The following is a 57,671-nucleotide window of genomic DNA, read 5'->3' on the forward strand; positions in this document are numbered from 1 at the left end:
CAGTGTGTATAAGAGACAGGATTGCTCCAAGGCATGCTCGCCGATCTCTCCTGTTCCAGCAGCGTCTGCGCCGCGCACGAAGCCCACCCGCGCTCTCCGTCCCGGCCTCCTCAGGAGGCGGGCCGGATCTCCCCCGCGTGGACAAGAGTATTGATCTCGTCGTGACCCGACCCTGGCACCTGCCTGGGCGCACCGAATCCTGTCAAGATTGCCACTTGGGCATCGGACCGCCGAAAGACAACCGCATGGGAACCCGATGCGCAATGGGTCGCGCCGGAATGGTTTACGGGACCGGCCTGCGTCGCGTCCCTCACCCGGCTCGCTCCAGATCGACGAAGCTGAAGCCGCAGGCGTCATGCTCCCCCGGCGGATGGGCCTCGCGGTGGGTCTCGCGATAGCGCGCGCGATCGAAGGTCGGGAACACCGTATCGCCCTCCGGCGCCAGATCGACCTCGGTGAGGTGGATGCGGTCGGCATGCGGCAGCGCCAGCGCGTAGATCTCGCCGCCGCCGGCCACCATCAGCTCGTCCGCGCCCTCGGCCGCCGCGAGCGCGCCGGTCCAGTCAAGGGCGACGGCGACGTCCGGCGCCGCGAAGCCGGTATCCCGGGTCAGCACGATGGTGCGCCGCCCGGGCAATGGACGACCGATCGACGCGAAGGTCTTGCGCCCCATCAGCAGGGGCTTGCCCATGGTCAGGGCCTTGAACCGGCGCAGGTCGCTGCGCAGGCGCCAGATCAGGTCGTTGTCGCGGCCGATGATGCCGTTGCGGGCGACCGCCGCGATGAGGGTGATGCGGGGTGCGGCCATCAGACCGCCACCGGAGCGCGGATGGCGGGATGCGGCGCATAGCCCTCCACGGCGATGTCCTCGAAGCGGAAGTCGGACAGCGCGGTCACGGCGGGATTGAGCACGAGCCGGGGCAGCGGGCGACGCTCGCGCGTGAGCTGCAGCCGGGCCTGCTCCAGGTGGTTCACGTAGAGGTGCGCATCGCCGAGGGTGTGGATGAAATCGCCGGGGATCAACCCGGACACCTGCGCGATCATCGCGGTGAGGAGGGCGTAGCTGGCGATGTTGAAGGGCACGCCCAGGAACACGTCGGCCGAGCGCTGATAGAGCTGGCACGAGAGCCGCCCCTCCGCCACGTAGAACTGGAACAGGCAGTGGCACGGCGCCAGGGCCATCCGGTCGAGATCGGCCGGGTTCCAGGCGGAGACGATGAGGCGGCGCGAATCCGGGTTGCGGCGGATCTCGTCGAGCACCCAGGCGATCTGGTCGACGCTGCCGCCGTCGGGTTTCACCCAGGACCGCCATTGCTGGCCGTAGACCGGGCCGAGGTCGCCGTTCGCGTCGGCCCATTCATCCCAAATGCTGACGCCGTTGGCCTGGAGCGCCCGCACGTTGGTATCGCCGGTGAGGAACCACAGCAATTCGTGGATGATCGAGCGCAGGTGGAGCTGCTTCGTCGTGACCAGGGGAAAGCCCTGCCCGAGGTCGAAGCGCATCTGGTGCCCGAACACCGAGAGCGTGCCGGTGCCGGTCCGGTCGTCCTTGCGCACCCCCTCCCGGAGGATGCGTTCGAGAAGCTGGTGATAGGCGTGCATCGCGGCTCCGGGGCGGGGCGCTTGGAATACCTCGTCGCGCCGGAGCTGGCGAGATCGGCAGCCGGCGCGTCAACACCTTCATGCCGGCGCCCGCTCAGCCGATCGCCGGCCCGAGGACGTACAGGATCATCGCGAAGTTGCTCCAGGCGTGGAGCACGATGCCGGGCCACAGCCGGCCGCTGCGCCAGCGCACCCAGCCGAGCATCAGGGCGAGCGGGATCAGGGAGACCGGCCGGGCGAAGCCGGCGGGCGTGAGATGGGCGCCGGCGAACAGCAGCGCCGTCACCAGGATGGCGCCTGGCGGGGCGAAGTGTTCGCGCGCGCGGGCGAACAAAGCGCCGCGCATCAGCAACTCCTCGGCCAGCGGCGCCAGCACCAGCACGTAGGTGAACCACAGGGCCGCCGCCCCGGCGGTCAGGCTCGGGGACAGCGACGTGTGCCGGCCGATCGGCATCCGGAACAGCTCCGCGCTGCCGGTCACCCAGGTGATGTGGATCAGCGGCCAGGCCAGCAGGATCAGGGCGAAGCGCCCGGGCGACAGGCCGGGCGCGCCCCAGGGCGGCGGTCCCGGTGGCGCAAGCGCCAGGGTCCGCCGCCAGGCGGCGCCGTGGCGCCAGCGCACCGCCCCGACGACGAGGACGGCCAGGATCACCTGGCGGATCACGTCGAGGGCCAGCTCCCGCATGGCGACCTGTCGCGGATGCAGGCGCGGCCGCTCCCCGCCGAAGGGCGCCACGCCGTCGAGCCAGTCGCCGCCGACCCGCACGATCACCAGGGCGAGGACGCTCGCCGCCACCAGCGCGAGGCACGCCGCGAAGGCCAGACCGACGATGGCCCGCGCGCGGCCCAGAACGGTCCGGCCGGGGAACGCACGCGCCCCCGGAGGCTCGGTCGTTGCCCGGATGACATCCGCCCGCGCTTCGGGCAGCGGCGCCCCATCATCGGGCTTCAAAAGCGGCGGCACTCCCACTATAATCAAAGTGTTGGCCGAGAGGCTCGGCGAGGACGGAAATCCGGCATCGCCGGGTCGGGTTTCGCGGTCGGGCGAATGGTGCGACCGGAGGGTAACCCGGCAGCGCCTCTCCGGACCACGGGCTTTTGGACGCAAGGACCCGAGGCTCGACAGGCCGGAGGTTTTGGCGGAAGCTCGGACGCGCGGCAGATCACGGCGCAGGCCGCGATGTCCTGGACCGAGATGTCCTGTTTCGTCCGGGAGAGATCCTGTCGGCCCCGAGCCGTTCAGGCGAGGTTCTGGGAGGGCCGGGCACCGGCGCTCCCCATCGATTTTCATCCGACCCGGGGCGCCCTCACGGCGCGCGACGGCGGGCAGTGACCGGGCATAAGCGACCGCAGATGGCAGACGACCTGATCCGCTACGATCTCCTGGTGCAGGACGCCCTGCGCGGCGTGGTGCGCAAGGTGCTGACCGACGCGGCCCGCGAGGGCCTCGCGGGCGAGCACCACTTCTACGTCTCGTTCCGCACCGAGGCGCCGGGCGTGCGGATGTCGCAGCGCCTGCGCGAAAAATACCCGCAGGACATGACCATCGTGCTCCAGCACCAGTTCTGGGACCTCGGCGTCAACGAGCACACCTTCGAGGTGGGCCTGTCCTTCTCGGGCGTTCCCGAGCGGCTGCTCGTGCCTTTCGACGCCCTGACGGGCTTCTTCGATCCCTCCGTGCAGTTCGGGCTGAAATTCGACCTGACCGAAGGCACGGAGGAGACGGCCGCAGAGGCGATCGACGACGAGTCGGCGGCCGACAATGGCAAGGGCGCACCGCGCGGCGCCGCCTCGGAGCCCACCGAGATGAAGCCGAAGAGCACCGGCCTCGCCACCATCGGCAGCACCGTGCCGAAGCTGATCCCGGCCGCCCCCGGCACCGCCGCGGCGGCGGCCAAGGCCGATTCGGACGCGAAGCCGGCCGCCAAGAAATCCGAGGACGGTGCCAAGAAGTCCGAGGACGGCCAGGAAACCAGCGCCGAGGTCGTCAGCCTGGACGCCTTCCGCAAGAAGAGCTGACGGGACGAAAATTTCGGGGGTGAAGATCTCCGGGGTGAAGAGGCGAGAGGCCGCCTGATCACCCCGTCATCCCGGGGCCGCGCAGCGGAACCCGGGATCCAGAAACACGGGTGGCCCGAGGTCTTCCTCGGTCGGCGCCCCGGAATGACAGCGCGCGAAGATCTGCGCGTGTCCCACCTCCGTCGTCCCGGCCTCACCCCCGCGGGTGCACCGTCATGTGCAGCCCGTGCTCCGGCCGCAGGGTCACGCGATGGAGCGGGGTCACCGGCGCGTGGTCGTCGGCGAGCGTAAAACGGGCGGCACGGGCGATGTGGGCCAGCACCACCACGGCTTCCTGCACCGAGAAGCTCTGGCCGATGCAGACGCGGGGACCTGCCCCGAACGGCAGGTAGGCGAAGCGCGGGATCTCCGCGCGGGCTTCGGGCAGGAAGCGCTCGGGCATGAACGCCTCCGGCTCCGGCCACAAGGTCTTGTGGCGGTGGAGCACGTAGGGCGCCACCATCACCAGGGAGCCCTTGGGGATCTTGATCCGGCCGATGCGATCCTCCGCGATGGCTTGGCGGCTCAGGAACGGCACCGGCGGAAACAACCGCATGGTCTCCTCCATCACCGCCCGGGTAAAGGGCAGCGCCTCGGCATCGAAATCCTGGTCCGCCGGGACGGCATCGACCTCCGCCTCGACCCGGGCCTGGGCGGCAGGGTCCTGCGACAGGCAGTACAGCGCCCAGGTCAGGGCGTTCGCCGTGGTCTCGTGACCGGCGGCGATGAAGGTGACGATGTTGGCCTTGACCTCCAGGTCGGTCAGTCCCCTGCCCGTCTCTGGGTCCTGCGCCTTGAGCAGCAGCGTCAGCAGGTCGTCGGGCGCTGCCCCTTTGGCGATCCAGGCGCGGCGGCGGTCGATCAGTTCATCCACCACTTCGGCGAAGAACCGGATCGCGGGGCGTGCCCGCAGGCGACCGATGCGCGGCACGAAGCCCGGCACCCCGAACACGTCGAGGGGATCGATCGGCCCGACCGATTCGAGGAAGCGGGTGATCGCCCGTCCGAGGGCATCGGGATCGCTGGCGAGGCCGTGGGTGAAGATCGTCCGCTCCAGCACGTCGAGGGTGACGCGGGTCATCTCCAGGGCCACGTCGATGCGGGTGCCGTCGCGGCGCGCCAGTCGGCGGGCCATGCGGGCGCCGGCCGCGTTCATCGGCGCGTTGAAGCCGAGCACGTGCCGGGCGGAGAAGATCGGCGCCAGGGTGCGGCGCTGGAGCTTCCACTCGTCGCCCTCGGCAGTGAGCAATCCGTTGCCGAGCCCGGGGGCGAGGACGCGCCGCTGCAGGTCGTCCTTGCGATAATTGGCGGCGTTCTCGACGTAGAGGTAGCGGATCAGGGCCGGGTCGCTGACCACCGTGACGCGCCCGAGAGCGCCGTCGGCGGCCACCACCTGTTTCTCGAAATGGACGTCGAGCCAGGTGGTGAGGGGGTTGGCGCGCGCCGCCTTCAGGAATCCAAACAGGCCCGGCTGCTGGCGCAACGGCTTGGGCACCGCCGGCCTGAAGCGGATCGGGGCTTCTGAGATGACCGGGGTTTTGGAAGAGAGCGGAGCTTGGGAAGAGACCTGGGCTTCAGAAAAGACCTGGGCTTGGGAAGAGACCTGGGCTTGGGGGGAGACCTGGGCTTGGGGGGAGACCTGGGCTTGGGAAGAGACCTGGGCTTGGGGGGAGACCTGGGCGGCGGCAGGCGACATCGAGGACAACTCCGGGCCCGGCGAAGGGCTGGCAGGGTATGGCTGGGGAGCCATGACATTTCGGCGCCGGGCACACGGCCCGCTCGCGATGCGGCATCGCGGTTTGCTGGCGTGCAGTTTAAGTAGGGTCCGGATTGACCAGACGAAGAGGCCACGATGTCGCCCACCGAGACGCCCGCCACCCGCACCGAGTCCGACACCTTCGGCCCGATCGAGGTCCCGGCGCATCGCTACTGGGGTGCGCAGACGCAGCGCTCGATCCAGAATTTCAAGATCGGCACCGAGAAGATGCCGGCGCCCCTCGTCCACGCGCTCGGCATGGTCAAGCAGGCCGCCGCCCTGGTCAACCAGGACCTCGGTGCCCTCGACCCGAAGGTGGCCCAGGCCGTCGCGGCCTCGGCGGCCGAGGTGGTCTCCGGCGAGCACGACCAGGAATTTCCCCTGGCGGTCTGGCAGACGGGGTCCGGCACCCAGTCGAACATGAATGCCAACGAGGTCATCGCCAGCCTTGCCAACGAGCTGCTCGGCGGCAAGCGCGGCGGCAAGTCGCCGGTCCATCCCAACGACCACGTCAATCGCGGCCAGTCGTCCAACGACGTGTTCCCGACCGCCATGCACATCGCGGTCTCGCGCGAGATCAACGACCGGCTGCTGCCGGCCCTGCAGCACCTGCACGACGCCCTTCAGGCGAAGTCGGAGGCGTTCGCCTCCATCGTCAAGATTGGCCGCACCCACCTGCAGGACGCGACCCCGATCTCCCTCGGCCAGGAATTTTCCGGCTACGTCGCGCAGGTGGCTCTGGGCACCGAGCGCGTGAAGGCGACGCTGCCCGGCGTGCTGGCTCTGGCCCAGGGCGGCACGGCGGTCGGCACCGGCCTCAACGCGCATCCCGACTTCGCCGAGAAGTTCGCCGCGAAGGTCGCCGAGCTGACCGGCCTGCCCTTCACCTCGGCCGCCAACAAGTTCGAGGCCCTGGCGACCCACGACGCCCTGGTGTTCACCCAAGGGGCGCTGACGGCCCTGGCCTCGGGCCTGTTCAAGATCGCACAGGACATCCGCTTCCTCGGCTCCGGCCCGCGCTCGGGCCTCGGCGAGCTGTCGCTGCCGGAGAACGAGCCGGGTTCGTCGATCATGCCCGGCAAGGTCAACCCGACCCAGTGCGAGGCCCTGACGATGGTCTGCGCCCAGGTGATCGGCAACGGCACCACCGTGAGCTTCGCCGGCAGCCAGGGCAATTTCGAGCTGAACGTGTTCAAGCCCGTCATCGCCAACGCGGTGCTGCAGTCGATCCGCATCCTCGCCGACGCGGCGGTGAGCTTCACCGACAATTGCGTCGTCGGCATCAAGGCCAACGAGGACAAGATCGCCGACCTGATGAGCCGCTCGCTGATGCTGGTCACGGCGCTCGCGCCCTCGATCGGCTATGACAAGGCCGCCGAGATCGCCAAGACCGCGCACAAGAACGGCACCACCCTGAAGGAGGAGGCCCTGCGCCTCGGCTACGTCACGGCGGAGGCGTTCGAGCGCGTGGTGCGCCCCGAGACGATGCTGGCGCCCAGCGCCGAGTGAGGGAGACCACCGGCATGGCGGAGATCATCAACCTGCGCCAGGCCCGCAAGGACCGGGCACGGGAGGAACGGGAGGCGAAGGCGGCGGACAACCGCATCGCCTTCGGTCGCCCGAAGAAGGCCAAGACCCTGGCCGAGGCCAAGAAGGCCATCGAGGTCTCGCGCCACGAGGGGCACAAGCTGGTGGGGCCGGATTCGGAGGGGTGATGCGAGGAGAATGGTTCTCGTATTCCGCAAAGCTTCGGGATTCCGCTTCGAGACAAGTGCGCGCCGCGCACCCCACGGCGGGCCAATCCCATCGGCCCCTCTGCACGCCGAAGAACCTCGTGGAGCACCCCGTCATCCCGGGGCCGCGCAGCGGAGCCCGGGATCCAGAAACACAGGTGGTGCAGAACGTTACACCGTCGGCGGCTCTGGATTCCGGGCTCGCCTACGGCGCCCCGGAATGACGGCGCGGTGCCGTCTGCGATGGCTCTGCCGTCCCTTGCTCCACACGCTTGACGGATGTTGGGTAAGCCCGAAATCAGCCGAGGAGCATGACTGGCCCTCAGGGACAAGGGGCCATTTCAGGAAGCCCGTCACACCATCAGGGAGGGTTTGCTGGCGATGACCACCGGGGTCACCAAGCGCTCCGTGATGATCGCCGGCCATCGCACCAGCGTATCCCTGGAGGACCCGTTCTGGGAGGCGCTGCGCAGGATCGCGGCCGCGCGCGACCAGTCGGTCCAGGCCCTGATCGGCACCATCGACGCCGGCCGCGACGGCCAGAACCTGTCATCGGCGATTCGGGTGTTCGTGCTGGCCGAGGTCGGACGCCGCGTGCCGTAAGCGCATCGCCCGCCGATCTTGCGATCTGCTCCCGCAGCGACCTGCCTATTCTGCCGCCAGCAGCGCCCGTTCGCGGATCCCCTCCAAGGCCGCCGGCTTCGGGCCGCCGGTGGCCCAGTCGAGCAGTTCCGCCGTGTGGACGATCGGGATCGCCGTGCCCTTCCCGATCTGGGTGGCGCAGCCGATGTTGCCGGTGGCGATGACGTCGGGGCGCATGCGCTCGATGTTGGCGACCTTGCGGTCGCGCAGGCGGTTCGCGATCTCGGGCTGAAGGATGTTGTAGGTTCCGGCCGAGCCGCAGCAGATATGGCCCTCGGGCACGTCCTTCACGGTGAAGCCCGCCGTCTTCAGCAGGTTCTTGGGCTCGGTGCGGATGCCCTGGCCGTGCTGCATCGAGCAGGCCGAGTGGTAGGCGACCACGAGGTCGGTCTCCACGATCGGGGGCATCAGGCCGATGGCGGCCACGTACTCCGTGACGTCCTTGGCAATCGCCGAAACCCGCTTCGCCTTTTCGGCATAGGTCGGGTCGTCGCGGAACATGAAGCCGTAATCCTTGATCGTCGTGCCGCAGCCGGAGGCGGTGACCAGGATCGCGTCGAGGCCGGCGCCGTCCATTTCGGCGATCCAGGCGTCGATGGTGCGCTTGGCCTGGGCGTGCGACGCGTCGGCCTTGCCCATGTGGTGGGTCAGGGCACCGCAGCAGCCCTCCCCCGCGGCCTGGACCACCTCGACCCCGTGCCGGGTCAGAAGGCGGATCGCCGCCTCGTTGAAATCGGGGCGCAGCACGCTCTGGGCGCATCCCCGCAGCAACGCGACGCGACCTCGACGCGACGGCGTGGCATACCCGTGCAACGCATCGCTGGCCTCGAGGGCTCGCGTATCGGCCGGAAAGGTGCCCGGACGGTCGTTGGGGTTGCGGTTCGGCAGTTGCGCCGGGGCGAGGTCCAGCATCGCCGCGAGGCGGTTGCCGACACGCGGCAGGCGCGCCACCAGGGGCCGGAACGGCGCACCGATCTTCGCCCCAAGGAGCGCCAGCCGGAAGCGATTCGGGTAGGGCAGGACAAAGGCCAGGACGGCCCGCAGCAGCCGGTCGCTCAACGGACGACGATAGGTTTCCTCGATATGCGCCCGGGCATGATCGACGAGGTGCATGTAGTGCACACCTGACGGGCATGTCGTCATGCAGGACAGACAGGACAAACACCGGTCGACGTGCTTGACGACCTCCGGCACGGCCGGCTTTCCACCTTCCAGCATATCCTTGATCAGGTAGATCCGCCCCCGCGGAGAGTCGAGTTCATCACCGAGCAGGAGGTAAGTCGGGCAAGTCGCGGTGCAGAACCCGCAATGGACGCAGGTCCGCAGGATCTTCTCGGACGCCGCCATGGCCGGATCGGCGAGCTGCGTCAGGCTGAAATTGGTCTGCACGGCGTGTCCTCGGATCCACCCTCGCGCCGTCGATCAGGGCGGCTTCGCAGCCCGCCCCGTGTCGGCATCGTCGTTCTTCCGGCGTCAGTTTAAAGACAATCGCGCCGGATTCCGAGCCTTGGAATCGCTCTCAGCAGCGCAGCCTCAAAGGCCGGCATACATCCGACCCGGATTGAACAACCCCTGGGGATCATGCGCCGCCTTGATACCGGCGGTGATCCGCATCAGAGCCTCCGACAGCGGCTCGAATACGGCGACCGCCGCCCGGACAGCTTCCGGCGCCCGCACGAGGGTGGCGTGTCCGCCCTCCGCTCGAACGGCCGCGCGGACGATCTCCGCTCCGGCATCTCCCGCCGCGTCCGTCGCAAGCCAGATCAGGCCGCCGCCCCAGTCGTAAAACCAGCGGGCCTCGCGGCGCGACGCGATCGCCGCCGTCACGGCGGGCGCATGGGTCGGGGCGGTCGCGATGCGCCAGATCGCAGCCTCGCGCGGCTCGGCCAGCGCCACGACATCGCGAATCCCGGTCCATAGCTCGGCGCCTGGATCGCCCTCGACGACCTCCGGCTCGCCGAAGCGCTTGAGCAGCCTGCGCAATTCGCCGAGCCGATAGTCGATCGATTCCGAAAAACCCTCGAGCCGCATCAGCGTCCGCGCGGTTCCACCCGCGATTCCGGCAGGCAGATGGGCGGCCCCTGTCAACTCGAACGGGGAGCCGAGGGCAGCGGACAGCGCCCCGATGGCACGGACGTCGTCGAGGTCCGGGAAGGCCAGGGTCGCCACCCGCTCCTGCCGCGGCAGCACCTTGAAGGTCACCTCGGTCAGCAGTCCCAGTGTTCCCCAAGAGCCCGCCATCAGCTTCACGAGATCGAGTCCGGTCACGTTCTTCATCACCCGGCCGCCGGACTTGATCGCCTCGCCGCGCCCATTGACAAAGCGCACGCCGATCAGGCTGTCGCGCGCCGCGCCGGCATTGATCCGCCGTGGGCCGGAATTGTTGGTGGCCGCCACGGCTCCGAAACTGGGCTCGCCGGTCGTCCCCATCAGGGTACGATGGTCCATCGGCTCGAAGGGCAGCATCTGGCCACGCTCCGTGAGCAGGGCCTGAACCTCCGCCAGCGGCGTTCCAGCTCGAGCCGAGACGACCATTTCGGCGGGTTCGTAGAGGGTGATGCCGGAGAGCCGGACGCTGGACAGCGTCACCTCGTCCTGGGCCGGGCGCCCGATGGCGCTCTTGGTCGCGCCACCCACGAGGCGAAGCCGCTCGGGACCGCTGGCCGCGGCCCGAACAACCTCGGCCGCCGCGCCCTCATCGTGAGGCTCATATGAACGCATCGATTCCTGCCCGATTCGGAGCGTTCTACGGCGCCCTCGATCCTGTCTGCCATCGACCACCTTAAAGGAGGATCACGGCGATGACAGCCAGTCGAGTCCGTCTATTCCGCCGAGCCCGTCCTATTCCACCGAGGCCGGCTCGGTGGGGCGGGGCGATCCGGGAAGGCTGCGGGAAAGGCGTGCCATCGCGTGGCCCCTCAACCCGGCAATGTCGAAGAACCAGACCAGGGCGCCGTAGACCGCGATGCCGAGCGGTACGCCGAGCGCGAGGGCACGGGTCGGCTCGATGTGGCGCAACGGCAGGAGGCAGAGCGCCATGGCCATGGAGGCGACACCGGCCGCCAGGACCTCCCACCAGGGCAGGCGCAGCCGATCCGGGCCGGTCAGTGCGCGGATTCCCAGCAACAGCGTCGCGGCAGCCAGTCCCAGGGTCTGCGCGACCGCGACGCCCTCGGGACCCAGCAGGGGTGGGAGGAACCATAACCCGGCAGCGTTGAGACCCAATCCAACGCAGGCAGCCGCGATGACCGGGCGAGTCCGTCTGCGGATCTGGAAGATCGGATTAAGCGCGAAATTCATCATCGCCAGACAGAAGAAGCCTGGCACCATCACGCCGGCATAGGCGGAAAAGGGACCACGGTAAGCTTCTGGCACCACCAGTGTCTCCAGAGCGGGAAGCACGGCCCAGAACCCGACGGCGCAGGGCAGAAGCAAGGTGACGACAACGCCGACGTTCAGTCCGACCTGGCGCTCGGCCGCGGCACGGCCCTCCTGCTCCTCCACCCGGACGGCTAGTTGAAACAACAGTAGGTCGAGGGCAGTGCCGAGGGTACCGATACTCCGGGTGGTGACATCGGCAGCCAATGCAAAGTAGCCGGCTTCGGCAAGACCCGCATGGGCCGCGATGCTACCCCGATTGAGAAATGGAAGGAGCTGATAGATCGCATTCGCGGCAATCAGCGGCAGACCATAGGCGACGAAGAGCCGCCAAGTCTCCCGGACGCGGGCCTGCAGGCGCGGCACGACCGGGTCGCGCATCGGACCGTAGAGAAGCAGGACAGCAACGGCCTGGCTGATACCGGCCGCCACCAGAACCCAGACCGGTTGCGGAAAGTACCAGGCGGCCCCCGCCATCAGAACGAAGGCGAGGGCATTCTTGACCGCGACGAGGTTGAAGTAGAGCGCACCGTCAAAGCGCGCGCGGACGAGCGCGGCATGATAGTCGAAAACCCCGATGCCCAGCGCGGCCACCGCAGCACCGGCCGTGATCGCGAAATGGCTGTCCGCACCCGGCTGAAGCGAGACGCCGAACACGGCACAGAGCAAAGCCGCAGCGAACAGGGCCAGCGCCAGAAACGCGTAGGCATGGTCGAGCCCGTGGCGGATCCAAGGCTCATCGACGCGCACCCGAACGGAATAGAAGCGCGTCGCCGACAGGCGAAGCCATTCGAACAGGATGGTGTTTGCGACGATCGCACCGGCGGTCGCCAAAGCGAACAGGCCGAAATCGGCGGGCCCGAGCAGCTTGGCGATCAGGAGCCCGAGGACGAAGTTCAGACCTGCATTGAGGACGAAGGCAGCGATCACGGCCATGGCGCGGACACTTCATCCTCGAAGGCTGCTTGGACGGGCAGCGATGCAACCGGGTTGGTTTCGCACGCGCGACCGAACAATTCGTCACGCCCTCAGATCCAGCCCCGAATCCGAAAGAAAACGACCGGAATGATGGCGCTGAGCGCGATCAGGGTCAGGCCGTAAGGATAGCCGTAGAGCCAGTCGAGTTCCGGCATGTGCTTGAAGTTCATGCCGTACATCGAGGCGATCAGCGTCGGCGGGATACCCACCACGGAAGCCACGGTGAGAACCCGGAAGGTGTTGTTCTGCTCGATGCTGATGAGGCCCAGCGTGGCGTCGAGGAGGAACTGCACGTTCTCCGACAGGCGAATTTCGAACTCGTCGAGGGAGGCGATGTCCCGGCGCATCGCCTCGAATCTCGGCACCTGCTCCTCCCCGAGGATATGCTCGCATTCGTTTGCGACGAACGGCACGATCCGCTCCAGTCCGAGGAGACTGGAGCGGATCTTCCCGAGCGCCTTTCCGCGTCGACCGATGCCGCGCAGGATACGGCGAAGGGCCAGGTCGCGCCGGCGGGGGTTCTGGTGCGGGACCCTGATGTCCCCGGTGGCGGCGCTGCTGCGGACATCGAAATCGAAGATCCGCGTCGAGAGGGCGTCGAGGTCCGCGCCCATGTCCTCGAGGGCGTCTGCGAGACTGTCGACCAGTTCCTCCACCAGCAGAAGGAAGATCTCCGTGCTGGTGGTGCCCGGTCCGTCTCCGGCATCGATCCGCCTCTTGACCTCCGCGAAGGCCCGCAGATCGTGGAAGCGGACGGTGAGCAGGCGATCCTTCGTCAGGACGAAGCCGAGGGGTTTGAGCTGAGAATCCAGTTTGTCGAAGGTGATCATCGGCGTGGAGAGCGTGAAACCGCTCTTCATCCGGCGCAGACGGCTCGAATTCTCGACCTCGCTCAGCGCTTTGCGCGACGGTACGCTGATGCCGGTGGCAAGTTGGACCCGCTCTGCCTCGGCACTGCTCGGATCCTTGAGGTCGATCCAGACGGCATGGGAGGGATAGGCGCTATCTGGCGCCGCAGGCTCGACCGCACCCTGCGGTCCATGAAGCTCGATCATCCGCGAAGGACTTTCCGTCGGGGTGTGAAATGAAGGAAGGATCCTGTCGTCGGAACGTCGTCGGACCCTGCGACAGTCTTGACTCGACGGAGCCACGCGCCTAACTCGGCGCCATCGTTAGCACTCACCTAGAGAGAGTGCTAACGGCCTGGGTTGAGCGCGCTGCCGCGCCGCATCAACGCCGTCCACGAATTTGAAGCAAGAGGGCAGCTCATGAAGTTCCGTCCGCTGCACGACCGTGTCGTCGTCCGCCGCATCGAAGGCGAAGAGAAGACCAAGGGGGGCATCATCATCCCCGATACCGCCAAGGAGAAGCCGCAAGAGGGCGAGATCGTCGCCGTCGGCCCCGGCGCCCGCGACGAGGCGGGCCGCATCAACGCGCTCGACGTCAAGGCCGGCGACCGCGTCCTGTTCGGCAAGTGGTCCGGCACCGAAGTCAAGATCGATGGTCAGGACCTCCTGATCATGAAGGAATCCGACATCATGGGCGTCGTCGCCTAAAGCGCGGCCCGCCTTCTTCCCTCGATCCTAGCTGAGTCCTTCGAGCGCGCTCTCGTTTCGAGCGCCTCAGGGCTCTCAACAACTTAAGGATTTGAACATGGCAGCAAAAGAAGTCCGTTTCGGCTCCGATGCCCGCGAGAAGATGCTCCGCGGCGTCGACATCCTCGCTGACGCCGTCAAGGTGACGCTCGGTCCCAAGGGCCGCAACGTCGTCATCGAGAAGTCCTTCGGCGCTCCGCGCATCACCAAGGACGGCGTCACCGTCGCCAAGGAGATCGAGCTCTCCGACAAGTTCGAGAACATGGGCGCCCAGATGGTGCGCGAAGTGGCCTCGAAGACCAACGACATCGCTGGCGACGGCACTACCACCGCCACCGTCCTGGCCCAGGCCATCGTCCGCGAAGGCGCCAAGTACGTCGCCGCCGGCATGAACCCGATGGACCTGAAGCGCGGCATCGACCTCGCCACCACCGCTGCCGTGAAGGACATCACGAGCCGCGCCAAGAAGGTCGCCTCGTCCGAGGAAGTCGCCCAGGTCGGCACCATCTCGGCCAATGGCGACAAGGAAATCGGCGAGATGATCGCCCACGCCATGCAGAAGGTCGGCAACGAGGGTGTCATCACCGTCGAGGAAGCCAAGACCGCCGAGACCGAGCTCGACGTCGTTGAGGGCATGCAGTTCGATCGCGGTTACCTTTCCCCGTACTTCATCACGAATGCGGAGAAGATGGTCGCCGAGCTCGAGGACCCCTACATCCTCATCCACGAGAAGAAGCTCTCGTCGCTCCAGGCGATGCTGCCGGTTCTCGAGGCCGTGGTGCAGACCGGCAAGCCGCTCGTCATCATCGCCGAGGACATCGAGGGTGAGGCGCTCGCCACGCTCGTCGTGAACAAGCTGCGCGGTGGCCTTAAGGTCGCGGCCGTCAAGGCTCCCGGCTTCGGCGATCGCCGCAAGGCCATGCTCGAGGACATCGCGATCCTGACCCAGGGTCAGATGATCGCCGAGGACCTCGGCATCAAGCTCGAGAACGTCACCCTCCCGATGCTCGGCCGCGCCAAGCGCATCCGCATCGAGAAGGAGACCACCACGATCATCGACGGTCTCGGCGAAAAGGCGGACATCGAAGCCCGCGTCGGCCAGATCAAGGCGCAGATCGAGGAGACCACCTCGGACTACGACCGTGAGAAGCTCCAGGAGCGCCTGGCCAAGCTCGCAGGCGGCGTCGCGGTCATCCGCGTCGGCGGCGCGACTGAGGTTGAGGTCAAGGAGAAGAAGGACCGCGTCGACGACGCGCTCAATGCCACCCGCGCTGCGGTGGAAGAGGGTATCGTCCCCGGCGGCGGCACCGCCCTCCTCCGTGCCCGCGAGGCCGTCCGCGCCCTCACCAGCGACAACCCGGACGTCCAGGCCGGCATCAAGATCGTGCTGAAGGCCCTTGAGGCGCCGATCCGCCAGATCGCCGCCAATTCCGGCGTCGAGGGCTCGATCGTGGTCGGCAAGATCACTGACAACACCTCTTCGATCACCTTCGGCTTCAACGCCCAGACCGAAGAGTACGTTGACATGATCCAGGCCGGTATCGTCGACCCGGCCAAGGTCGTGCGCACCGCCCTTCAGGATGCGTCCTCGATCGCCGGCCTCCTCGTCACCACCGAGGCCATGATCGCCGATGCTCCGAAGAAGGACAGCGGCGCCCCCATGGGCGGCGGCGGCGGCATGGGCGGCGGCATGGGTGGCATGGACTTCTGATACGTCCAAGACATCTGAGCACCGTAAACAAGGGGGTCGCCGAAAGGCGGCCCCTTTTTTCATGTTGTGACCGGACGAAAACGCGCGCACCGACGACGCAGCGCGCGGAGGTCTACGGGCTCAGACCAGCCCGAGATCGCTTGGGGAGACGTCCGGGAAGATGCGACCGAGACTGGCTGCATCGAGTCCGTAGATGCGCTGCAACAGACCACTCAGCATCGCCCGATAATCGGTGAGCACCGGATAGTCCCTGTTCTGGAACAGATGAGCTTCGTCGGCCCGAACCTGCGGACCGGCGATCCGGCCGCCCCGTACCCCGCCCCCGAGCACCCAGTAGACGCTACCGTGACCATGATCGGTGCCGCGATTACCGTTCTCGCGGAAGGTCCGACCGAACTCGGAAACCACGACCACGACAGTATCGGTCCAGCCGGCGCCGATCTCCTGGACGAAGCCGGAAAGGCCACGGCCAAGCTCTCCGATGCGGTCGGCGAGATAGCCGGTTGCACCGCCCTGGTTCACATGCGTATCCCACCCACCGACATCGACGAAGCCGAGGTTGAACTGGTCCCGCATCAGGCGGCCGATGCGACGGGCGGCCAATTCGAACCCCTTGGGCGAAACCGCGCCGCGATCCGCCTGTGCTTGGTGATCGGAGATCGTCCGATAGACCTCGTCGCGGACCCGAAAGCCCTCGTTCACCGCGCTTGCCAGGGGGCCGCCCGCGTACATAGCCCGGATCAGAGCGGCCTGCCTCTCGTCGATCCCCGGCTTGCCGATCCCGTGGATCGCGATGTTGGGCACGGGATCGGGTCCCCGGAAGATCAGGGGTGATTGCTCGGTGAAGGCGATCGGGCGCACCCGCGTCAATTCCACGGCGAGGCGCGCCATGAACCCGGATTGGTAATTTCGCGAATCACCGACCGTCTGTCCGAGTTCGATCGTGTCCTGCGTCTCGAAGTGGCTGCGCGTGACGTCGTTCGTACCGGCGAACGGCACGAAGGCCGCCTCTCCTTTCGCGTAGAGCGGCAGGATCGTCTCGCGCAGCGCCGGATGAAGGCTCCAGTCGGCATCGAGCGGGAGGGCTGCCGCCGGGTTCGCCGGATCGGGTCGAGCCACCGCCAGATTTGGCCGGGCTCGATAGTAAAAGTCGCTGCCGGTCGGGATCACCACATTGGCGGCGTCGTAAGCCCCCCGTAGGAAGACGACGAGAAGGCGGGCATCGGCTTTGGGCGCCGCCCACACCCGGCCCGCGACGGTGCTGGCACCGAAGGCGGCGGCAGCGCGGATGAGATCGCGTCTGTTCATTGATCCGCCTCCTCAATGCATGAACTCGGGGGAGGACAGGAACAACGTGTTCCAATCCTGGGGCGAGACCGCCCGACGCAAGGCGTCCCTCGTCCGCGGCGTGAGGGTCGCCACCAGCGGCCCGAAATAGAGACCATTCTGCAGGAGCGGAAAGGCAGGTTCCTCGACCGCATCAAGGGCGCCAGACTTGAACAGCCCCGCCGAGCCGGAGCCGATCTGGCGCGCGATCTCGAAGCGCGTCGTGAGCTGGCCGGGGCCGCTCCAGGCAGCAGCGTCGAGCGGATACCCGTCGGGTGTCGAGCGATTGAAGAGGCCTTCTCCGAGGCGATTCAACCAGTTCTGGACTGGGGTCGTATTCAAAATGACCCGGTCGTCATAGGCCAGCCGCAGGGCCGAGAAAACATAGCGGACCGGATCCTTGAACCCCGAGCCGGCCGCGTCCATGAATTCGGGCGTGTGGACGAGCGCGCCCAGGACTGCCGCGGTATCGCCGTCCGTTTGAGTGAAGACCGCGGCAAGCCGATCGACGAGAGCATTCGAGGGCGAACGCCCCATCAGATAGAGGGCCATTGCCCGGGAAACGTTGCGGGCGGTCGCGGGATGCCGGGCCAGAACGTCGAGCGCCTCCTCGATCTCGGCATAGCCACGACTGTGGATGGTATGACCAAGCAGAACCTTGCTGCCGTAATCGTGCCGGGCCGGGTTGAACAGGAAGAGCCCCTTTCGGACGAGATCGCCCTGAAGCTCTGGCTTCACCCTGGGGTTTTCGGGCCGCGAATCGATACCGGCCCCCGTGAGAATACGAGCCAATTCCTCCACGTCGTGCTGCGCGTACCCCCCTCCGACGCCGAGGGTGTGAAGTTCCATGAGTTCGCGGGCGTAGTTCTCGTTGAGCCGACCAGCAGCATTCTCGACGTTATCGAGGTAGCGCAGCATCGCCGGGTGCTCGAGCGTCGCAGTCAGGAGATCGCGGAATCGCCCGAGGGCATGGGGGCGGATGGCGGTGTCGAGATAGTCGCCGACGAGGACGCGCAGATTGGCCTTGCCCTGATGCACGTTGAAGCGGTTGAACCAGAACCAGGTCATCCGCTCCCGAACCTGATCCGGCGCGTAGAGCGCTCGCAGAATCGTGGCGGTCAGTGATTGCCGGCAGGCGTCGTTCAAGGCGCCCTGATAGGCGGATTGAGCCGCCTTCTTGGCGTTCAGATCGGCGAGCCCATTCGCGGCCTTGGCTTGTGCGTCGAAAGCGACGACGCGATCGATCAAAGCGCCCTGCGGCTGGATCGAATGGATTTGGGCCTGAGCCACGGGGGGGAGTACCATCGCGTGGGACGGCCGCAGTTGCGCCGACAGCCAGGCTTCCCGCCCTTGCGCCAGCAGCGCGGAGAAACTCGTCGGCGTCGCTCCCCAGGTCAGCGCGTCGAGAAGCGCAAGGTCCGACGACGGTGACCCGACGGGCGCTGCAAATACCGGCCCACAGGTCAGGATTGCCCAAATGAGAGCAGTGCGAACGATGGCCGCGTCACACAACCTCAACATGAGTCGCCCCCTTCGGCTTATCCGTAAGGTGCAACTCGCCGAGGAAACATGGCGGTGGAATGTCGGGGAGAAGGCAGGCGCGGCGGAGAAACCGACAGGAAACCAGATTGTGGCCTACCGCCTGCCACCTGTCGGCCCCCCCTTCGAACTTGGACCCAACCCTTCGGGACGGTGCACTTACCGGCCGAAGATGCCCTTCAGGAACTGGGCGGTACGATTACGCTTTTTCTTGCGCTCGAGTTCGTTCGCATCCTTGACCCAAGCCACCTGCACGACGCGACGCTCGCCCTCGAAAGGCTCGTGGCCGTGCCAGGAATTGTCAGCGCGAAGGAACGCGAACATCGTGCCCATGGTGGGAGGGACCTCGACCGCGAAGGGTTCATAGTTCTTGCCGTCATAAAGTACCCGCAGGCGCCCGGCCGCCGGAGCGTCCCAGGCGTCGTTCATGTAGATCAGCATCGTCATCACCTTGGACGGGCCATCGGTGTGGATCGAGCCGTATTTCAGCTGACTGCGCTTCATGATGGTGGTGAGGCGCGGACATGAGACGAGATCGATGCCGAACTTCTCACCCATGATCCGCGAGAAAACGTCGCTTTCCAGTTCTTCGATCAGCGCTTTGAAGCGGCCCTTCAAGGCGACCTCGTCGACGGTGAGATAGCCGGGCTTGGCGATCGCCGGAAAATCCTGGCGGATCTCATCGACGGCTTCCGGCTTCAGAACGTCGTTTCCGAGAAAGAAGCTGTAGGGCTCCCGCGATACGGGAGCGGCACGCACGGCATCGAGATTGAGGATCGACAGTCCCGTCATGGCTCAGACGTTCGTCCATTCCGGCGGACCGAACCGTTAGCCGGTGGTCGCGCACTGGGTTGAGCGCCCGCGGGGCGCAATCTCGGTGGATAGAGCGCGCGATTGCGGCAAGCGGACGGCAACCCCTTTCCGCGTCACACGGAAACTGCCATGCTTGTCCGCATCGAAACAGAGGAACGGCGCCGCGTATCGTGACGAGATGCCTCGCACTCGCCCTCTGCGCCATCCTGGTGACGCCGGCCAGTGCTCAGAATCCCCTCCCCTCGACCCAGCGTTTGACCTGCGCCGATGCCATGGCCTTGGTGAAGGACAGAAGATCGCTCTGGATCAACCCCGGCAACGCAGCCGCCGAGCGCTTCGTACGGGACCGCAGTCAGTGCAATCTGACGGAGATTGCAGAACTGCGCTTCGTTCCGACACGCGATAACCCGGAATGTCCCATCGGCTATCGTTGCCGCGAGCCCGACTTCGGTGACTGGGACTGGTAGCGGTTCCGTCGACGCGGGCAGAAGCCGAGCTGCCGGAGGTCGCAGGGCAGCGCCACGATCTCGCCACGACCGGACGGCAATGCCACCGGCAATCCGTGCCGTCTTGGCATCCAGCCATAAGAACAATGACAAGGGGAGGCGCACGTGCCCGCATTGAGGACAGGCCTCGGCCTGCAAGCCGGGATCACGGCGCTCTTCGCTCTCGCTCTTCTGATCCTGCCGGGCGTGTCCACGCCGCTGTATGTCAGCCTCAGCGGCTTCGCCATGGCGGCGATCCTCATCGCGTCCGGCAAACTCTCCGACTACCTGAAGGTTTTCGTGTCGGTCTACGGGATCGGCTACGTGCTGCTCGCGGGTTCGAAAACGCTGGCCGCCATGGGCATCCTGCCCGCCGTCGTGGCGGCACTGCTGCCCCCAGCCTTCGCTGCCACGGGCGCCGTGGTCTTCGCCGGCGTGGTCCTCGCCATCTCACATTGGAAACCGGTCCGCGACATCACCCTGATCGCCGACCCGTATTTTGCAAACCGAGACAAGCCGACCAAGGAGATCGGCCTGTTCCGCTGGTTCGGGCGCACAGAGGGTCAAATCGGCCAGCGGCTCGTCGCGCTGTCGATCTTCGTCAATTTTGCGGACGTCGCGCTGACGCTGCGGTTCAACTTTTTTTATCGTGACCTCTACAACTCCATCCAGGAATACGACCAGCAGGCTTTCTGGTATCAGCTGGCCTGGATCTTCGTCCCGCTGGCCCTCCTGAACATCGCCATCGGCATGTTCGACCTGTTCGTCGATTCCTCGTTGCACATCCGCTGGCGCACCTGGCTGACCCACAGCCTCTACGAGCGCTGGCTCGGCGCCGGTACGCACTACCGTATTCCCTTCACCGACGAAGATGCCGACAATCCGGATCAGCGTATCCAATCCGACGTGAACGCCTTCATCCAGCAGACAGCTGGCGTATCAATTCGCCTGTTGTCCCAGGCGGCTCAGCTCGTCTCATTTATCGTCGTGCTCTGGACACTGAGCCGCGATTTCGTCCTGCCCTTCACCGACATGGTGATCCCGGGCTTCCTGGTGTGGCTGGTGATTGCTTATGCGTTGGTCGGAACATGGCTCACCCATCTGATCGGGCGTCCCCTCATCGGGCTTAACTTCCGCCAGGAGCAGGTCGAGGCGGATTTCCGTTTCTCGCTCGCTCGAAACCGCATCTACTCCGAGCAGATCGCGCTGCTGCGCGGCGAGCGGGCTGAGAGCACGCGGCTCGCCACCCTGTTTCATGCAATCATCGACAACTACGTCGGCATCATCTTTCGACGCATCAAGCTGATCGCCTTCACCTTCAGCTATCGGCAAGCCAGCGCGATCTTCCCGCTGGTCATCGCCGCGCCGTCGTTCTTCGCCAAGAAGATCACCCTCGGCGCTTTGCAGCAGACGTCCAGCGCCTTTGGAAGCGTGCAGGAATCGCTGAACTTCTTCATCACCTCCTATCTGACGCTGGCTTCCTACAGGGCGAATACGATTCGTCTTGGCTCGTTCAAACGGGCAATGACGAAAGCGGAGGCCCTCTCAGCGGCGGGGTATGGCCTCGTGCAAGGCAACGAAACCACCGGTGAGGTGGTCGCCCGGAACCTCACGCTCGCCCTTCCGGACAACCGCGAGATCGTTACGGCGGAACGGCTGACGCTCCAACGGGGGAAAGCGACGCTGGTCACCGGCCCATCCGGCTCCGGCAAATCGACGCTGTTCCGCGCGATCGCTGGGGTTTGGCCCTTCGGTCGAGGTCGGGTCGACGTCCCGGCTGGCCAGTCAGCCCTCGTCCTACCACAGCGGCCCTACCTCCCGCTCGGTACGTTACGTGGAGCGGTGGTCTACCCGAACACAACGGATCAATTCACGGATGCGGCAATCCGAGACGCACTGGTCGCGGCACAACTTCCGCAATTTGCCGACCGGCTCGACGAAGTGGATAGCTGGGACCGGCGCCTGTCCGGTGGTGAGCAGCAGCGCCTCGCCATCGCCCGGGCTGTCCTGACCAAACCGGATTGGCTGTTTCTCGATGAAGCCACGGCCGCCCTTGATGAGCCCAATGAAGCTGCGATCTATCGCATGCTACGGGAGCGACTTCCTGGCACAACAATCGTGTCCATCGGGCATCGCTCGACCCTTCATGCCCTCCACGACCGGCGCATCGACATGCAACCGGTCGACGACGGCCGGTTCACTCCTCGGGAGGTTTCCTCGACTGTCGTCGCTCAGTAGAGGTCAGCGCAGAAAGGTCAGTGCAATCGGTGCCAGGATCGCAGTGAGGAAGGCATTCAAGCCAAGGGCGATCCCCGCGAACGCGCCGGCAACCTCGTTGACCTGAAAAGCACGTGCCGTTCCAACCCCATGCGCAGCAAGGCCCGCTGCGAAGCCGCGAGCGCGCATGTCCCGAATGCGCAGAACGTTCATCAGCGGCGTGACCAGGATACCGCCCGTCATTCCGGTCAGCATGACGATCACGGCCGCCAAGGTCGGGTCGCCCCCCAAAGTCTGGGCGATCCCCATGGCCACGCCAGTGGTCACCGACTTCGGCGCGAGCGAAATGATGACCTCGCGAGGAATGCCGAACGCTTGGCCAAGAAGCAGGGCCGAGCCCAGAGCCACTACGGAGCCGACGATGAGGGCCGCCGCCATTGGAGCGAGCGAACGCAGCACGGTGGCGCGATATTCATAGAGCGGAATCGCCAGGGCAACCGTCGCAGGCCCCAGCAGGAAATGCACGAACTGAGCGCCATCGAAATACGTGGCGTAGGGTGTGCCGGTCGTCTCCAGAACCGTCGCCGTGAGGGCTATGGCCATCAATACGGGATTGGCCAAGGGATGACGGTTGGTTGCCTGAGCGATCCGATCGGCCACGACGTAGGCCAGTAGCGTCACCGTCAGCCAAAGCAGCGGCGTACGCGAGAGATAGACCCAGACAGCAAAATCCGGGGTCACGGGTGCGCCTTCGGTTTCGCCAACGCGTACGAGACAGCGACGAACGTGACCGCAGTGGCTGCCAATGTTGCCACCGTCGAGATTAGTACGATCGCACCGAGGGCCACGCCCTGTGCGGCAAGGACGTCAAGGCGCCCGACAATGCCGGCTCCCGCCGGCACGAACATCAGCGAGAGATTGGCCAGGAGCCCCTTCCCGGTCCCCTCCAGGCGGCCATCGATCAGCGGGAGCGCTAACAGGCGTGGACCCAATCGTGGTGCCCGATCTCTTAGGATCAAAAACAACAGGAGCAGCGCCATTCCGATCAGGGGTCCCGGCACCGGTAACCCGGTGGCATGGGCCAGGGCCTCGCCGCAAAGTTGCGCGAAAAGAATCAGGGTCAGGCAGAGGATCATCGCAGCAACCCAGTCAATTCAGGGCAAGTGGCCCTTCCGCGGCAGCGCGCCGCGTATCGGCTATGGCAGCCTCGTCGAAACCGAGCAGACCGCCCAGGCGGTGCACGAGCGCCTCTTCGAATTCGTGAACAACGCCGTCCGCACCTGCAACGGACCAAGCCATCGCCAGCAGCCGCCCTCTCCGCTCCTTGTCGACGGCGTGGCCGATCATCTCGACCAGTTGCGCCATATCCCGGGTTTCGGCGTCGAAATCGGCGGCACGAGCGATCAAGACCTCGGCTTCGCTCCGGGTCTCGGTGAAACGACCTTCGACAAGGCGGGCAAGCCGTTCCGTCTCTTCCGGAGCCAGGACGCCATCGGCGCGCGCGACGTGAACAAGGAGTGCGATCGCAGCGAGGCGCTCATCGGCCTCACCGCCAGCGTGCGTAGAGTCTTTGAGGCCGAGTGTATCGACGGCGTAGGCACGAAGGCGGGCGATCAGGGACATCAGAACCTCAAGCGTCGCTGGAAGCCTTCGGGGGCAGCTGATGAGACGTCAAGCATCGGCTCAGACGTATCGGACAATGCCCGTGACCGTGTCAGAGATGCATCGTTTCCCGCCCTTTCACCCTGGCAGCAGGATTCAGAAAGCTTGCCATCCGCAGCGCCGCCCGATATGACCCACCACCACACGGTTCGGCTTGGCTTCAACGCCCGTCGCGGAACCGAGCCGCAATAGCTCAGCTGGTAGAGCACCTCATTCGTAATGAGGGGGTCGGGGGTTCGAATCCCTCTTGCGGCACCACATACCTCATTCGTTTCGAAGTCGTATGTGATACCGCGAGCAGGCATCTGCTCTTACATTCTCAATACATTGGGACTGAATTCCCGGCCTCTTAGACGGCCGGGAGCACGACGTAAAAAGGGGAAGCTACAAGCAGCGCTCCCCCGTTTTCGTCTAGGCCGCTCTCGTTGCCTTAGCGCTGGCCAGCGTGATCGCCGTCGCGCATGTTGCCAGTCGGTTCCTGCACGTGGGCCTCGAGGAACCAAAGCTGCTTGTCGACCCCGCGCGAAACTTCGGTCAGGAGATCGGACGTGCCAGCATCACCGGCCTCATCCGTGTCATCGATGTTCTGGCGCACTGCGTTGGCATAAACGCCATAGCGGTCGATGAGCGCTGCAAGATGATCAGCGACGGCATAGGCATCGAGGGGATAGGGCGCGAGCTGCGATCCTGAGGCCACGGATGTGGCGGTGCCACGTGCCGTCCCGCCGAGTTGGGTGATTCGCTCGGCCACTTTGTCATTGTAGTCATCGAGTTCCGTGCGGAAGCCATCGAGCATCTCGTGAATGCCGATGAACTGAGGTCCTTTCAGGTTCCAGTGAGCCTGTTTGACATCAAGGGCTAGATCGATCCCATCTGAGAGACGGGCGTTCAGCACATCGATCGACACCTTCTTCGCGTTGGACTTCGTACCGTTCTGGGTCTCATGGAGACGCTGATTACCGGCTTGGGACTTGGAATCGGCCATTCGGATGGTCCTTCAGTTTCGTAAAGAGCACACGACCAAACTCAGATCCCGAGCACATGATGCGACGATGCCTCGAATTTGGCTGAACATGATCACGATTGGGCAGCGATCAGCGCCTCCCGTTCGATCTGTCTGCCATTCAACGACAGGCTCTCGCCCATGTTCCTAACTATGCACAGAGCGCATGGACCATCCCCGCAAGACGGCATCTCTTGCGTTCAGCCCGATGACGCCCGGCGAGCCTTGTCGAACAACGACATAGATATCAGATTGAAAACGCCCTCGCGCCCAGTTGTAATCACTAACTTTCGAGATACACGATAGATTTATCGAATTTTAAATGAATTTAAGCTGAAACGCTCAGCGCGGACACTGGGAATCTGTCTGGGATTTGTCAGCATGGGCGAGCCTCCTAGGCGTCTGCTCTGCGCATGTGTAATTCAAATGACCGCGACTGCGTGGCAAAAGGCCGAAAGCAGTGACGTTTCTTTAGAGAATTACCCTCATTCCTTCTCGAGATCCGGTAGCTAGAGCGCCGCCGTCGGAAGCATGGCGTCTTGTGATGACAAAGGCAGCAGTCGATTTCGACCAGTCCGACGAAGGACCTTTCGATCCTATCGCCGAGCCTGGCACCGACACGGGATTACCCAAGTTGCGGATCCTTGTGATTCACAATCGCTATCAGGTTCGCGGCGGTGAAGATTCAGTGGTGGCGCAGGAAGTCGATAGCCTCCGGCGCTCGGGTCAACGCGTAGAGACTTTGTTCTTCGACAACGCTGGCATCCGAACAGGGTGGGACCGTCTCCGAACCGCCTATGAGGCGCCCTACGCCCAGCGTGGGATCGCCACGGTGGTCGACGCGGTCCGAGCGTTCAGGCCGGATGTCGTACACGCCCATAATGTTTTTCCGCAGATATCCCCTGGCGTGCACCAAGCGATACGGGCGGAAGGCGTAGCAACAGTTCAGACGCTTCACAATTTTCGCGTGACCTGTGCGAACGGTATTCTCATGCGCGAGGGGCGCCCGTGCGAAGATTGCATCGATGGCTCTCCGTATCAGGCAGTAAGGCACGCTTGCTACCGAGGGTCTCGTTTGGGTTCGCTCGCGGTAGCGCGAATGATCGACGTGCATCGACGCTCCGGGACGTGGACGCACGACGTCGATCGTTTCATCGCTCTCACACCGTTTGCGCGAACGCGCTTCCTCGCAGCCGGTCTTCCAGGCCATCGAGTGCGGATCAAACCCAACGGGCTCGCGGACCCAGGCTTCGATAGGGAAGCTCCCCGCAACGGCGTCCTGTTTGTCGGACGTTTGGTTCCAGAGAAGGGTGTCGCCACTCTCGCAGAGGCGGCTCGTGCCTGCCGAATTCCTGTCACTCTGATCGGCGAAGGGCCTCTCGAAAGCTGGCTCCGCGATACGCCTGGGGTAACTCTTCTCGGCCCGCAGCCCCCTGCTGCCGTCCAAGCCATGATGGCACGAGCTGAAGCTCTCGTGGTGCCGTCACAGTGGTACGAAGGTATGCCGATGGTGATCGCCGAAGCGTTCAGCCTCGGCACGCCCGTTGTCGCATCGCGGATCGGAGCGCTCGCCGACCTGATCGTCGATGGGAGAACAGGTTTGCATGTCGAGCCTGGCGATCCCGTGAGCCTCGCTCGCGCACTTAACCAAATCGCCGACGCACCGGTTGCCACGCGGGACATGGGGCGCGCAGCCCGTCGGGTCTACGAAAAGGAATGGACCGCTGACGTCGTCACCGCCCGTGCCCTGCTGATTTATCGCGAAGCGATCGCCAGTCGCGCAAACACCGCCGCTCGAGACGCAGCATGACCGGCCCCATTGCGCGATCCAGCCAGCCATCTTCCTACGCTTGGGGACATGATCCGGATGTTCCTCATTTCAACCTCGGCGGCGTTCCGATCTCCATCACGGATATGAACGGCCTCGTATCCGCCATTCGGCGTCGCTTGGCCCGCAGGTCGACCGCTCCGGGAACCTTCGTGGTGTTTCGCGATGCACATGGGATCGTCCGGGCACAGGACGAGCCGTCCGTCAAAGCGGCGCACGACGCTGCCCTCCTGGTCTGTGCGGATGGCCGCCCCCTGGCCTGGGTAGGCTGGCTCCGCGGACACAGGGGCATCGATCAAGTCCCAGGAATCGAATCTGTCGAGGTCGTCTGTCGAGCTGGTGTTGAAGCGGGGTGGCGCCACTTCTTCCTCGGAGGAGGTCCCGGGGTCGCCGAGCGTTTGGCCGCTGAGATGCGCGATCGGGCACCGGGGTTAATCATAGCCGGAGCAGAAACTCTTCCGTATCGGCCGCTGACCGAACCGGAATCGCAGGATCTGCATCAACGGCTGTTAAGCGCCGGAACCCAAATCCTCTGGATTGGGCTCAGCACACCGAAACAGGAGCTCTTCCTCCACACCCACACACCCTTCCTTCCGGGGGTTATCGGCATGGGCGTCGGAGCGGCGTTCGACGTCAACACCGGAGCGATCGCACGAGCGCCTCGCATGATGACGCGATGGGGGTTGGAGTGGCTCTATCGCCTGATCCGTGAGCCGCGCCGTCTCAGATCACGCTATGCGCAGGTCGTCCCTCGCTTCCTAGCGATCGTGGCCTTCAATCGTGCAGGACGCGACTAAGGTCTATTCGCCTCGAATGGAGCAGATCCCCCGACCGTGACTGGTCAGCACACGAACCATCGCTCAATCTGGAGAATCGGTCAGCACTTTTCGGTAGGCGTCCGTTGCAGCAGCAAGGGAAAAGCGCTCGAGCGCCGGCGCAGCCAGGTGACGCAGATTTGTGCGTCGCTCTGGATCGTCAAGCAGATCGAGGGCCGCTGCAACCCACCCGTCGACGGTCATCGGGCGAATAACGCCACAGGCATAGGCGTCGAGAAGTTCGCGAGCGCTCCCCGAATGCGGTGAGGCCAGCACGGCCGTTCCACACTGGAGCGCCTCCTGGATGACGACCCCCCAGACATCACCACGGCTCGGGAAGAGGAAGAGCCGCGCCGACGCATAGATTGCGTTCAGGCCCTGTTGCTGAACAAAGCCGTCGAAGTGCGCATTCACCCCCGCCTCTGCGAAGCGCGATTGCATTTCGCCACGCAATGGGCCGTCTCCAGCGACTCGGATCCGCAGTTCCCGGCCGCGCGCGTGACATGCAAGGACGACTTCCGTGAAGAAGCGCGCGCCTTTTACTTCTTCGTTGAGGATCCCGCAAAAAAGGATGTCATACGGTCGATCGCGGTCGGACTGCATTGTGCCCTCAAGACCTTCCGGCTCCCAGGCGGGAAACAGTGGAGCGAGGGCGAGACGCTCGGCAGCCAAACTATAGCCTTCTAGCAACCGCAAACTTCCGTCACTCGCTCCGAGACCGAACCGAGCCTTCGGTACCAGCAGACGGCGCATCGTTCGATGTGACCACGAACGTTGTCCGGGATCGGTATCGGGCACGCCATCGGTGCGCAGACCATAGGGAATGGCGAGCAAGCGGGCCGTCGCAGCGGCCATCAGCATGGTCGGAGCGAAGTCGTTGACGACGATCAAGCTCGGGCGGAGCGTGATGATGCGGGGTACGATGTACGGGTTGATGTAGAGGTTGCTGACCGCGCTCCGATACCAGCGTAAGCCCGGGATCACTTCAAAGCGATAGGCTTTGGGATCGGGCAACTCCCACTGGCGCGCGGCCTCCCGTGCACTGCACGCCAGAACATGGAGCGGCCGGTCCAGTTCCGAGCCCAGACGCTCGTAGAGCCGATGCATGTAGGGCGCGCGTGCACCGATAATGATCGCGATAGGGCGGCTGCGATCGCTGTTTCGCGATCGAATGGCCTGATTGGCATTCATCGAGCGTCACGAGCCCGTCCACCCATCAGGGCGTCGACCTGATAGAGTCCCCAATTCGGCTCTAAGACGTGGCGCGGCATGAGCATGAGATCGTCCGGCCCAAGCGCGACACCACGCCTTGTCGTATAAAACGTCCGATAGCCCGCGCGACGTGCGAGAGTAACGTCGCGCGCCGGGTCGAAGTCGACGTTGGCAACCCCCCATGGGCAGGCGAAGTGCCGGATGGCTACGCCGGTCATCGCCTCCAAGTCCCGGCGCGATCGACCGAGTTCATCCGTAACCTCTGTCTCGCTAAGGTGGCGGAGATTTCTGTGCGTCGCAGAGTGTGACCCGACATCAAGACCGGCAGACTGCCAAGCAGCGACGGCTGAACGATCCATATAACTCGCACCATACCTGTTTGCCTTCGGAGGAGCATCAATCCAATCGCTGACAAGGAACAGGATGGCGGGTGTGGAAGAGGCCTTTAGGACTGGGAGAGCTACAGAAAGGTTGTCGAGATAGCCATCATCGAAACTGACGAGAAAGTAGCGACGATCAAGGGTGGCGCCACTCTTCACAAGATCGGCCGCCCGATCCGCCGTAACAAAATCGCCGAGTTCGCTTAGGTAGTCCAGTTGTCGAGCAAAAGACTTCTGCTGCTCGGGTAGCACATGGTGATAGCAAAGGGTGTAGAGGCCAGGGGACGAGTTAGCGATCGAATAAGTGAGCGAACGTACCCGCAAGGCCATTTCGCGCAGAAGCGGCGTGTCGCGGATGAATGTTTTGAGTGCTTTCACCATGAAGGCATCCTACTACACCCGTTCAAATTTTTCATCCAACTACCGGATCGGCTTAACTCGGATTGCGCATATCGTTAAATTAAGGATCCCTGCTGTCTTTCTTGGAAATCCATTCCCACACGGGAGGCGATATCGATCGTTTCGACGTACGACGTTCCAAACTGACGTTCACAGGCCGGTCGAAGGCATGAAAATCGATGAGTACGACGTTAGCGATCGATGCCTGCCTGGTACCCGAAATTTGGGACGACACCCTCTGGTCGCTGCCCAGGTGCAACATCTTTTCGTCGTGGATGTGGGGGGCTTACAAGGCGCGAGTCGGGTGGACCGTAACCCGACTCATAGTGCGCAACACTGAGGGCCTTCCCGTCGCACTGATACAGTATCAAGTGAAGCGGCGGGGGTTTCTCCGCTTCATCCTAGTCCAGGGGGGGCCACTCCTGACGGAGCAGGGCGAGAAGCATGCTGAGGCAGCGATCAATCTCTTCCTGGACCACCTTGCACTCGGTCGCTTCGATCTGCTTGCCGTCAGCTTCGAACACTTTCAGAGCCACGCCATTATTCTGGCCCTGCTTCAAAACCGATTTGTACCTGTCCAGTCGGCTAAATATTTTACCCTGGAAATCGATGTGTCAGGGGGTACCGAGATCATTCTGCAGAGAATGGACCAGCGCTGGCGAAAGGCTTTGAAAAAGGCCCAACGCAATCCTGATGTGACCACGCATTTCCTGACCGATCCGAATGATCGCCTGGCGGCATTCGACACGTTCTGGACGATGTACAGTGCTCTTCAGGCAAGAAAGGGGTTCCGGGACAGCCTTAACGGTCCAGCTATCCGCGACCTCATTGCGCATGATCCACATCACCGCATTCTTGAAGTCCGAGAAAACGGCGAGCCCGTGCTGATTCGGATCGCCCATGTCTCTGACACACGCTTTACGGACTTCTACACCGCCTCCAACGATCGAGCGCGTGCCTGCGCGGCACCCACGTTGGCCGTGTGGCGCTTCGTCGAGCAAGCTCACGCGGAAGGTCGGCAAACATTCGATTTCGGTGGGATAGACCCGGCCGACAACCGAGGTGTTTTCGATTTTAAGCATGGATTGACCAAAAAGGTGGCCCTCAGCGGCCCGCGCTGGATCTATGGCCGTACCCCGAGGCTGCGGGACGCTGCCGCTGCGTTCCTTGCCTATCGCTGATCCGCGAGTCCGCTTCATACGATGAGCCACGGAGTCCCTGTCATCGAATCGGTGCGCGATAACGAACTGGTCGTCGCTCGGATGAAACGCTTCGTCCGGCGTCCAGCCCTGGCCTCCGTGCTGGATCAGGCTGCCGTCAGCGGCTTCGGTTTCCTCAGCGGTATCGCTGTTGCACGCCTCGTCGGCATCGAGGAATTTGGCCTTTTCGTACTGGTCCTGATCATCACGGCTTTCGCACAGGGGCTGCACAACGCCCTGGTGACGGCACCGATGATGACGCTTGCCGCACGTGGGCGCCGGGCTGCCTCAACATACGAGGCCACCGTCCTAGCCAGCGCCATGCTGGTCTCGCTGGTTGCAGCGACCGGGACAGCGCTGGCGCTCGTCGCCATCTTCGCACTGCGACACCATCCCGTCGAGTTCGACATCGTCGTCTCGGGCGCGGCCCTGACAGTCGCGCAGAATCTGCAACTCACGGTACGCAGAATCCTGTTCATCCGTGGACGCGGTCTCCTCGCCTTCGCGATGGATAGCGTTCGAGCCTTGGTTTTTTCCTTTGCGATCGTGGCAGTTTGGTGGAGCGGACTCGTCCTCGATGCGGCGTCAGCCACCGCACTCCTGGCGGCAACTGCCCTCATCACTGTGGTTCCCCTTGCTTACGGTATCTGGCGGACACCTCGACGTGGACTGCGCTTTCGGCCTGTCGCTCACCGACATTGGGGGATCGGGCGCTGGATGTTCCCTTTGGTCTTCGTCACGTTCGGACAGGAACAACTAGCTTGGATCATCGCCGATGTCGTGTTGGGTGACGAAGCGATTGGTGGTCTGCGCGCAGCGCAGTACCTCGTCGGCTTCGTCATCATCCTTCTGACTGCAACCGAGAATATCCTGCCGACCGCAGCGGCACGAGCGTTCGAGACAGGCGGCGAGCAAGGCCTGCGCACCTATCTGAAGCGAATGGCGTTGAAGCTCGGTCCCATGGTTGGCCTGCTGCTCGTCACCATCGCGCTCCCAGCCGGGACGTGGCTCAGCCTCGTCTTCGGGCCAGCCTTCGCAGCCTATGCTACCAGTGTCCGCGTTCTGGCGGTCGCAGTCGCCTGCATTTTCATTCGTGATATGGTAACCCAATACTTTCGGGCGATCGAGGATACTGGGCCGGTCTTTCAGGCGTTTGTGATCAGCCTTATGGTCTCACTAGTGATCATGTACCCGATGATTGTCTATGCCGGGATCACCGGCGCTGCGTTCGTCATCACGATCGGGCACGCAATGTCGGCGGCGCACCTCATGCTAATTATGCGACAACGATCGGCAAATCACAGCCGATCAGCGATGCACGCCGGTTAATCGCCAATTGGCAAAAATGCTGGGCGCATCCAATCCGCGTGACCCGGCATCGTCGGACTCATTTTACCGGCCTTTACGATAATTTCGAAGTCCTAACACGATTCCGGGGCTATTCACGTCGCTGAAACGCTTCTGGAGGGAAGTGTCGAGATCGGCATCTGCGCGAGCATCGAGGGAGGAACACGTTTGCTGAACCTGTTTCTTGTGCTGGCAATCCCAGTTTGGTTCACGATGCTGTATCCGCTTGCCCGCCGCAACCTCGCGGTGGCGGTACGTCCGCTTGATGCCCGACTTGTCCTGCCAATGGTGCTGGTCTGCACCTTCGCCTTCATGCCCCTCGTTTTCACGGTCCCCCGCGAGGACGGAAACGCGGTGCTGGAGGAAGGGCTCAGCGCTTCGAACATCATCACCCTGGTGCTCACTGGGCTTACCGGGCTTTACCTTCTTGGCAAGATCGGTCTCGACCGCCGCATCGCATTGTTGCCCTTCGCAATGCCTTATCTTCCCTTTACTCTCATGATCGGCATGGACGGACTGAGCACAGCTTGGTCGATTGTACCACCCTATACACTTTATCGTAGCGTAGAGCTGCTGATCTTTTATCACGCTTCGATTGTAATATTCGATCAAAGCGATATTGAATACCGTTTCGCCGATATTTTGGCCATCATCATTCTATCTTGGCTCGCTGCTGTACTGCCGATCATCCTTGAGAGTTTAGCGCACGGAACTATCTTCTCGGCAGCAAAAAACAATATGATGCCATACGTTTGTGCGATGCTGGGCTTCCTGGTCATCTTCCGGCCGCCCCAAAGGCGGCGGGGCGCCTATCTTGGCCTGGCCCTTATTGGCTTCGTCGTCGCCGGGTCGGCGGCCAGCACGGGGGCACTCGTTGCAGTCGGCCCGGCCATGTTGATGTCGTCGCGTCATGTGGTCCTGCGTAACTTCGGTATTTTCGGAGCGCTCGCGGCCATCGCGGGTTTCGTCCTATTGATGCTCGACCTTGCGGCATTCCCGGCTCTCCTCGACCTCCTCGCCACCATCCTGCAGAAGCCGGCTGTCGAATTGGCGAATGGTACAGGACGGTCGACCTTCTGGCCCACCTTCATCGCTGCGACGCAGGATCGGCTCGCAGGTTCGGGATTCTCGGCCGGCGACCGGTTCATCCAGCTCCTGATCCCGACTACGACACTTGCTGAAACCTTGGGCCGGGAAGACGTGTTCATCACGAGTTCGCACAACATGTTTCTCAGCGCCTGGGCCGGCACGGGCATGATCGGCCTCGGCTTCTCCTTTGTCGTCCTGTTCACGACGCTGTCCTGGGGCATGAAGCTTGATCTGGGGGGACGCCGCTTCGTCGCATCATGCGTGCTGATGCTGGTGCTGAACGGCATGACCACGCCTGGAATTTACCAGGACTGGAACGTCAATGTTCTGGCGCTTGCGGGACTGCTCGCCTTCATTCGCGTTCAGCTGCCTCCGGATGGTCGGGCCGACCGGCCTGCACCCATCTCGACCGATCTGCGTCCCGAAGCGGCGGTCGCAAACGCGTGGCGCATTTCGTGAAAGCACTTCAAACACAGGCTGCTTCCGCCGCAACTTGTTCCGAAATCGGCCGGATCGAACAATCAGACCGGGACTCGCTGGGTCTCGGTGTCCCGGTGCAGGATATTATCCAGCAGGTGGCCTGCCCACCGCCGACTGCGTAACGGAAAGCGTCCATGGCTGTCATCGAACGCGCCCCACCCGTAATCCTTAAGCACTTCGGTGCCGATACCGAGGTATCGAGCGCGCCCCTCCCCTGGTTCCTGGAGATGAGCGAGGTCGGCCGTATTTTACGCCGCCGCTGGGTCACCGTAATCCTTCCGGTTCTCCTTTTATCGGCTCTCGCGGTTGGATATCTGGCGCTGCCAGCGCAGTACGCGGCAACGACCCAACTCATCATCGACCCACGTGGCCTCGCTGTTCTGAAGGACGAGGCCAATCCGCAAAGTCAGGCGAACGAATCGACCCTGCTTCTGGTCGATAGTCAGTTGCGCGTGCTTCAGTCGGACGACGTCCTGCGCAGGGTGGTGCTTTCACAGAAGCTTGCCAGTGATCAGGACTTTGTAGAGCCCAGCGCCATCGATCGACTCCGGACGTGGGTTGGGCATCTGGTAGGCCGAGCGTCGGAGCCGGAATCCGACCCGACCCTCACAGCCCTGCGAGCCTTGCGCGACCGAATGTCGGCCAGACGCCTTGAACGGAGTTTTGCCGTCGACGTTTCCGTTTCGACCAACGACCGGGAAAAGTCCGCCCGCCTTGCTCAGAGTATTGCGGAGATCTACCTCTCGACGGAAATCAGCAATCGGTCCGAAGCGATACGACGAGCTCGGGAGGGCCTCAACAGCCGTCTCGGAGAACTGCGCGACAGCGTTCAGCAGGCCGAGAATGCTGCACAGGCGTTCCGCAACAAGAACAATCTGGTAGGCACGCGGACCCAACTCGTCAGCGAGCAGCAGCTTGGCCAGTTGAGTGATCAACTCGGCGCTGCCCGGGCCAAAGCGGCTGAGCAGCAGGCGAAGCTGCGCCAAATCGAAAGCGTGAGCAGCAGCGATCCGGCCAAGCTGGATTCGATCCAGGAGGTTCTCCAGTCGCAGACCATTGGGCAGTTGCGCGGACAACTCGCACAGGTCGAGCGCCAGCGGGCCGATGCGGCGGCGAGCCTCGGGGAGCGGCACCCGGCAATGAACGCATCCGACGTGCAGCTACGTAGCGCCCGCAACCAGCTCGAAGCCGAGGTGAAGCGCATCGCCGCCGCGATTCGTAACGAATACCGCTCGAACATGGCGAATGTAGTCGAACTCTCGCAGGCCCTGGAGAAGCGTAAGGCGGACGCCCTCAACGTCGGCGACAGCTTCGTAAAGCTGCGCGAGTTAGAGCGACAGGTCGATGCCCGGCGGGGCGTCTATGAAGCTTTTCTCGTGCGCACCCGTGAGCTGCAAGAGCAGCAGCAGCTCGACACTTCAACTTCACGCATCATTTCTCCGGCTCTTCCGCCGACCCGACGCCAGGGTCCGCCAGCGCCCCTCGTCCTCGCGGCCGCCCTGCTTGCAGGCCTGGGGCTTGGCATCGGCGGAAGCCTGACGGTCGAGCAGTTCAGCGGACGCGTCCGGTCCCGGAAGCGCCTCGAGGCGCGGACGCAGCGTCTCGTCCTCGGCCTCCTGCCCACGCTGCGCCGGGGCATCGCGAGTGGAACGGACCGTCTCAGCGGCGGCCCTTACGAGATAGCGATCACCCGGCTGCGGAACCGTCTTCGCCGCGATCTGCCAGCCAAGCGTCCGCACGTCATCCTGGTGACGTCCGCCGACGATATCGTCGGTCGCTCACGTCTGGCCCTCGACTACGCTGCCTCGGCTGCCCACGAGAACGAGCGGGTGCTTCTCGTCGACGCATCGGCTGACGGTACTGTTACCCGCGAAATTGGTCTGCCGCCGCGTCATGGCGGAACCTCAATGCCACGGCGCGCAGACCTCTCGGATGTCCTTGTGCGGCACAGCTCGGGCCTCGCCTTGATTCCGCAGGACGGCCAGACTGCACGCAGCGAAATGCGTGTCTATGTCGACAGCATCCTGGGCGCTCAGGACTCTTACGACCTCGTCGTGATCCATGCCGGACTGATCGGCTCGGATGCCACAGCGGAGCGGCTCGCGGCTGACCCTCGTGTGACGGCAGTGTTGATTACCGTCCGGAACGGCGAGAGTCGCTATGCGATCCTGGACAAGGCTCTGGCAGCGATAGGTGGACGCCCATACGTCGGAATGGTCCTCACCGACGCGGAGGCGCTGGACTGATTGGACTGGGGTGCCCTTGTCAGGCGGGCACATTCGCTCCGAGATGGCGGTCGAAGTGACCGATGGTCCGCATCAAGCCTTCACGCAGGGAAACGGTTGGCTCCCAGTCGAGGATGGCCTTGGCCTTATCGATGTTCGGCCGGCGCTGGCGCGGATCGTCGGGCGGCAGCGGGCGCGCAACGATTCGAGAGCGGGAGCCAGTCAATTCAATGACGAGGTCGGCGAGTTCCCGGATCGAAAACTCACCGGGATTCCCGAGGTTGATTGGCCCCGTCACCTCAGGATCGGTTCGCATCAGGCGTAAAAAGCCCTCGATCAGATCGTCGACGTAGCAGAATGCCCGGGTTTGCGAGCCATCGCCGTAGATGGTGATGTCCTCGTTGCGTAGGGCCTGCACGACAAGATTCGACACCACGCGGCCGTCATTTGGATGCATGCGCGGCCCGTAGGTATTGAAGATGCGTGCGACCTTGATCGAGAGGTTATGCTGGCGGTGATAATCGAAAAACAACGTCTCGGCGCAGCGTTTGCCTTCATCGTAGCAGGACCGATATCCGATCGGATTGACCTTGCCCCAATATTCCTCCGGCTGCGGATGGACCTCGGGGTCCCCATAAACTTCGCTGGTCGACGCCTGAAAGATCTTGATCTTTAGACGCTTGGCGAGACCTAACATATTGATCGCGCCGATGACGCTGGTCTTGGCCGTCTGGACCGGATCGAATTGGTAGTGCACTGGCGAGGCCGGGCAGGCGAGATTGTAGATCTCGTCGACCTCGACATAGAGTGGAAACGTCACGTCGTGGCGCATGAACTCGAACCGCGGGTGATCGAGAAGGGCGGCGATGTTACGGCGTGATCCGGTAAACATATTGTCGACGCAGAGAACTTCGTGACCCTGCTCCAGCAGGCGCTCACAGAGATGGGAGCCCAGGAAACCTGCCCCACCAGTGACCAAAATCGTCTTCGTCTCGCCGTCTCTCATGCCTGACCCGAACCTGTTCGCATTACACGGTGGCGTGTTCGTCGTCCGGGGTCGGCGACAGACTGTGCGCCTGTCCAACACCGGTGTAGCGGAAGCCGCGGCGCTTTAGGTCCTCGGCCTTATAGACGTTGCGCAGATCGACCATCACCGGTGCAGTCATCACTGCGCGCAGGCGGATGAAGTCGAGCGCCCGGAAGGCATTCCACTCGGTAACGATCACCACTGCGTCGGCCCCGGTGGCACATTCGTAGGCGTCCCCGGCGTAGGTGACGTTCGACAGAAGCGCGCGAGAAGCTTCCATTCCCTCCGGATCATAGGCGCGAATCTTCGCGCCACCGTCTTGCAGGCCAGTGATGATCGAGAGCGAAGGCGCATCGCGCATGTCGTCGGTGTTGGGTTTGAAAGTCAGTCCCAGAATGGCAATCGTCTTTTCACGCACCGATCCGCCGCAGGCGACGATCACTTTGCGGGCCATGGCGCGCTTGCGCTGGTCGTTCACCGAGACCACCGTCTCGACGAGGCGAACCGGGGTGCCGGCGTCCTGCGCCGTCTTCACAAGAGCGAGGGTATCCTTTGGGAAGCATGAGCCACCGTAGCCGGGGCCTGCATGCAGAAATTTCGAGCCGATGCGGTTATCGAGCCCGATGCCGCGGGCGACTTGCTGAACATTCGCCCCCACCTGCTCGCAGAGATCGGCGATTTCGTTGATAAAAGTGATCTTGGTGGCGAGGAATGCGTTCGCGGCGTACTTTGTCAGCTCCGCGGTGCGCCGGTCCGTGTAGAGGATTGGCGCCTGATTGAGATAGAGCGGGCGGTAGATCTCAGCCATGATGGCCGCGCCGCGTTCGCTGTCTGCACCGATAACGATGCGGTCGGGCCGCTTAAAATCCTCGATGGCGGCGCCTTCGCGTAGGAATTCCGGATTCGAGACGACCGCAACTTCGGCGTCGGGCCTGGCGTTTCGGATGATGCGCTCCACCTCATCGCCGGTTCCGACAGGCACGGTAGACTTCGTCACCACAACGGTGAAACCCTTCAGCGCGTGCGCGATCTCGCGCGCGGCGGCATGCACGTAGGAGAGATCAGCGAAGCCATCACCGCGGCGGGACGGCGTACCGACAGCGATGAACACGGCGTCCGCAGCAGCGACTGCGCTGGCGAGATCGGTCGAGAATCTCAGTCGCCCATGACGAACATTCTCGGCCACCAGGGCTTCCAGCCCCGGCTCATAGATCGGCATGCGCCCGGCATTCAGAAGATCAATCTTACCCGCATCGTTGTCTACGCAGGTCACTTGGTGGCCAAAATCCGCAAAGCAGGTGCCCGAGACGAGGCCGACATAGCCGGACCCAACCATCACGATGTGCATGACAAGCCTTTCCTTGCCGGTGCGCATGCCCGGCAACCGACGTCTCCGCGATCCGTGGCGCCTAGCAGCCCAGGATGCGATGATCCATCACGGAATCGGTCGGCGCGGCGCGGAAACAGCCCATGAAGGCCGCCGGGATGCTGCGGCAGGGTGATCTCAATGAGACTTCGCCAAGTATTCAAAAATCGGACATGCCTATCGTTCGTCGCTGCCCCTATTGATAGCAGGTGCCGCCAAGAACGCTTCAACATACGCTAACGATGTTACACTCGGTCCCATCGTAGCTTGGAAAAACCCACGAAATTGGCAGGGAACAATGGGAAATCTACGGGTGACCCGGTCGATTGTCTTCGAAGGGCTTGAGTAGGATCGAACGTTCCATCCGATCGTAGTCTCTCCGGCGCACCAAGGCGTTCGTGGCATCCAGCACGTTTTCAAATCGCTTTACGCTCTCTTTCCGTGAAGCGACCTGTTCGTCGCTGCGAGTCAGGGGCGCCAGACGAAGGCCGGCTGGACCGATGTTGCGCGTGAGGTTCTGCTCGCTGGAACGGGCCAAATCCCCAAAACGGAACGGCTCGCTGTTTAGAAAGACATTGTCCGTCAGGCTGTTGCGAGCGGCGGCCGGATCGTCAGCCAGGATCGTCGCCAAACCTGGATAGCGCTCACGCCACAGCTTCCCGCCGACCGGCATCGCCGCGTAGGCGGCCCGCAATTCCGATTGCGGGTCCGTGATTGCATCCTGGGCCCAGGTCCGGCCGCGTGCATCGACGTGGATCGCAGGGCTTGAATCCACGAAGAGGTTTTCGATGATGCGATTGTCGCGACCACCGCCGAGGAAGATTGGCTGATCGACCCGAACGAACAGGTTGTCCCGGACGGTGATGCCGCTCGCCATATCGTCGAGATAGATCCCCTTGATCTCGAAGCCCGGTGCTGCGCGGATATCGTGCAGGTAGTTGTGCTCGATCACCGAACCCCGAGCGGACCAGTCGCGGCCCGAATAGATCGCTCCACTATCCGTTGATTCCGAAAGGATACGAGTGATCTCGTTCCAGGCGACTCGGTGTTCGTTACCGCGCAAATGAATCGCGTACTCGTCGGTATCGTGAATGTAGTTGCCCTCGACGGTCTGACCCACGCCATCGACCATGATCGCTGGGCTTTGAGTTCGCGCCGACTGGGCGTAATCGCTGATGCGACAATCCCGGACGAAGAGCCCGGCCGGAATCAGGCTGTGTCGATCGCCACCCGACAGACGGACGCCGCCAATTCCGGTTTCCGCAACGGTGCTGCGTTCGAGGCCGCTGGCGGTCGATCGCTCGATTGACAGGGCCCGACCGGCGGACCGCCGCAATCGTGAACCGGAAATGACCACGTCGGCCGCATCGCTGATCCGAACCAGATCGCCCTGAGCCTGTTCCAGGGTCAGGGCCTGGATTCGGAGATGTGATGCGCCTTCCACGCTCAGCAGGGTGTCAGTAACGGCCACCTCGACGGCGTCGGAGGGATCGCGCGGCCAGAGAAGGACGACGCCCCAGCCGGCGTCGCGCCACCACTCGCCGGGCGCGTCGAGTTCGCTGAGGGCGTGGACGATCCGGAAGCGGGCGCCCGAGGCGATGCCCTCGTAGGGTGTGGCCTCCAGGGTGAGGTGGTCGGGTGCCACGGCGGCGACCGGAAAGGTTTCGAACAGCCAGTTCCAGCGCCAGTAGCCCTCGGCCCAGAGCTCCGGCTCGCGCCGCCAGCGCGCGGAGCGGCCGTCCGCCAGGGCGAAACTGGCCTTATTTTCGTTGTGAGACGAGACACTTACGTCGGAGGCGGTCCTGGCCCAGCCGGTGTTCGGCCAGCGCGCCGGCCACAGGGCACCGGCGCGATCGAACAGCGCGAGGTGGACCGGGGCATCGCGCCGCGCGAGGGTGCGGGGCTCCTGGATGCGCTGGCCGGTGACCGCGGCGGGCAGGCGATAGACACGCAATTTTGCGCCTCGGTCGACCAAGAGGGTCGCGTCGAGGTCACGGGGAATTCCGTCTGGCGCAGGCACGAGCGGAACGGATCCGACGAGGCGCGTCGAACCGTCTGCGGCTCCGTATACCACCAGGGGAATCGCGGCTGTGCCGCTATCTTCGCGGGCGAACCGGACCGGCTCGGACAGACGATGAACACCCGGAGCGAGCGCGATCGAAATCGCTTGACGCGAATCGACGCGGCGCCAGCGTCGGCGCAGGGCCAGTGCCTCGGGAAGACTGGCGACCCGGACCCGATCGACCGCTCGCTTCGGCGGCGTTCCGACGGCCTGAGGGTCGACCGTGATGACGAGGGGATCGGCAGCACAGGCCGGCGAGACGAGGCTGGACGACGAGAGCAGGAAGGAGCCGACGATCGCCAGCAGCGCCCATCGACACGAGGAAGACCGGCGCCATGTCGCCACCAGGATCTCAATCGCCGCCCCCGCCCCTGCCCGTTGCCGCACCGGGAGGATGCGGCAGCGAGGCAGTTTAGGCGGTCGGGTAGGAGAACACACCCACCGACTTGTGGAAGTGTCCGGTCTCGCGCGCCCGATGCCGGCGGGCCTTGTCGAGCAGGCGGCTATCGAGGCGCTCACCGCCGATATCGGCGAATTGCTGGTCGGTGAGATCGGCGATCTGACGAACAGATGCGCTCTCCTTCCAGGAGGACAGAAGATGGGTGAGGATTGCGTGTACCATGAGAGAGAACGTCCAAACGTGTCGGTGCGGCGGGTCTGTGTGATCCCGTCGCCATGACCGGAATGTAGGCTTTGCCGCAGCGCAGCACGAGGGAGGATGCGGATGGGCTGCCATGCAGAGTGGGCATGAAACAGGCAGCGTTTGATTAACCTCTGAGCATATCCCTGCTAACCCTCTCCACGCACACGCGTTATTTCCGCCCCGATGCCGCCCACTTGAACGGAAAAGCGCAATGCGGCGCCATTCAGGGCTGAACCGATGTGCGACGCAGCACGCCGGCCTCGAGACCTGATTCCAATGGGGCGCCTGCCCAGCTGCAACCCTATTCCGCAGCGGCCTCGTAGGTCCGAGCCGTCGCACCGTCACCGAGGAAACCGCCGGACTGGCGCTCCCACAGGCGGGCATAGAGACCGCCGCCGGCGATCAATTCGGCATGGGTGCCCTCCTCGATGATGCGGCCGGCATCGAGAACGATCAGCCGGTCGAGGGCCGCGATGGTCGAGAGCCGATGGGCGATGGCCAGCACCGTCTTGCCCTGCATCAGGGTGTCGAGGCTTTGCTGAATGGCCGCCTCCACCTGCGAGTCGAGGGCGGAGGTCGCCTCGTCGAGAATCAGGATCGGGGCGTCCTTCAGGATCACCCGGGCGATGGCGATGCGCTGACGCTGGCCGCCCGATAGCTTGACGCCACGCTCTCCAACCTGAGCGTCGTAGCCGGTGCGACCCTTGTGATCGACGAGGTCGCGGATGAAGCCGTCGGCCTGGGCCAGCCGCGCGGCGCGCTCCACCTCCGCCATCGTGGCATCGGGGCGGCCATACGCGATGTTGTCGCGGATGGAGCGGTGCAGCAGCGATGTATCCTGGGTCACCATCGCGATGGCGCTGCGCAGCGAGGCTTGCGTGACGCCTGCGATGTCCTGCCCGTCCACCAGGATGCGGCCGCTCTCCAGGTCGTGCAGGCGCAGGAGCAGGGAGGTGATGGTGGTCTTGCCGGCGCCGCTGACGCCGACGAGCCCGACTTTCTCGCCCGCCCGGATATGCAGGTTCAGGTTCTCGATGATCGAGGCATCGTCGCGGCCGTAGTGGAAGCCGACCTTGTCGAAGCGGATATCGCCGCCGGCGACCGCCAGGGTCCCGGCATCGGGCCGGTCGGTGATGGCGTGCGGGCGCGCGATGGTCTGCATGCTCTCCTGGATCACGCCGACATTCTCGAAGATGCCGCGCACGGTCTGCATGACCCAGCCCGACATCGCCATCAGGCGCAGCACCAGGGCGAGGCCGGCCGAGGCTTCGCCGGTGGTCATGCCGCCGCGCTGCCACAGGACCACGCAGACGGCGGCCGTCGACAGGATCAACAGGCTGTTGAGGAGGCCGAGCAGGGTCGTGGTGCTGCTCACCAACCGGAACTGGTGCAGGTAGGCCTTGGTGTGGATGTCGACGGCGTCGCGCACCGCCGCCCGCTCCTCGCGATCGCGGGCGAAGAGCTTGACCGTCAGGATGTTGGTGTAGCTGTCGACGATGCGCCCGATCAGGGCCGAGCGGGTGTCGGCGGTGACCAGCGATCGGGCGCGGGCGCGTGGCACGAACCAGCGGGTCAGCAGGGCGTAGGCGGCGATCCAAACCACCACCGGGAGCGCGAGCCACAGGGAGATCGAGCCGAACAGACCGACCGCCGTGACAGCGTAGATCGCCACGTAGAGCAGCGTGTCGATGAACACGACGGCGAGTTCGCGGACCGCCGGTCCGACCTGCACCACTCGGTTGGCGAGGCGCCCGGCGAAGTCCGCCTGGAAATACGAGAGCGAGTGCCCGAGGGTGTAGAGGTGGGTGCGCCAGCGAATCTGGTTGGTGGATTGCGGCACCAGGAGTTGGTTCGACAGGATCTCGTGTAGCCAGATGGTGATCGGCCGGACCACGATCAGAAGACCGGCCGCCAGCATCAGAGCAGTGCCGTGCTCCTGCCAGAGGGTGGCGCGGTCCGCCTTGTTCAGGAGGTCGATGAACCAGCCCATCAAGATGTAGAGCGAGGCCTCGACGGTCCCGGCCACGATCGCCACCACGAACAGGACGATCAGCGCCGACCGGACCGGGCGCAGGTAGAACCCGGCGAAGCCCATCACCGTCTTCGGCGGCATGCGCCCGTCGTCGAACGGCGCGAAGGTGTCGATCCGGCGTTCGAGCCAATCGAGAAACATGAGATCATCCGGTCGTTGCAGCGCTCCTTAGCTAAGCCGTCTTGACCGCCTGCCAACCGGGGGGCGATGCCGCACGGCCCAATCCGCTCGCTGTGTCCGCCACCATGCTCCGCCTCGCCCTGTACCAACCCGACATCCCGCAGAACACCGGCACCCTCCTGCGCATGGCCGCCTGCCTCGGGGCCGCCGTCGAGATCATCGAGCCGGCCGGCTTCGACGTCTCCGACCGGCACCTACGCCGCTCGGGGCTGGACTACCTCGACCACGTGGCGGTGACCCGCCACCGCTCGTGGCAGGCGTTTTCGGATTGGCGCCGGGCCGAGAACATCCGGCTCGTTCTCGCCACGACCCAGGGGGCCCTGCCCTATACCGACTTCGCCTACCGGCCCGGCGACTGCCTGCTGATGGGCCGGGAATCGGCGGGGGTGCCCGATGCGGTCCACGCGGCCGCCGACGCGCGGGTCGTGGTGCCGATCCGTCCGGACCTGCGCTCGCTCAACGTCGCGGTGTGCGCCGCCATGATCCTCGGGGAAGCCCTGCGCCAGACCGGCGGCTTTCCAACGGCATATTGAACGGCGTGCAATACCGCACTTGAACGCTGTTCAAACCGTGCGACATCCGGGTGGTGGACAGCGTCCCCGCACCCGGAGGCCATCATGCTCAGACTGTTTCGCACCCTCGCCCGCGGCGCCGCCGCCAAGGCCGAAGAGGACCTCTTCGACCGCAACGCCCTCCTGATCCTGGATCAGCAGATCCGTGAGACCCGGGCGGCCCTGGAACGCAGCCGGCAGGCCCTGGCGGCCTCGATGGCCGGGGACCGGGCCGAGGAACGACGCCTCGCCGAGGTCGAGACCCGCGCCGCCGACCTGGAAACCCGCGCCGTGGCGGCGCTCCATGCGGGACGCGACGACCTCGCGGGGGAAGCCGCCGAGGTGATCGCCGAACTCGAATCGGAGCGCGACGCCATCCGCGCAGCCCGGACCCGGTTCGCCGTCGAAATGGCCCGCATCCGCGCCGTGGTGGCCGACGCCACGCGGCGGCAGGCTGAGCTAGAACGAGGCCGGCGCCTCGCCGCCGCGGCCGAGACCGCCCGGCGCCTGCGGGTCGCCTCCGCGCCGCAGGACCGCGCCACCCTGACCGAAGCGGAGGCGACGCTGGCGCGCCTGCGCACCCTCCAGGCGGAGGCCGAGGACACCGAGGCGGCCTTGCGGGCGGTCGAGCCCGGGATCGACATGGCCGCACGGATGGAGCGCGCGGGCTTTGGCCCAAGCACCCGCCCGAGCCCGTCGGCGATCCTCGACCGCCTGCGCTCGAGGGCCGAGGCGGCCCGAGCCCACGCGGGCTGACGTCCTCCGACAGCGCGTTGTCTGGCACCACCCGTGTTTCTCGATCTCGGGCTCCGCGGCGCGGTTCCCGAACGACAAAGCGTGCCGGGATGGTCGACGCCCCCAAACGTCTGCTGCGGTCGCTCGGCACCGCAAAATATCCGGCACCGCAAAAATATCCGGCACCACAAGAATCGCCCGGCACAGCAGGAAATGGGAAGCGCGGCGACCTTCGTCGTACCCGCCCTGAAATCCGCTTTTCCCGCCTCCCGAAACGACGTCCTCTCCAAGGAACATCATCATGACCAACGAGACCACGCAGCATTCCGGCGCCTGGGTTGCCTTCACCTACGCGTCGTTCATCGGCTCCGCCGCGATGGTGAGCCTCGGCATCCTGTTCATGCCCATCGACATCTGGATCAAGGGCTACCTCGCCATGGGCACGATCATGCTGGTGCAGTCCTGCATCACCGCCACCAAGACCCTCCGCGACGTCCACGAGGGCCGGCGCATGGTCAACCGCATCGAGGACGCCAAGACGGAGCGGCTGCTGATGTCCGTCAAGGATTGATGGCGATCTGGCGAATTGACGGGCGGGCGGCGGGATGGGACATCCCCCGCATGTCGATGCCAGATTCCAACGTCCCGCCCCTGCCCGAGGCTGAGCGCGACGCCCTCAAGGGCGCGGCGACGGCCTGGTTCACCACCCTGCGCGACCGGATCGTGACCGCGCTCGAGGCGATCGAAGCCGAGGCGACCGGGCCGTTCCATCCCGATGCCCCGACCGCGCCGGGACGCTTCGAGAAGACCCCCTGGCAGCGCACCGACCACACCGGCGCGCCGGGTGGCGGCGGCACCATGGCGATGATCAAGGGCCGCGTGTTCGAGAAGGCCGGCGTCCACGTCTCGGCCGTGCACGGGGAGTTCGCTCCGGAGTTCCGTGCCCAGATGCCGGGCGCGGCCGAGGACCCGCGCTTCTTCGCCACCGGCATCTCGCTGATCGCGCATCCGTGGAACCCGAACGTTCCGACCGTGCACATGAACACCCGCTTCGTGGTGACCACCAAGACGTGGTTCGGCGGCGGCGCCGACCTGACCCCGGTGCTCGATCGGCGACGGACACAGGACGATCCCGATTCGGTCACCTTCCACGCGGCCATGAAGGAAGCCTGCGACGCGCATGCGCCCGCCGCCGACTACGCCCGCTACAAGGCCTGGTGCGAGGAGTACTTCCACCTCAAGCACCGCAACGAGCCGCGGGGCATCGGCGGCATCTTCTACGATTACCACTGGACCGGCGACCCCCAGGCCGATCTCGCCTTCACCCGCGACGTCGGCGGCGCCTTCCTGAAGGCCTACCCGGCCATCGTGCGCGCCAATATGGGGACGCCCTGGACCGAGCAGGACCGGCTGGAGCAGCAGGTCCGACGCGGGCGCTACGTCGAGTTCAACCTGCTCTACGACCGCGGTACGATCTTCGGCCTGAAGACCGGCGGCAACGTCGCCTCGATCCTGTCGTCGCTGCCCCCGACGGTGCGCTGGCCGTGAGCGCCCCTCCGGCGGACATCACGGAGACCAACCGCGCCGTGGCCCGGATGCTGGCTGGGGCCTTCGGGGGGCGGCCCTCCGTCGCCCGCCACGCCGACGAGGCCGGGCGCAGCCACGTCGACATCCTGACCTGCCGCGAGGCGCCCCGCCCCGGCCTCACCGCCGGCGCGACGGTGACCCTGGCCAATCACCCGCTCTACCAGGACGGCGCGGAGTTTCCCGGGCGCTGCGAGATCCTCGGCATCGGCTCCGACCCGGATTTCGCGCGCGTCCTGGCGGCCTGCGCCTTCCAGGTGATCAACGGGCGCTGGTTCCTCGCCCCCGGCATCGTCTTCCCGGGCGTCCTCGCGGGCACCGGCCTGTCGACCCCCCTCGCGCATGTGCTGTTCGTGCCGCCGGTGGCGTTCGAGGCCCGTCTGCAGGCGCTTCCCGCGCGCGACACGGCCCTCGCCTTCCTCCAGGCGGTACCGATCTCGGAAGCCGAGTACGCCTTCGCGCAGGAATCCGGCGGCGATGCCCTGGAGGACGTGTTCGACGGGCGCGGCACCGATCTGTTCGACCTCGGCCGGGCCTCGGTGTTCTGATGGCCGAGACCGATCTGCCGACCCGCTTCGCCCCCCAGCAGGACGCCGCCCTGAAGGCGATCGCGGAGTGGCGCAAATCGAGCGGCCAGCAGGTGTTTCGCCTGTTCGGCTATGCCGGCACCGGCAAGACTACCCTGGCCCGGCGCATCGCCGACGATGTCGAGGGCACGGTGGTGTTCGGGGCCTTCACCGGCAAGGCCGCCTCCGTGATGCGCCAGAAGGGCTGCCACGACGCGGCGACGATCCACAGCCTGATCTATCGCACCAAGGAAACCGAGGAGGGCGGCCCCGCCTTCACCCTGAACCGCACTGGGCCGGTCTCGAAGGCCGAACTCATCATCATCGACGAGTGCTCGATGGTGGATTCCGACCTCGGCAACGACCTCCTGTCCTTCGACAAGCCGGTGCTGGTGCTCGGCGACCCGGCCCAGCTGCCACCGGTGCGCGGCGGCGGCTTCTTCACGGAAGCCGAGCCCGACGTGATGCTCACCGACGTCCACCGGCAGGCTGCCGACGACCCGATCGTCCGCATGGCCATGACGGTGCGCGAGGGCGGGCGCCTCAGCCTCGGCGATTACGGCGAGAGCCGCATCGTCTCGCGCCGGTCGATCGATCCGGCCGTGGTGTTGCAGGCCGACCAGGTGCTGGTGGGCATGAACAAGACCCGGCGGCTCTACAACAACCGTCTGCGCGAGCTGGCCGGCCACACCGACCCGATGCCGGCGGTGGGCGAGAAGCTGGTCTGCCTGCGCAACGACCGCACCAAGGGCCTGCTCAACGGCTCGACCTGGACGGTGCATGCCCAGCGTTCCTCGCCACGCTCCGACACGGTGCGCCTCGACGTGGTGCCGGAGGACGATCCGGCCCTGCGCCGCCGCCCGGTCGACATCAAGGTCCTCAAGGCCGTGATGTCGGGCTCCGAGGAGGAGATCCCGGCCTTCCTGAAGCGCGAGACCGACGAGTTCACCTACGGCTACGCCCTCACGGTCCACAAGGCGCAGGGCTCGCAGTGGGACGACGTGGTCCTCTTCGACGAATCCTTCGCCTTCCGCGAGCACCGGGCGCGCTGGCTCTATACGGGGCTGACCCGGGCGGCGCGGCGCATCACCGTGGTGATGTAGGCCCGGTGGCATTCGGGCCCGAGCGCGCCTACCTGCCTCCCCACACAACCGAATTCAGGAGCCCGCTTTGGCGCACGATCAGAACGGCCCGCCGCAGATGCATGCCACCACGATCCTCATGGTCCGCAAGGGCGGCCGGGTGGTCATCGGCGGCGACGGGCAGGTCAGCCTCGGCCAGACCATCGTCAAGGGCAACGCCCGCAAGGTCCGGCGGCTGGCCAAGGGCGCGGTGATCGGCGGCTTCGCGGGCGCGACCGCCGACGCCTTCACCCTGTTCGAGCGGCTGGAGGCCAAGCTGGAACAATATCCGGGCCAGCTCACCCGGGCCTGCGTCGAGCTGACCAAGGACTGGCGCACGGACCGCTACCTGCGCCGCCTCGAGGCCATGATGCTGGTCGCCGACAAGGAGGTCAGCCTGCTGCTCTCGGGCGCCGGCGACGTGCTGGAGCCGGAGAGCGGTGTCATGGCGATCGGCTCGGGTGGCAATTACGCCCTGTCCGCCGCGCGGGCGCTCGAAGACAGCAGCCACGACGCCGAAGAAATTGTGCGCCGCGCCATGCGGATCGCGGCTGAAATCTGTGTCTATACCAATGACAGTCTCGTGATCGAGACGCTGGAAACGTCTGAAAACTAACCAAACGCCACACGTTAACGGAAGTTTTCAGGAACCTGCCTAGCACCTTGGGTGCAAGGTTGGGGCGGGTTCTTGAAAATGACGATCAAGACGAAGATTCTGTTGTTCGTTCTCTCTTGCGGGGCGATCACCCTGCTGGTCGCCGGGATCGGGATCAGCACCCTCTCGGCCTTCAACGGGGCGATGGAGGAGTCCCGGATGGCGGCCCGCCGCGCCCTCGACGCCGCGAACGTCAACCGCCTCGTCACCAACGTCGTTCTCGAATCCCGGGGCGTCTACGCCGCCAAGGATACGGCCGATGCGCGGAAATACGCCGATCGGCTGCGCCAGAATCTGACGGCCATGAACCGCCTGCTCACCGAGTGGGGCGGCCGCATTCCGGCGGAGGAGCGGGCGCAGTTCGAGCGCGTCGTCCAGGGCGCCGCCACCTTCACGACCCTGCGCCAGGAGATCGCCCGCCTCGGCACCGAGGTCGCCCCTGCGGCTGCGGCCGAGCAGGGCTTCAACGAGGCCAACCGGGCCAACCGGCAGGCCTTCCAGGATTCGATCGACGTGCTGGTGGCGAGCGGCCAGGTGCAGGTCACGGCCATCGACGCCGCCACCGACGCCCTCTACGCCAACCGCCTGACCCTCCTGTTCGCGCTGGCCATCGGCGGCACGCTGGCGAGCCTCGTGCTCGGCGGCCTGATCGGACATCACCAGATCGCAGCGCCGCTCGCCAGCGTCACGGCGGCGATCCGGCGCCTGTCCGGGGGCGACCTCGATCTGCCGTCGGTCAAGCCGAGCCGGGACGAGATCGGCGCGATCTGGTCGAGCATGCAGGTCTTCGCCCACTCGATGCGCGAGGCCGAGGCCCTGCGCCAGACCCGGGACGAAGCGGCCGGCCTCGCCTCCACCCGCCGCCGCGCCGAGCGCAGCGAACTCGCCGACCGGTTCCAGGGCAGCGTCGGCGCCCTGGTGGGCAACCTCTCGAACGCCGCCGCCGAGATGGAGGAGACCGCCCGGGCCATGTCGGCCAATGCCGAGCGCACCAACCGCCAGTCGGCGGCGGTGATGCAGGCCGCCGAGGACACCGCGCAGAACGTTCAGGCGGTCGCCGCCGCCACCGAGGAACTGGCCGCCACCGCCAACGAGATCGGCCATCAGGTGAGCCAGACCTCCGCCGCCGCGGCCAACGCCGTCGAGAGCACTCGTCTGACCAACACCCGGGTCGAGGCCCTGGCCCAGGGCGCCGCCCGCATCGGCGACGTGGTGGCGCTGATCTCCAGCATTGCCGGCCAGACCAATCTGCTGGCGCTGAACGCCACCATCGAGGCCGCTCGCGCGGGCGAGTCGGGCCGTGGCTTCGCCGTGGTCGCCTCCGAGGTGAAGACCCTGGCGGCTCAGACCGCCAAGGCCACCGACGAGATCACCGCCCAGATCACCATGATTCAGGCCGCCACCCGCGAGACCGTGGAGGCGATCCGCGAGATCGGCACCACCATCGGCAGCGTGCACAGCATCGCGGTCGGCGTCGCGGCAGCGGTGGAGGAGCAGCAGGTCGCCACCCAGGAGATCGCCCGCAGCGTCAGCGACGCCGCGCGGGGCACCCAGGACGTGACCCAGACCATGGCGGAGGTCCAGGGCGCGGCGGTGGAGGTCGGGGCCGGGGCCGCCCAGGTCCTCGCCTCGGCGGCCGAACTCGCCCGCCGTTCGAACACCCTCGACGCCGAGGTCACGCACTTCGTCGGGTCGATCCGCGCCGCGTGAGACGCCGGAACAACCGGACCCGGACGATCGAACCGCGATGAGGGGGCGGGCACGACTGGAAAGCACGGCGCCGGGCGCTTAAGTCCGGACCGTGCGCCAGCCCGACCCCTTTCCTGCCCGACGCGGCATCGCCCTTGCTCATCGCCGGGCGACCCTCCGCGAGGTTCCGTCGTGATCACCATCGACCACCTCCGCCGCGCCGTGGCCGAGGGCATCATCACCGATGTGCAGGCGAACGCCCTCGATCGCCTAGCCCGGTCGGGTGCGATGCCCCCACCCGGCCTCGAAGAGCCGCGCGACGACGAGCGCCTGCGCTTCGTCTCGGGCTTCGCCGACATCTTCGTCACCCTCGGGCTGTTCCTGTTCCTCGGCGCCTGCGCGCATTTCGGACTGTCGGCGCTGGGTCCGGCCGCGGGCTATGCCCTGATCGCCGTCCTGGCCTGGGGCCTTGCCGAATTCTTCACCCTCCGTCGCCGCATGGCCCTGCCCAGCATCGTGCTGCTGGTCCTGTTCGCCCTGGCGGTACAATCGTCGGTGGCCTTCGGGCTCGCCGGTTCCGGCCTTGCGGGGTCGAGCTGGCCGACGCTGTTCGACCTGATGACGGCTGACCGCCTCGGCCCGGCCCCGCTGATCGGCAGCGGGCTCGCGACCCTCGCGCTGGTGACCCTGCATTATCGGCGCTTCGCCGTGCCGGTCACCGTGGCGGCGGGTGCGGCGTCGCTCTGCGCCCTGCTCTTCGGGGTTCTGCTCGCCGTCGCGCCGGATCTGACCCTGGCGGCGCGCAATGGCCTGTTCATCGCTGCCGGCCTCGGCGTCTTCGCCCTGGCCATGCGGTTCGACCTCTCCGACCCGGCCCGCGTCACCCGCCGCACCGATATCGCCTTCTGGCTCCACCTCCTGGCCGCGCCCCTGATCGTGCATCCGATCCTGGGCAACCTGACCGCCGGCGGCGGACAGGCGGCGACCCTCGGCGTGCTGGCGATCGTGCTCGGCCTCGCCGGCATCGCCCTCGCGGTAGACCGGCGCGCGCTGCTGGTCTCCGGCCTCGTCTATGCCGGGATCGCCCTCGGGTCGCTGGTGCGGGACGCCGGGTTCGCCGGCAGCACGATCCCGCTGAGCCTGCTCACGCTGGGGGCCTTCATCCTGGCGCTCAGCGCCGGATGGCACCCCTTGCGCGCCCTCGTGCTGCGCGCCCTCCCCCGCCCCCTGGCAGTCCGGCTGCCTCATCCGATCGGAGCGTGATGACCACCTTCTCTCCCCGCGAGATCGTCTCGGAACTCGACCGTTTCATCGTCGGACAGGGCGACGCCAAGCGCGCCGTCGCCATCGCGCTGCGCAACCGCTGGCGCCGGCAGCAGCTCACCGGTCCCCTGCGCGAGGAGGTCGCGCCGAAGAATATTTTGATGATCGGCCCCACGGGCTGCGGCAAGACCGAGATCGCCCGCCGCCTCGCGCGCCTCGCCGGCGCGCCCTTCCTCAAGATCGAGGCCACCAAGTTCACCGAAGTCGGCTATGTCGGCCGCGACGTGGAGCAGATCGTGCGCGATCTCGTGGAGGTCGGCATCGGCCTCAAGCGCGAGGAGAAGCGTCGTTCGGTGAAGGCCAAGGCCGAAGCGGCCGCCGAAGCCCGCATCCTCGACGCCCTGGTCGGCCCGACCGCGAGCCAGGCCACCCGCGACAGCTTCCGCAAGAAGCTGCGGGCGAGCGAGCTGGACGACAAGGAGGTCGAGATCGAACTGGCCGGCGGATCGCCGGGTGGCCTGCCGATGTTCGAGATTCCCGGCATGCCGGGGGCCTCCATGGGCGCGGTCAATCTCGGCGACATGCTCGGCAAGGCGCTCGGCGGCCAGAAGGGCAAGCCGCGCCGGATGACGGTGAAGGACGCCTACGCCCCGCTGCTGGCCGAGGAATCCGACAAGCTCGTGGATGCCGAATCCTTGACCCAGGAAGCGATCCGCGAGGTCGAGGACAACGGCATCGTCTTCCTCGACGAGATCGACAAGATCTGCGCCAAAGAAGGGCGCTCCTCGGCCGACGTCTCCCGCGAGGGGGTGCAGCGCGATCTGCTACCCCTCATCGAGGGCACCACGGTCGCGACGAAGCACGGACCGGTGAAAACCGACCACATCCTGTTCATCGCCAGCGGCGCGTTCCACGTCTCCAAGCCGTCCGATCTGTTGCCGGAGCTGCAGGGCCGCCTGCCGATCCGGGTCGAGCTGCAACCGCTGACGGTGGAGGATTTCCGCCAGATCCTGACTTCGACGGAGGCGAGCCTGCTGAAGCAGACCGTGGCGCTGATGCAGACCGAGGGCGTCACCCTCGAATTCAGCGAGGACGCGGTGGATGCGCTCGCCCGCGTCGCCGTCGACGTGAACAACTCGGTGGAGAATATCGGCGCCCGCCGCCTCCAGACCGTGCTGGAGCGCGTCATCGACGACATCTCCTTCACGGCCACCGACCGCTCCGGCGAGACCGTGCCGATCGATGCCGAGTACGTGCGGTCGCGGGTGGAGAGCCTGGCGGCGAACGCGGATCTGAGTCGCTTCATCCTGTAGCGGCAGGCTCGCGGAAAGCCGTCACGACGCGGCATTCCGGGCGGAGTTCGGGAGCCTGCGCCGTTCAGGCCTGCCAGACCTGCCCCGGCTGCATCGCGAGGAACCTTTCCGGCGCGAGGCCGGTCTCGGCGCAGGCGGCCGCGAGGGCCTCGACCGGCTGCTCGATACCCTCGTCGGTGAGCTGGAAGGTGCCCCAATGGTGGCCGAGCATCTGGTCGGCGCCGAGGAGCAGCCCGGCCTCGACCGCCTCGGCCGGGTTCATGTGCTGGTCCTTCATGAACCAGCGCGGCTCGTAGGCGCCGATCGGCAGGGTGGCGAGCCGCGGCGGGCCGAACCGAGCCCGGGCCTCGCGAAAATTCGCCCCGTCGCGCAGGCCGGTATCGCCCGAATGGTAGTGGACGCCCACCGGCGCGGTGAGGACGAAGGAGCACCACAGGGCCATGCGCCGGTCGTTCACCCCGCGCGCCGACCAGTGGTTGGCTGGGGTGAGGTGAACCGTGAGACCGCCGCCGAGATCGACCGACTCGCCCCAGTCGCGCGTCTCCACATGCATGGTGTCGTCGTAGCCGCGCAGGATCGCGTCGTTGCCGAGCGGTGCGAGGATCAGCGGCTGATGGGCCTGCCAGAGCCGCGCCACCGTCGGCCCGTCGAGATGGTCGTAATGGTTGTGGGTGAGCAGCACCGCGTCGATCGGAGGCAGGTCGGCATAGGCGATCCCCGGCGGATTGACCCGCTTCGGTCCGGCGAAGCGCACCGGACTGGCGCGCCGGGCATAGACGGGATCGACCAGGATGTTCCGGCCGGCCACCTGGAACAGGTAGCTGGCATGCCCGATCAGGGTAACGCGCAGGCCCGCATGGCGCTCGGGCGGAACGTCCGTCGCGAAGGGGCTCGGATGGTAGGACGGCCATATCTGGCGCGGCGGGCTGTCGATGCCGCGCCGCGTGCGCCAGCGGGCGAGATCACCGAGGCTGGCATCGGCCGGCTGGTCGACGCCGTGGAAGCGCAGACCGTCGAAATGGTCGCTGCGGGGGCCCCGGTAATAGGGATTGCGGCCCCGCCGGTGCGCGGCATAGCCGACCCCGCCGAGCGTCATCACGGTGGCGGCGCTCAACGCCTTGATCAAACTGTGCCGTTTCATTCCCCCGAGATGGCGGCTGCGGCGCCGCGATCAAGCGGCGCGGCCGAGCATCGCAGATTCAGGGGAACGTCGCGGCTCGATCACGAGCGCCAGCGCAGTTCCTGCGTGGCGAGCGGGGTGACGAAATCGCGGCCCTCACGGGCGGCCTGCAGGGCCTCGCGCTTCAGGCGGAAATACCATTGCGACGGCAGATCGCCCTGGCCGAATAGCACCATGGTGGGTTTGCGATCGAGGCCGGCCTGGGCGTGCTGGAGCACCTGCTGGTCCTGCGTCAGGAACTGACGCATCAGCGGCCGGGCGATGGGCTTCAGCAGGTTCAGGGCCGGCATGTTCCAGTACAGCGCATTGGTGAGCATCGTGCGGTTCTGGGTCAGGGGCGTGGCGAAGGTGTAGTTCGCGACCCGCTTGGTGCCCGCCTCGATTCGCTCCAGGCGCACCCCCGGCAGGCGGAACTCGATCTCGACGGAGGGCGCGCCGCCGAGCAGCCGGTAGACCGGGGAACTCGTGGTGGTGGCGTGGCTCGTCATCGTGAAGCCGTGCGGGGTCGGCGTGAAGGTCTTGACCTTCTCGCGCAGCTCCTTCGAGGGCCGGAACCACCAGGAATCGTGGACGAAGGCGACGTGGCCGGGATCGACGAGGCTCAGCGTCGTCAGGTCGAACGAGGCTTCGACCACCAGTTCCACCACCACGCAGCCAGCCGGCGCGAAGCCGAGTTCCGGCAGGGCGGCCGCGGGTGAGCCGGTCGGCGGCCCGAGATAGGGATTGACCCAGGCGAAGCCCGCGCTCTCCCGGATCGGGAAGCGCTGCACGGCGATGCGCGAGAAATCGGCGTTGTCGGAGGCCGACAGCGTCGGGACGTCGCGGCAGCGCCCGTCGGTGCCGAAGCGCCAGCCGTGGAACGGGCAGGTCAGGGCGTCGCCGTCGAAGCGGCCCTTCGACAGGGCCATGCCGCGATGGGGGCAGCGGTCGCGTAGCGCGAAGGGCGCGCCGGAGGCCTCACGGCCGAGGACGATCTGCTCCCCGTTCAGCTCGACGGCGCGCAACGCACCCGCCTTCAGGGCATCCGAGCGGCCGACGCAGTACCAGGCGTCGGGCAGCGGCTGACGCATGGCATCCGGATGCAACGCGTCCGCGTGGATGGCGTCCGAGTGGATGGCGTCCGGGTCGAGCGCCGCCTCGTCGGGCGCCGGCATCCGCAGGGCTGTGGACATGGGGTGGGGTCGGTCCGTGGCCGGTGGGCGACACACGGGGCCGCTCCACCCTGGGGAGAAGGCCTGACGCTTTAGACCTCCGGTGAAGCCGAGGCCAGCGCAGTGCTCGCCCGACCCGGACTGGGTCGGGAGGGGAGCGGCGGATGGGCGCGGCCGACCCCCTTTTCAAACCCGCCGGGGCTCACTAGCTTTGGCTCACCCGCAACGAACGAAAGGAGGTGATCCAGTGTCTCATTGTCATCAGCCGCTCACCCCGGCCCCCCGGACCTGGACCGTCGCCTCCGGCGCAGCCTTCTAGCGCTCGACGCGAACGAGACAGTTTCGGCCGGACACGAGTGGTTCGGCAATGGAAGGGCCGCCCTGCGAGGGGCGGCCCTTCGGTGTTTCAGGCCCCCGAAACGGGTGGTCTCAGACCGCGCTGCGGTGCTGGAAGATCGGCTGGGCCAGAGCCTCCGCCCGCGCCGCCCACAGGTCGCGCTCGCTGCGCATCTCGCTGAAATTCGCCGCATCGGCGGTGATCCGGACGCGCAGATCGCGGATTTCCTGCTCGAACTCGGCCTGAAGCGCGACGAGATGGTCGCGCTCGCCCCGGACCGTCTCCAGATCGCGCATCTCCTCCTCGACATGGGCGCGCAGGCTACGCAGCTCGCGGGCGATGACGCCCTGGAGCGCGTCGTAGCGGTCGGTCTCGACCTTGAGCTTCGCCTTCAGCATGATGTTCTCCGCCATCAGGTCCGAGACGTCCGCATCTTCGGCACTGGCCGGTGCCGGCGTCACCACCCGTGGGGTCCACGACTTGTTGGCCTCGGGCGCCCGGGTTTCCGGGGCCGGTTCGGCGAGGCGGGCAGCCTCGCGGACGGGCGTCGCGGGGACCGGCGTCTCGGTGACCGCCTTCATGGCCGCGAGCCAGTCGCGCAGCGGCCCGGGCTGGGGCCGGGCGGCCGGGTCGTACGGGGATGGGTGACGGGCGGCTTCCGACATCGGCTGGTCCTCGACTCTTGAGAATCATCCGACCAAAACATGCTTAACGAAGCGTAAAGAACGCCGCCGTCAGGGTGTGCAGAAGTGGATTTCACCCCGCTCCTGTCTGAGCGCCCAGGTCTCGGCTCCGGCGCCCCGTCCCCTTCCCTCTTCAGGACCGAAGACGCCATGACGCGCGACACCGCCGATGCCCTCGACTCCTCTGTCCTCGAATCCTCCGCGCTCGAATCCTCCGCGCTCGCCGGCCTGCCGGGGATCCGCCACGCCTTCTTCACCCGGCGCGGCGGCGTGTCCGAGGGACTCTATGCGGGGCTCAATGGCGGGCTCGGCTCCGATGATGCGCCCGCGCATGTGGCCGAGAACCGGCGCCGGATGTGCGCCCGCCTCGGCGTGGCGGAAGATCGGCTGATCAGCCTGTATCAGGTTCATTCCGCCGAGGTGGTGGTGGTCGAAGGGCCGATACCCCTGGATCAGCGCCCGAAAGCGGACGCGATGGTAACGCGCGTGCCCGGCCTGGCGCTCGGCATCGCCACGGCCGATTGCGGCCCGATCCTGTTCGCCGACGCGCAGAACCGTGTGGTCGGCGCCGCCCATGCGGGCTGGAAGGGTGCACTCACCGGAGTGATCGGTGCCACGGTCGACGCCATGGAGCGCCTCGGCGCCGAGCGCAGCCGCATCGTCGCGGTGCTGGGTCCGACGATCGGTCAGGCTTCGTACGAGGTCGGCCCGGATTTCATCGCGCGCTTCCATGCGGAAGCCCCGGGTTTCGAGCGCTTCCTGAGGGCGGGACCGCGCGCGGAGCACGCGCAGTTCGATCTACCCGGCTTCATCGCCGCGCGCCTCGCCGAGACCGGAATCGGGACTACTGGCGATCTCGGGCGCTGCACCTACGCGGACCCGGAGCTGTTCTACAGCTATCGCCGGACCACCCACCGCCGGGAACCGGATTACGGCCGCCTGATCTCGGCCGTCGCCCTCGCCGACGGATCCGACCAGCCCCCTGCGACAATCTGTCAGGGTCGTTAACGCGGAAAAGCGTGGCCGCAGATGAACCTTGGCCATTCGCGGACGTTCGGTGTTCACGGAGTGGGTAAGAATAAGACGAGCATCGCCACAAAGGGGCCGCGTTCACGGCGGCCGGCGTGTTCGTAACGCAACAGCTTCTTGCACGCTGCTGGATTAAAGACGGGGAACTGCAGCGGACGCCACCAGCAAAAGTGGTGCCGTTGTCCAACGGTTAGAGGACCAGACCATGAAATCCTTCCTTCGCGGCGCCACCGCGCTCGCCGGCATCGCACTCGCCGGTTCCGCTTTCGCTGCCGACCTGCCGCGTCGCCAGGCTCCGCCGCCGGTATTCGTGCCGGTGCCGGTGTTCACCTGGACGGGCTTCTACGCCGGTTTTAACGCCGGTTACGGCTTCGACGCCTCCAGCCGCGACACCAACGTCTACAACAACGTGTTCCCGAACCTCGTGCGTGGCCCGAACGGCCTCGTCGGCGCCGGCGGTCCGTCGCAGGTCGCCTACTCGAACAACTCCAACGAGGGTTTCACGGGCGGTGGTCAGATCGGCTACAACTACCAGTTCACCCCGGGTTCGGGCGTGGTCGTCGGTATCGAAGCTGACGCCCAGTACGTCGACTTCGGCCGCAGCCGCAACAACTCGATCCTGACCCCCGGCTTCACCGCCGTCCCCGGCGTCACCTTCGTCGATCCGCGCGGCACCGCCAGCCTCGACTACTTCGGCACCGTCCGCGGTCGCCTCGGCTACGCCTTCGACCGCACCCTCGTGTACGGCACCGGCGGCTTCGCCTACGGCGCCGGCAGCAACGAGCGTTCGTTCGGCGGCTTCCGCGGCAACGACGACTTCCGCACCGGCTGGGCCGCTGGTGGTGGCATCGAGTACGCGCTCCCCACCGACTCGTTCCTGAACTTCTTCCGTTCGTCGGCCGTCACGCTCAAGGTCGAAGGCCTGTACGTGAACCTCGACAACAACAACCGCAACGCCGGCGTCTACGCCTACGACACCAACAACGTCCTCTACCGCCAGCCCGGCTTCTCCAACCGCAACAGCGGCACCGA

51 protein-coding genes and 1 tRNA gene (1 of these 52 running past the window's edge) are annotated in these 57,671 nt (G+C 65.6%); 27 read left to right on the plus strand and 25 right to left on the minus strand.

The genetic code is table 11. The annotated features are described in order from the left end of the window. Positions 1-310: 310 nt before the first annotated feature. From J7U37_RS18895 to J7U37_RS18905, 3 genes are all read right to left on the minus strand, one after another. A complete protein-coding gene (locus J7U37_RS18895; RefSeq protein WP_247636688.1) occupies positions 311-808 on the minus strand; it encodes a dihydrofolate reductase in 498 nt (165 codons plus the stop codon). Beyond that, positions 808-1,602 (minus strand): thymidylate synthase, encoded by a 795-nt coding sequence (locus J7U37_RS18900; RefSeq protein ID WP_247636689.1) that lies wholly within the window; start codon positions 1,600-1,602, stop codon positions 808-810. Before J7U37_RS18900 ends, J7U37_RS18895 begins: the two co-directional genes overlap by 1 nt. Before the next feature lie 94 nt (positions 1,603-1,696). Then, positions 1,697-2,554 (minus strand): CPBP family intramembrane glutamic endopeptidase, encoded by an 858-nt coding sequence (locus J7U37_RS18905; protein WP_247636690.1) that lies wholly within the window; start codon positions 2,552-2,554, stop codon positions 1,697-1,699. Positions 2,555-2,955: 401 nt separating this feature from the next. On the opposite strand from J7U37_RS18905, the gene J7U37_RS18910 reads away from it, so the two are divergent. Then, on the plus strand, positions 2,956-3,621 hold the full coding sequence (locus tag J7U37_RS18910) for a ClpXP protease specificity-enhancing factor SspB (protein WP_247636691.1): 666 nt from the start codon (positions 2,956-2,958) through the stop codon (positions 3,619-3,621). A gap of 193 nt (positions 3,622-3,814) precedes the next feature. On the opposite strand, the gene J7U37_RS18915 is transcribed toward J7U37_RS18910, so the two are convergent. Then, positions 3,815-5,188, minus strand: a complete 1,374-nt coding sequence (locus J7U37_RS18915) for a cytochrome P450 (protein ID WP_247636724.1) — start codon at positions 5,186-5,188, stop codon at positions 3,815-3,817. A gap of 324 nt (positions 5,189-5,512) precedes the next feature. On the opposite strand from J7U37_RS18915, the gene fumC reads away from it, so the two are divergent. From fumC to J7U37_RS18930, 3 genes are all read left to right on the plus strand, one after another. Beyond that, complete coding sequence (fumC, locus tag J7U37_RS18920) at positions 5,513-6,925, plus strand: class II fumarate hydratase (protein ID WP_056189826.1); 1,413 nt, start codon at positions 5,513-5,515, stop codon at positions 6,923-6,925. A 14-nt stretch (positions 6,926-6,939) separates the two neighbouring features. After that, the gene (locus J7U37_RS18925; protein WP_247636692.1) at positions 6,940-7,131 is read left to right on the plus strand and encodes a DUF4169 family protein; all 192 of its coding nucleotides are present in this window, start codon (positions 6,940-6,942) and stop codon (positions 7,129-7,131) included. A gap of 399 nt (positions 7,132-7,530) precedes the next feature. Continuing rightward, positions 7,531-7,752 carry a ribbon-helix-helix domain-containing protein gene (locus J7U37_RS18930; protein ID WP_247636693.1) on the plus strand — a complete coding sequence of 74 codons (222 nt, stop codon included), beginning with the start codon at positions 7,531-7,533 and terminating at the stop codon, positions 7,750-7,752. Positions 7,753-7,797: 45 nt separating this feature from the next. Here J7U37_RS18930 and J7U37_RS18935 read toward each other — a convergent pair whose 3' ends face one another. The 4 genes from J7U37_RS18935 to J7U37_RS18950 form a co-directional block, all read right to left on the minus strand. Next, on the minus strand, positions 7,798-9,180 hold the full coding sequence (locus J7U37_RS18935) for a heterodisulfide reductase-related iron-sulfur binding cluster (RefSeq protein WP_247636694.1): 1,383 nt from the start codon (positions 9,178-9,180) through the stop codon (positions 7,798-7,800). A gap of 144 nt (positions 9,181-9,324) precedes the next feature. Continuing rightward, positions 9,325-10,512, minus strand: coding sequence for an FAD-binding protein (locus J7U37_RS18940; protein WP_247636695.1), 1,188 nt, complete (start codon positions 10,510-10,512; stop codon positions 9,325-9,327). Positions 10,513-10,632: 120 nt separating this feature from the next. Further along, on the minus strand, positions 10,633-12,105 hold the full coding sequence (locus J7U37_RS18945) for a lipopolysaccharide biosynthesis protein (protein ID WP_247636696.1): 1,473 nt from the start codon (positions 12,103-12,105) through the stop codon (positions 10,633-10,635). Positions 12,106-12,197: 92 nt separating this feature from the next. Then, positions 12,198-13,202, minus strand: coding sequence for a magnesium transporter CorA family protein (locus J7U37_RS18950; RefSeq protein WP_056189809.1), 1,005 nt, complete (start codon positions 13,200-13,202; stop codon positions 12,198-12,200). Between the two features lie 213 nt (positions 13,203-13,415). Between J7U37_RS18950 and groES the strand changes: the two genes are divergently transcribed. After that, entirely contained in the window at positions 13,416-13,703 is a 288-nt protein-coding gene (groES, locus tag J7U37_RS18955; RefSeq protein WP_055886789.1) for a co-chaperone GroES, read from the plus strand. Between the two features lie 97 nt (positions 13,704-13,800). Then, positions 13,801-15,453 (plus strand): chaperonin GroEL, encoded by a 1,653-nt coding sequence (gene groL / locus J7U37_RS18960; RefSeq protein WP_056189806.1) that lies wholly within the window; start codon positions 13,801-13,803, stop codon positions 15,451-15,453. A gap of 120 nt (positions 15,454-15,573) precedes the next feature. Here groL and J7U37_RS18965 read toward each other — a convergent pair whose 3' ends face one another. From J7U37_RS18965 to J7U37_RS18975, 3 genes are all read right to left on the minus strand, one after another. Continuing rightward, positions 15,574-16,761: a DUF1501 domain-containing protein gene (locus J7U37_RS18965; RefSeq protein ID WP_247636697.1), complete on the minus strand. Its 1,188-nt coding sequence runs from the start codon at positions 16,759-16,761 to the stop codon at positions 15,574-15,576. 12 nt (positions 16,762-16,773) lie between these two features. Next, complete coding sequence (locus tag J7U37_RS18970) at positions 16,774-18,300, minus strand: DUF1800 domain-containing protein (RefSeq protein WP_247636698.1); 1,527 nt, start codon at positions 18,298-18,300, stop codon at positions 16,774-16,776. 177 nt (positions 18,301-18,477) lie between these two features. Then, positions 18,478-19,110 (minus strand): 2OG-Fe(II) oxygenase, encoded by a 633-nt coding sequence (locus J7U37_RS18975; RefSeq protein ID WP_247636699.1) that lies wholly within the window; start codon positions 19,108-19,110, stop codon positions 18,478-18,480. A gap of 191 nt (positions 19,111-19,301) precedes the next feature. Here J7U37_RS18975 and J7U37_RS18980 point away from each other — a divergent pair, with 191 nt between their 5' ends. Together J7U37_RS18980 and J7U37_RS18985 are read left to right on the plus strand one after the other, a co-directional pair. Then, positions 19,302-19,598 (plus strand): hypothetical protein, encoded by a 297-nt coding sequence (locus tag J7U37_RS18980; protein WP_082503598.1) that lies wholly within the window; start codon positions 19,302-19,304, stop codon positions 19,596-19,598. A gap of 144 nt (positions 19,599-19,742) precedes the next feature. Further along, positions 19,743-21,854 (plus strand): ABC transporter ATP-binding protein/permease, encoded by a 2,112-nt coding sequence (locus J7U37_RS18985; RefSeq protein WP_247636700.1) that lies wholly within the window; start codon positions 19,743-19,745, stop codon positions 21,852-21,854. 3 nt (positions 21,855-21,857) lie between these two features. Here the strand turns inward: J7U37_RS18985 and J7U37_RS18990 are convergent, their stop codons facing one another. From J7U37_RS18990 to J7U37_RS19000, 3 genes are read right to left on the minus strand one after another with little or no spacing between them, the layout of a single operon-like run. Continuing rightward, entirely contained in the window at positions 21,858-22,574 is a 717-nt protein-coding gene (locus J7U37_RS18990) for an LrgB family protein (RefSeq protein WP_247636701.1), read from the minus strand. Further along, on the minus strand, positions 22,571-22,969 hold the full coding sequence (locus J7U37_RS18995) for a CidA/LrgA family protein (RefSeq protein ID WP_056189791.1): 399 nt from the start codon (positions 22,967-22,969) through the stop codon (positions 22,571-22,573). The genes J7U37_RS18990 and J7U37_RS18995 overlap by 4 nt, the downstream gene beginning before the upstream one ends. Before the next feature lie 13 nt (positions 22,970-22,982). Next, positions 22,983-23,456 (minus strand): TerB family tellurite resistance protein, encoded by a 474-nt coding sequence (locus J7U37_RS19000; protein WP_247636702.1) that lies wholly within the window; start codon positions 23,454-23,456, stop codon positions 22,983-22,985. 221 nt (positions 23,457-23,677) lie between these two features. Here J7U37_RS19000 and J7U37_RS19005 point away from each other — a divergent pair. Then, positions 23,678-23,753 (plus strand) — tRNA-Thr (locus tag J7U37_RS19005). Positions 23,754-23,925: 172 nt separating this feature from the next. Here J7U37_RS19005 and dps read toward each other — a convergent pair. Then, positions 23,926-24,480: a DNA starvation/stationary phase protection protein Dps gene (dps, locus tag J7U37_RS19010; protein ID WP_056189785.1), complete on the minus strand. Its 555-nt coding sequence runs from the start codon at positions 24,478-24,480 to the stop codon at positions 23,926-23,928. Between the two features lie 562 nt (positions 24,481-25,042). Between dps and J7U37_RS19015 the strand changes: the two genes are divergently transcribed. Further along, entirely contained in the window at positions 25,043-26,308 is a 1,266-nt protein-coding gene (locus J7U37_RS19015) for a glycosyltransferase family 4 protein (protein WP_247636703.1), read from the plus strand. Further along, positions 26,305-27,123, plus strand: a complete 819-nt coding sequence (locus J7U37_RS19020) for a WecB/TagA/CpsF family glycosyltransferase (protein ID WP_247636704.1) — start codon at positions 26,305-26,307, stop codon at positions 27,121-27,123. Before J7U37_RS19015 ends, J7U37_RS19020 begins: the two co-directional genes overlap by 4 nt. Before the next feature lie 63 nt (positions 27,124-27,186). On the opposite strand, the gene J7U37_RS19025 is transcribed toward J7U37_RS19020, so the two are convergent. Next, entirely contained in the window at positions 27,187-28,332 is a 1,146-nt protein-coding gene (locus J7U37_RS19025; RefSeq protein WP_247636705.1) for a glycosyltransferase family 4 protein, read from the minus strand. Continuing rightward, the gene (locus tag J7U37_RS19030) at positions 28,329-29,114 is read right to left on the minus strand and encodes a polysaccharide deacetylase family protein (RefSeq protein ID WP_247636706.1); all 786 of its coding nucleotides are present in this window, start codon (positions 29,112-29,114) and stop codon (positions 28,329-28,331) included. Before J7U37_RS19030 ends, J7U37_RS19025 begins: the two co-directional genes overlap by 4 nt. Positions 29,115-29,311: 197 nt before the next feature. Here J7U37_RS19030 and J7U37_RS19035 point away from each other — a divergent pair, with 197 nt between their 5' ends. From J7U37_RS19035 to J7U37_RS19050, 4 genes are all read left to right on the plus strand, one after another. After that, the gene (locus tag J7U37_RS19035) at positions 29,312-30,313 is read left to right on the plus strand and encodes a GNAT family N-acetyltransferase (RefSeq protein ID WP_247636707.1); all 1,002 of its coding nucleotides are present in this window, start codon (positions 29,312-29,314) and stop codon (positions 30,311-30,313) included. A gap of 21 nt (positions 30,314-30,334) precedes the next feature. Beyond that, entirely contained in the window at positions 30,335-31,660 is a 1,326-nt protein-coding gene (locus J7U37_RS19040; RefSeq protein ID WP_247636708.1) for a lipopolysaccharide biosynthesis protein, read from the plus strand. Positions 31,661-31,846: 186 nt separating this feature from the next. Next, positions 31,847-33,226 (plus strand): O-antigen ligase domain-containing protein, encoded by a 1,380-nt coding sequence (locus J7U37_RS19045; RefSeq protein WP_247636709.1) that lies wholly within the window; start codon positions 31,847-31,849, stop codon positions 33,224-33,226. Between the two features lie 155 nt (positions 33,227-33,381). Continuing rightward, entirely contained in the window at positions 33,382-35,493 is a 2,112-nt protein-coding gene (locus J7U37_RS19050) for an exopolysaccharide transport family protein (protein ID WP_247636710.1), read from the plus strand. A gap of 19 nt (positions 35,494-35,512) precedes the next feature. On the opposite strand, the gene J7U37_RS19055 is transcribed toward J7U37_RS19050, so the two are convergent. The 5 genes from J7U37_RS19055 to J7U37_RS19075 all read right to left on the minus strand — a co-directional run bounded on the left by J7U37_RS19055 (position 35,513) and on the right by J7U37_RS19075 (position 42,743). Then, the gene (locus J7U37_RS19055; RefSeq protein ID WP_247636711.1) at positions 35,513-36,478 is read right to left on the minus strand and encodes a UDP-glucuronic acid decarboxylase family protein; all 966 of its coding nucleotides are present in this window, start codon (positions 36,476-36,478) and stop codon (positions 35,513-35,515) included. Between the two features lie 22 nt (positions 36,479-36,500). Then, on the minus strand, positions 36,501-37,847 hold the full coding sequence (locus J7U37_RS19060; protein ID WP_247636725.1) for a UDP-glucose/GDP-mannose dehydrogenase family protein: 1,347 nt from the start codon (positions 37,845-37,847) through the stop codon (positions 36,501-36,503). Between the two features lie 325 nt (positions 37,848-38,172). Next, positions 38,173-40,272, minus strand: a complete 2,100-nt coding sequence (locus J7U37_RS25325; protein ID WP_247636712.1) for a right-handed parallel beta-helix repeat-containing protein — start codon at positions 40,270-40,272, stop codon at positions 38,173-38,175. Between the two features lie 67 nt (positions 40,273-40,339). After that, on the minus strand, positions 40,340-40,549 hold the full coding sequence (locus tag J7U37_RS19070; protein ID WP_056189755.1) for a hypothetical protein: 210 nt from the start codon (positions 40,547-40,549) through the stop codon (positions 40,340-40,342). Positions 40,550-40,871: 322 nt separating this feature from the next. After that, positions 40,872-42,743 carry an ABC transporter ATP-binding protein gene (locus J7U37_RS19075; protein WP_247636713.1) on the minus strand — a complete coding sequence of 624 codons (1,872 nt, stop codon included), beginning with the start codon at positions 42,741-42,743 and terminating at the stop codon, positions 40,872-40,874. Positions 42,744-42,847: 104 nt separating this feature from the next. On the opposite strand from J7U37_RS19075, the gene J7U37_RS19080 reads away from it, so the two are divergent. The 10 genes from J7U37_RS19080 to hslU all read left to right on the plus strand — a co-directional run bounded on the left by J7U37_RS19080 (position 42,848) and on the right by hslU (position 52,259). After that, complete coding sequence (locus J7U37_RS19080; protein ID WP_056189747.1) at positions 42,848-43,315, plus strand: tRNA (cytidine(34)-2'-O)-methyltransferase; 468 nt, start codon at positions 42,848-42,850, stop codon at positions 43,313-43,315. Positions 43,316-43,399: 84 nt separating this feature from the next. Next, entirely contained in the window at positions 43,400-44,089 is a 690-nt protein-coding gene (locus J7U37_RS19085) for a PspA/IM30 family protein (RefSeq protein WP_247636714.1), read from the plus strand. Positions 44,090-44,369: 280 nt separating this feature from the next. After that, positions 44,370-44,639, plus strand: coding sequence for a YiaA/YiaB family inner membrane protein (locus tag J7U37_RS19090; RefSeq protein WP_056189740.1), 270 nt, complete (start codon positions 44,370-44,372; stop codon positions 44,637-44,639). Positions 44,640-44,695: 56 nt separating this feature from the next. Next, entirely contained in the window at positions 44,696-45,616 is a 921-nt protein-coding gene (gene hemF / locus J7U37_RS19095; RefSeq protein WP_200935802.1) for an oxygen-dependent coproporphyrinogen oxidase, read from the plus strand. Next, on the plus strand, positions 45,613-46,200 hold the full coding sequence (locus J7U37_RS19100) for a suppressor of fused domain protein (RefSeq protein ID WP_247636715.1): 588 nt from the start codon (positions 45,613-45,615) through the stop codon (positions 46,198-46,200). Before hemF ends, J7U37_RS19100 begins: the two co-directional genes overlap by 4 nt. Then, complete coding sequence (locus J7U37_RS19105) at positions 46,200-47,321, plus strand: AAA family ATPase (RefSeq protein WP_247636716.1); 1,122 nt, start codon at positions 46,200-46,202, stop codon at positions 47,319-47,321. Before J7U37_RS19100 ends, J7U37_RS19105 begins: the two co-directional genes overlap by 1 nt. Before the next feature lie 97 nt (positions 47,322-47,418). Next, positions 47,419-47,955, plus strand: coding sequence for an ATP-dependent protease subunit HslV (hslV, locus tag J7U37_RS19110; RefSeq protein ID WP_056190072.1), 537 nt, complete (start codon positions 47,419-47,421; stop codon positions 47,953-47,955). A 78-nt stretch (positions 47,956-48,033) separates the two neighbouring features. Continuing rightward, complete coding sequence (locus J7U37_RS19115; protein ID WP_247636717.1) at positions 48,034-49,704, plus strand: HAMP domain-containing methyl-accepting chemotaxis protein; 1,671 nt, start codon at positions 48,034-48,036, stop codon at positions 49,702-49,704. A 171-nt stretch (positions 49,705-49,875) separates the two neighbouring features. After that, complete coding sequence (locus tag J7U37_RS19120) at positions 49,876-50,946, plus strand: hypothetical protein (RefSeq protein WP_247636718.1); 1,071 nt, start codon at positions 49,876-49,878, stop codon at positions 50,944-50,946. Then, positions 50,946-52,259, plus strand: a complete 1,314-nt coding sequence (hslU, locus tag J7U37_RS19125) for an ATP-dependent protease ATPase subunit HslU (RefSeq protein ID WP_247636719.1) — start codon at positions 50,946-50,948, stop codon at positions 52,257-52,259. The genes J7U37_RS19120 and hslU overlap by 1 nt, the downstream gene beginning before the upstream one ends. Positions 52,260-52,323: 64 nt before the next feature. Here the strand turns inward: hslU and J7U37_RS19130 are convergent, their stop codons facing one another. The 3 genes from J7U37_RS19130 to J7U37_RS19140 form a co-directional block, all read right to left on the minus strand. Beyond that, complete coding sequence (locus tag J7U37_RS19130; protein ID WP_247636720.1) at positions 52,324-53,400, minus strand: MBL fold metallo-hydrolase; 1,077 nt, start codon at positions 53,398-53,400, stop codon at positions 52,324-52,326. Between the two features lie 80 nt (positions 53,401-53,480). Next, positions 53,481-54,509, minus strand: a complete 1,029-nt coding sequence (locus J7U37_RS19135) for an aromatic ring-hydroxylating dioxygenase subunit alpha (RefSeq protein ID WP_247636726.1) — start codon at positions 54,507-54,509, stop codon at positions 53,481-53,483. A gap of 510 nt (positions 54,510-55,019) precedes the next feature. Further along, positions 55,020-55,592, minus strand: coding sequence for a hypothetical protein (locus J7U37_RS19140; RefSeq protein WP_247636721.1), 573 nt, complete (start codon positions 55,590-55,592; stop codon positions 55,020-55,022). A gap of 168 nt (positions 55,593-55,760) precedes the next feature. Here J7U37_RS19140 and pgeF point away from each other — a divergent pair, with 168 nt between their 5' ends. Both pgeF and J7U37_RS19150 read left to right on the plus strand, forming a co-directional pair. Further along, the gene (gene pgeF / locus J7U37_RS19145; RefSeq protein WP_247636722.1) at positions 55,761-56,618 is read left to right on the plus strand and encodes a peptidoglycan editing factor PgeF; all 858 of its coding nucleotides are present in this window, start codon (positions 55,761-55,763) and stop codon (positions 56,616-56,618) included. Between the two features lie 226 nt (positions 56,619-56,844). Continuing rightward, positions 56,845-57,671 carry the 5' portion of a porin family protein gene (locus tag J7U37_RS19150; RefSeq protein ID WP_247636723.1) on the plus strand. It continues 49 nt past the right edge of the window, so the window shows 827 of its 876 coding nt (coding positions 1-827); the start codon lies at positions 56,845-56,847; its stop codon lies off the right edge, out of view.

It is taken from the genome of Methylobacterium sp. 37f, from assembly GCF_023093475.1.
Classification (GTDB): domain Bacteria; phylum Pseudomonadota; class Alphaproteobacteria; order Rhizobiales; family Beijerinckiaceae; genus Methylobacterium.

Coding starts and splice junctions, on each gene's coding strand:
- J7U37_RS18895 (WP_247636688.1), bottom strand. CDS start 808: ATGGCCGCACCCCGCATCACCCTCATCGCGGCGGTCGCCCGCAACGGC.
- J7U37_RS18900 (WP_247636689.1), bottom strand. CDS start 1,602: ATGCACGCCTATCACCAGCTTCTCGAACGCATCCTCCGGGAGGGGGTG.
- J7U37_RS18910 (WP_247636691.1), top strand. CDS start 2,956: ATGGCAGACGACCTGATCCGCTACGATCTCCTGGTGCAGGACGCCCTG.
- fumC (WP_056189826.1), top strand. CDS start 5,513: ATGTCGCCCACCGAGACGCCCGCCACCCGCACCGAGTCCGACACCTTC.
- J7U37_RS18925 (WP_247636692.1), top strand. CDS start 6,940: ATGGCGGAGATCATCAACCTGCGCCAGGCCCGCAAGGACCGGGCACGG.
- J7U37_RS18930 (WP_247636693.1), top strand. CDS start 7,531: ATGACCACCGGGGTCACCAAGCGCTCCGTGATGATCGCCGGCCATCGC.
- J7U37_RS18940 (WP_247636695.1), bottom strand. CDS start 10,512: ATGCGTTCATATGAGCCTCACGATGAGGGCGCGGCGGCCGAGGTTGTT.
- J7U37_RS18945 (WP_247636696.1), bottom strand. CDS start 12,105: ATGGCCGTGATCGCTGCCTTCGTCCTCAATGCAGGTCTGAACTTCGTC.
- J7U37_RS18950 (WP_056189809.1), bottom strand. CDS start 13,202: ATGATCGAGCTTCATGGACCGCAGGGTGCGGTCGAGCCTGCGGCGCCA.
- groES (WP_055886789.1), top strand. CDS start 13,416: ATGAAGTTCCGTCCGCTGCACGACCGTGTCGTCGTCCGCCGCATCGAA.
- groL (WP_056189806.1), top strand. CDS start 13,801: ATGGCAGCAAAAGAAGTCCGTTTCGGCTCCGATGCCCGCGAGAAGATG.
- J7U37_RS18965 (WP_247636697.1), bottom strand. CDS start 16,761: ATGAACAGACGCGATCTCATCCGCGCTGCCGCCGCCTTCGGTGCCAGC.
- J7U37_RS18970 (WP_247636698.1), bottom strand. CDS start 18,300: ATGTTGAGGTTGTGTGACGCGGCCATCGTTCGCACTGCTCTCATTTGG.
- J7U37_RS18975 (WP_247636699.1), bottom strand. CDS start 19,110: ATGACGGGACTGTCGATCCTCAATCTCGATGCCGTGCGTGCCGCTCCC.
- J7U37_RS18995 (WP_056189791.1), bottom strand. CDS start 22,969: ATGATCCTCTGCCTGACCCTGATTCTTTTCGCGCAACTTTGCGGCGAG.
- J7U37_RS19000 (WP_247636702.1), bottom strand. CDS start 23,456: ATGTCCCTGATCGCCCGCCTTCGTGCCTACGCCGTCGATACACTCGGC.
- dps (WP_056189785.1), bottom strand. CDS start 24,480: ATGGCCGATTCCAAGTCCCAAGCCGGTAATCAGCGTCTCCATGAGACC.
- J7U37_RS19015 (WP_247636703.1), top strand. CDS start 25,043: ATGACAAAGGCAGCAGTCGATTTCGACCAGTCCGACGAAGGACCTTTC.
- J7U37_RS19020 (WP_247636704.1), top strand. CDS start 26,305: ATGACCGGCCCCATTGCGCGATCCAGCCAGCCATCTTCCTACGCTTGG.
- J7U37_RS19025 (WP_247636705.1), bottom strand. CDS start 28,332: ATGAATGCCAATCAGGCCATTCGATCGCGAAACAGCGATCGCAGCCGC.
- J7U37_RS19030 (WP_247636706.1), bottom strand. CDS start 29,114: ATGGTGAAAGCACTCAAAACATTCATCCGCGACACGCCGCTTCTGCGC.
- J7U37_RS19035 (WP_247636707.1), top strand. CDS start 29,312: ATGAGTACGACGTTAGCGATCGATGCCTGCCTGGTACCCGAAATTTGG.
- J7U37_RS19040 (WP_247636708.1), top strand. CDS start 30,335: ATGAGCCACGGAGTCCCTGTCATCGAATCGGTGCGCGATAACGAACTG.
- J7U37_RS19050 (WP_247636710.1), top strand. CDS start 33,382: ATGGCTGTCATCGAACGCGCCCCACCCGTAATCCTTAAGCACTTCGGT.
- J7U37_RS19055 (WP_247636711.1), bottom strand. CDS start 36,478: ATGAGAGACGGCGAGACGAAGACGATTTTGGTCACTGGTGGGGCAGGT.
- J7U37_RS19060 (WP_247636725.1), bottom strand. CDS start 37,847: ATGCACATCGTGATGGTTGGGTCCGGCTATGTCGGCCTCGTCTCGGGC.
- J7U37_RS19070 (WP_056189755.1), bottom strand. CDS start 40,549: ATGGTACACGCAATCCTCACCCATCTTCTGTCCTCCTGGAAGGAGAGC.
- J7U37_RS19075 (WP_247636713.1), bottom strand. CDS start 42,743: ATGTTTCTCGATTGGCTCGAACGCCGGATCGACACCTTCGCGCCGTTC.
- J7U37_RS19080 (WP_056189747.1), top strand. CDS start 42,848: ATGCTCCGCCTCGCCCTGTACCAACCCGACATCCCGCAGAACACCGGC.
- J7U37_RS19085 (WP_247636714.1), top strand. CDS start 43,400: ATGCTCAGACTGTTTCGCACCCTCGCCCGCGGCGCCGCCGCCAAGGCC.
- J7U37_RS19090 (WP_056189740.1), top strand. CDS start 44,370: ATGACCAACGAGACCACGCAGCATTCCGGCGCCTGGGTTGCCTTCACC.
- hemF (WP_200935802.1), top strand. CDS start 44,696: ATGCCAGATTCCAACGTCCCGCCCCTGCCCGAGGCTGAGCGCGACGCC.
- J7U37_RS19105 (WP_247636716.1), top strand. CDS start 46,200: ATGGCCGAGACCGATCTGCCGACCCGCTTCGCCCCCCAGCAGGACGCC.
- hslV (WP_056190072.1), top strand. CDS start 47,419: ATGCATGCCACCACGATCCTCATGGTCCGCAAGGGCGGCCGGGTGGTC.
- J7U37_RS19115 (WP_247636717.1), top strand. CDS start 48,034: ATGACGATCAAGACGAAGATTCTGTTGTTCGTTCTCTCTTGCGGGGCG.
- hslU (WP_247636719.1), top strand. CDS start 50,946: ATGACCACCTTCTCTCCCCGCGAGATCGTCTCGGAACTCGACCGTTTC.
- J7U37_RS19130 (WP_247636720.1), bottom strand. CDS start 53,400: ATGAAACGGCACAGTTTGATCAAGGCGTTGAGCGCCGCCACCGTGATG.
- J7U37_RS19135 (WP_247636726.1), bottom strand. CDS start 54,509: ATGCGTCAGCCGCTGCCCGACGCCTGGTACTGCGTCGGCCGCTCGGAT.
- J7U37_RS19140 (WP_247636721.1), bottom strand. CDS start 55,592: ATGTCGGAAGCCGCCCGTCACCCATCCCCGTACGACCCGGCCGCCCGG.
- pgeF (WP_247636722.1), top strand. CDS start 55,761: ATGACGCGCGACACCGCCGATGCCCTCGACTCCTCTGTCCTCGAATCC.